General features: G+C 66.1%; 50 protein-coding genes, 3 tRNA genes and 1 pseudogene (1 of these 54 cut by a window edge). 42 read left to right on the plus strand and 12 right to left on the minus strand.

Features of this window, described 5'->3' with window-relative positions; all coding sequences use genetic code 11:
* Positions 1-42: 42 nt before the first annotated feature.
* The 3 genes from ABFX29_RS14925 to ABFX29_RS14935 are packed head-to-tail and all read right to left on the minus strand — an operon-like array spanning position 43 to position 3440.
* A complete protein-coding gene (locus ABFX29_RS14925; RefSeq protein ID WP_152228554.1) occupies positions 43-606 on the minus strand; it encodes a TetR/AcrR family transcriptional regulator in 564 nt (187 codons plus the stop codon).
* A gap of 39 nt (positions 607-645) precedes the next feature.
* Complete coding sequence (locus ABFX29_RS14930; protein WP_246167563.1) at positions 646-2769, minus strand: YhgE/Pip family protein; 2124 nt, start codon at positions 2767-2769, stop codon at positions 646-648.
* Entirely contained in the window at positions 2769-3440 is a 672-nt protein-coding gene (locus ABFX29_RS14935; RefSeq protein ID WP_170287768.1) for an ATP-binding cassette domain-containing protein, read from the minus strand. Before ABFX29_RS14935 ends, ABFX29_RS14930 begins: the two co-directional genes overlap by 1 nt.
* A 150-nt stretch (positions 3441-3590) precedes the next feature.
* Here ABFX29_RS14935 and ABFX29_RS14940 point away from each other — a divergent pair, with 150 nt between their 5' ends.
* The 14 genes from ABFX29_RS14940 (at position 3591) to ABFX29_RS15005 (ending at position 18340) form a co-directional block, all read left to right on the plus strand.
* Entirely contained in the window at positions 3591-5015 is a 1425-nt protein-coding gene (locus tag ABFX29_RS14940; protein WP_152228552.1) for a YibE/F family protein, read from the plus strand.
* A 21-nt stretch (positions 5016-5036) separates the two neighbouring features.
* Positions 5037-6290 carry a tRNA dihydrouridine synthase DusB gene (dusB, locus tag ABFX29_RS14945; protein WP_211372397.1) on the plus strand — a complete coding sequence of 418 codons (1254 nt, stop codon included), beginning with the start codon at positions 5037-5039 and terminating at the stop codon, positions 6288-6290.
* Positions 6291-6296: 6 nt separating this feature from the next.
* On the plus strand, positions 6297-7580 hold the full coding sequence (locus ABFX29_RS14950) for a deoxyguanosinetriphosphate triphosphohydrolase (protein ID WP_152228550.1): 1284 nt from the start codon (positions 6297-6299) through the stop codon (positions 7578-7580).
* 36 nt (positions 7581-7616) lie between these two features.
* The gene (gene dnaG / locus ABFX29_RS14955; protein ID WP_152228549.1) at positions 7617-9590 is read left to right on the plus strand and encodes a DNA primase; all 1974 of its coding nucleotides are present in this window, start codon (positions 7617-7619) and stop codon (positions 9588-9590) included.
* Positions 9591-9641: 51 nt separating this feature from the next.
* Positions 9642-9714 (plus strand) — tRNA-Asn (locus ABFX29_RS14960).
* Between the two features lie 128 nt (positions 9715-9842).
* Positions 9843-9915: transfer RNA gene (locus ABFX29_RS14965), tRNA-Asn, on the plus strand.
* Positions 9916-10247: 332 nt separating this feature from the next.
* On the plus strand, positions 10248-11405 hold the full coding sequence (locus ABFX29_RS14970) for an NAD(P)-dependent malic enzyme (protein WP_152228548.1): 1158 nt from the start codon (positions 10248-10250) through the stop codon (positions 11403-11405).
* 178 nt (positions 11406-11583) lie between these two features.
* Positions 11584-13017, plus strand: a complete 1434-nt coding sequence (locus ABFX29_RS14975; RefSeq protein WP_152228547.1) for a sugar porter family MFS transporter — start codon at positions 11584-11586, stop codon at positions 13015-13017.
* Positions 13018-13081: 64 nt separating this feature from the next.
* The gene (locus tag ABFX29_RS14980; RefSeq protein ID WP_246167562.1) at positions 13082-13921 is read left to right on the plus strand and encodes a phage holin family protein; all 840 of its coding nucleotides are present in this window, start codon (positions 13082-13084) and stop codon (positions 13919-13921) included.
* Positions 13922-13954: 33 nt separating this feature from the next.
* Positions 13955-14584 (plus strand): CDP-alcohol phosphatidyltransferase family protein, encoded by a 630-nt coding sequence (locus tag ABFX29_RS14985; RefSeq protein ID WP_246167560.1) that lies wholly within the window; start codon positions 13955-13957, stop codon positions 14582-14584.
* A 24-nt stretch (positions 14585-14608) separates the two neighbouring features.
* The gene (locus tag ABFX29_RS14990; RefSeq protein WP_152228546.1) at positions 14609-15541 is read left to right on the plus strand and encodes a DMT family transporter; all 933 of its coding nucleotides are present in this window, start codon (positions 14609-14611) and stop codon (positions 15539-15541) included.
* A 45-nt stretch (positions 15542-15586) separates the two neighbouring features.
* On the plus strand, positions 15587-16771 hold the full coding sequence (locus ABFX29_RS14995; RefSeq protein ID WP_152228545.1) for a glycosyltransferase: 1185 nt from the start codon (positions 15587-15589) through the stop codon (positions 16769-16771).
* A 94-nt stretch (positions 16772-16865) separates the two neighbouring features.
* Positions 16866-16939: transfer RNA gene (locus tag ABFX29_RS15000), tRNA-Ile, on the plus strand.
* Between the two features lie 216 nt (positions 16940-17155).
* Positions 17156-18340, plus strand: coding sequence for an acyl-CoA dehydrogenase family protein (locus tag ABFX29_RS15005; protein WP_152228544.1), 1185 nt, complete (start codon positions 17156-17158; stop codon positions 18338-18340).
* A 78-nt stretch (positions 18341-18418) separates the two neighbouring features.
* Here the strand turns inward: ABFX29_RS15005 and ABFX29_RS15010 are convergent.
* Positions 18419-18976 (minus strand): annotated as a pseudogene (locus ABFX29_RS15010) (M23 family metallopeptidase); the annotation flags it as partial.
* 492 nt (positions 18977-19468) lie between these two features.
* Here ABFX29_RS15010 and rpsB point away from each other — a divergent pair.
* From rpsB to ABFX29_RS15040, 6 genes are all read left to right on the plus strand, one after another.
* The gene (gene rpsB / locus ABFX29_RS15015; RefSeq protein WP_152228543.1) at positions 19469-20344 is read left to right on the plus strand and encodes a 30S ribosomal protein S2; all 876 of its coding nucleotides are present in this window, start codon (positions 19469-19471) and stop codon (positions 20342-20344) included.
* 139 nt (positions 20345-20483) lie between these two features.
* Positions 20484-21323 (plus strand): translation elongation factor Ts, encoded by an 840-nt coding sequence (gene tsf, locus ABFX29_RS15020; protein WP_152228542.1) that lies wholly within the window; start codon positions 20484-20486, stop codon positions 21321-21323.
* Positions 21324-21479: 156 nt separating this feature from the next.
* Entirely contained in the window at positions 21480-22211 is a 732-nt protein-coding gene (gene pyrH, locus ABFX29_RS15025) for a UMP kinase (RefSeq protein WP_152228541.1), read from the plus strand.
* Positions 22212-22368: 157 nt separating this feature from the next.
* Complete coding sequence (frr, locus tag ABFX29_RS15030) at positions 22369-22926, plus strand: ribosome recycling factor (RefSeq protein WP_055240405.1); 558 nt, start codon at positions 22369-22371, stop codon at positions 22924-22926.
* Entirely contained in the window at positions 22926-23882 is a 957-nt protein-coding gene (locus tag ABFX29_RS15035) for a phosphatidate cytidylyltransferase (protein WP_152228540.1), read from the plus strand. Before frr ends, ABFX29_RS15035 begins: the two co-directional genes overlap by 1 nt.
* Before the next feature lie 111 nt (positions 23883-23993).
* Entirely contained in the window at positions 23994-24572 is a 579-nt protein-coding gene (locus ABFX29_RS15040; protein ID WP_211372396.1) for a DivIVA domain-containing protein, read from the plus strand.
* Positions 24573-24647: 75 nt separating this feature from the next.
* Here ABFX29_RS15040 and ABFX29_RS15045 read toward each other — a convergent pair whose 3' ends face one another.
* The 4 genes from ABFX29_RS15045 to ABFX29_RS15060 are packed head-to-tail and all read right to left on the minus strand — an operon-like array spanning position 24648 to position 28487.
* On the minus strand, positions 24648-26135 hold the full coding sequence (locus ABFX29_RS15045) for a sodium/solute symporter (protein WP_152228538.1): 1488 nt from the start codon (positions 26133-26135) through the stop codon (positions 24648-24650).
* Between the two features lie 6 nt (positions 26136-26141).
* Positions 26142-26525: a hypothetical protein gene (locus ABFX29_RS15050; protein ID WP_152228537.1), complete on the minus strand. Its 384-nt coding sequence runs from the start codon at positions 26523-26525 to the stop codon at positions 26142-26144.
* Positions 26522-27253 (minus strand): LytR/AlgR family response regulator transcription factor, encoded by a 732-nt coding sequence (locus tag ABFX29_RS15055; RefSeq protein ID WP_152228785.1) that lies wholly within the window; start codon positions 27251-27253, stop codon positions 26522-26524. Before ABFX29_RS15055 ends, ABFX29_RS15050 begins: the two co-directional genes overlap by 4 nt.
* Before the next feature lie 37 nt (positions 27254-27290).
* Positions 27291-28487, minus strand: a complete 1197-nt coding sequence (locus tag ABFX29_RS15060) for a sensor histidine kinase (RefSeq protein WP_152228536.1) — start codon at positions 28485-28487, stop codon at positions 27291-27293.
* Positions 28488-28711: 224 nt separating this feature from the next.
* On the opposite strand from ABFX29_RS15060, the gene ABFX29_RS15065 reads away from it, so the two are divergent.
* Both ABFX29_RS15065 and ABFX29_RS15070 read left to right on the plus strand, forming a co-directional pair.
* Positions 28712-29083 carry a DUF485 domain-containing protein gene (locus ABFX29_RS15065; RefSeq protein ID WP_152228535.1) on the plus strand — a complete coding sequence of 124 codons (372 nt, stop codon included), beginning with the start codon at positions 28712-28714 and terminating at the stop codon, positions 29081-29083.
* Positions 29080-30702, plus strand: coding sequence for a solute symporter family protein (locus ABFX29_RS15070; RefSeq protein WP_055240412.1), 1623 nt, complete (start codon positions 29080-29082; stop codon positions 30700-30702). Before ABFX29_RS15065 ends, ABFX29_RS15070 begins: the two co-directional genes overlap by 4 nt.
* Positions 30703-31261: 559 nt before the next feature.
* On the opposite strand, the gene ABFX29_RS15075 is transcribed toward ABFX29_RS15070, so the two are convergent.
* Positions 31262-31732 (minus strand): Lrp/AsnC family transcriptional regulator, encoded by a 471-nt coding sequence (locus tag ABFX29_RS15075; RefSeq protein ID WP_152228534.1) that lies wholly within the window; start codon positions 31730-31732, stop codon positions 31262-31264.
* A 168-nt stretch (positions 31733-31900) separates the two neighbouring features.
* Between ABFX29_RS15075 and pdhA the strand changes: the two genes are divergently transcribed.
* Genes pdhA through ABFX29_RS15090 form a run of 3 tightly spaced genes read left to right on the plus strand, consistent with a single transcriptional unit; the run spans position 31901 to position 35453 of the window.
* Positions 31901-33052, plus strand: a complete 1152-nt coding sequence (gene pdhA / locus ABFX29_RS15080) for a pyruvate dehydrogenase (acetyl-transferring) E1 component subunit alpha (protein WP_152228533.1) — start codon at positions 31901-31903, stop codon at positions 33050-33052.
* A complete protein-coding gene (locus ABFX29_RS15085) occupies positions 33049-34071 on the plus strand; it encodes an alpha-ketoacid dehydrogenase subunit beta (RefSeq protein ID WP_152228532.1) in 1023 nt (340 codons plus the stop codon). The genes pdhA and ABFX29_RS15085 overlap by 4 nt, the downstream gene beginning before the upstream one ends.
* Entirely contained in the window at positions 34068-35453 is a 1386-nt protein-coding gene (locus tag ABFX29_RS15090; RefSeq protein WP_152228531.1) for a dihydrolipoamide acetyltransferase family protein, read from the plus strand. The genes ABFX29_RS15085 and ABFX29_RS15090 overlap by 4 nt, the downstream gene beginning before the upstream one ends.
* 84 nt (positions 35454-35537) lie before the next feature.
* On the opposite strand, the gene ABFX29_RS15095 is transcribed toward ABFX29_RS15090, so the two are convergent.
* Together ABFX29_RS15095 and ABFX29_RS15100 are read right to left on the minus strand one after the other, a co-directional pair.
* Positions 35538-36005, minus strand: coding sequence for a GNAT family N-acetyltransferase (locus tag ABFX29_RS15095; RefSeq protein ID WP_152228530.1), 468 nt, complete (start codon positions 36003-36005; stop codon positions 35538-35540).
* A 36-nt stretch (positions 36006-36041) separates the two neighbouring features.
* Positions 36042-36656 carry a TetR/AcrR family transcriptional regulator gene (locus ABFX29_RS15100; RefSeq protein ID WP_152228529.1) on the minus strand — a complete coding sequence of 205 codons (615 nt, stop codon included), beginning with the start codon at positions 36654-36656 and terminating at the stop codon, positions 36042-36044.
* 150 nt (positions 36657-36806) lie between these two features.
* Here ABFX29_RS15100 and ABFX29_RS15105 point away from each other — a divergent pair, with 150 nt between their 5' ends.
* From ABFX29_RS15105 to ABFX29_RS15175, 15 genes are all read left to right on the plus strand, one after another.
* On the plus strand, positions 36807-38411 hold the full coding sequence (locus ABFX29_RS15105) for a carboxyl transferase domain-containing protein (RefSeq protein WP_152228528.1): 1605 nt from the start codon (positions 36807-36809) through the stop codon (positions 38409-38411).
* A 4-nt stretch (positions 38412-38415) separates the two neighbouring features.
* Positions 38416-40497: an acetyl/propionyl/methylcrotonyl-CoA carboxylase subunit alpha gene (locus ABFX29_RS15110; protein ID WP_152228527.1), complete on the plus strand. Its 2082-nt coding sequence runs from the start codon at positions 38416-38418 to the stop codon at positions 40495-40497.
* Entirely contained in the window at positions 40484-41647 is a 1164-nt protein-coding gene (locus ABFX29_RS15115; protein ID WP_152228526.1) for an acyl-CoA dehydrogenase family protein, read from the plus strand. Before ABFX29_RS15110 ends, ABFX29_RS15115 begins: the two co-directional genes overlap by 14 nt.
* 45 nt (positions 41648-41692) lie before the next feature.
* Entirely contained in the window at positions 41693-42487 is a 795-nt protein-coding gene (locus ABFX29_RS15120) for a CoA transferase subunit A (RefSeq protein ID WP_152228525.1), read from the plus strand.
* Positions 42487-43128, plus strand: a complete 642-nt coding sequence (locus ABFX29_RS15125) for a CoA transferase subunit B (RefSeq protein ID WP_152228524.1) — start codon at positions 42487-42489, stop codon at positions 43126-43128. Before ABFX29_RS15120 ends, ABFX29_RS15125 begins: the two co-directional genes overlap by 1 nt.
* Positions 43121-43657: a MaoC family dehydratase gene (locus ABFX29_RS15130; RefSeq protein WP_152228523.1), complete on the plus strand. Its 537-nt coding sequence runs from the start codon at positions 43121-43123 to the stop codon at positions 43655-43657. Before ABFX29_RS15125 ends, ABFX29_RS15130 begins: the two co-directional genes overlap by 8 nt.
* A gap of 251 nt (positions 43658-43908) precedes the next feature.
* Positions 43909-44961, plus strand: coding sequence for a class I SAM-dependent methyltransferase (locus tag ABFX29_RS15135; RefSeq protein ID WP_152228522.1), 1053 nt, complete (start codon positions 43909-43911; stop codon positions 44959-44961).
* Between the two features lie 41 nt (positions 44962-45002).
* A complete protein-coding gene (locus tag ABFX29_RS15140) occupies positions 45003-45296 on the plus strand; it encodes a hypothetical protein (RefSeq protein ID WP_152228521.1) in 294 nt (97 codons plus the stop codon).
* A gap of 136 nt (positions 45297-45432) precedes the next feature.
* Complete coding sequence (locus ABFX29_RS15145; RefSeq protein ID WP_170287767.1) at positions 45433-46923, plus strand: ABC transporter substrate-binding protein; 1491 nt, start codon at positions 45433-45435, stop codon at positions 46921-46923.
* A 48-nt stretch (positions 46924-46971) separates the two neighbouring features.
* Entirely contained in the window at positions 46972-48048 is a 1077-nt protein-coding gene (locus ABFX29_RS15150; RefSeq protein WP_152228519.1) for a class I SAM-dependent methyltransferase, read from the plus strand.
* The gene (locus tag ABFX29_RS15155) at positions 48045-49103 is read left to right on the plus strand and encodes an ABC transporter ATP-binding protein (RefSeq protein ID WP_152228518.1); all 1059 of its coding nucleotides are present in this window, start codon (positions 48045-48047) and stop codon (positions 49101-49103) included. Before ABFX29_RS15150 ends, ABFX29_RS15155 begins: the two co-directional genes overlap by 4 nt.
* On the plus strand, positions 49100-50176 hold the full coding sequence (locus ABFX29_RS15160) for an ABC transporter ATP-binding protein (protein ID WP_152228517.1): 1077 nt from the start codon (positions 49100-49102) through the stop codon (positions 50174-50176). Before ABFX29_RS15155 ends, ABFX29_RS15160 begins: the two co-directional genes overlap by 4 nt.
* Positions 50176-50457, plus strand: coding sequence for a hypothetical protein (locus ABFX29_RS15165; protein ID WP_152228516.1), 282 nt, complete (start codon positions 50176-50178; stop codon positions 50455-50457). The genes ABFX29_RS15160 and ABFX29_RS15165 overlap by 1 nt, the downstream gene beginning before the upstream one ends.
* Positions 50454-51449, plus strand: coding sequence for an ABC transporter permease (locus ABFX29_RS15170; protein WP_152228515.1), 996 nt, complete (start codon positions 50454-50456; stop codon positions 51447-51449). Before ABFX29_RS15165 ends, ABFX29_RS15170 begins: the two co-directional genes overlap by 4 nt.
* Positions 51446-52402 carry an ABC transporter permease gene (locus tag ABFX29_RS15175; RefSeq protein ID WP_152228514.1) on the plus strand — a complete coding sequence of 319 codons (957 nt, stop codon included), beginning with the start codon at positions 51446-51448 and terminating at the stop codon, positions 52400-52402. The genes ABFX29_RS15170 and ABFX29_RS15175 overlap by 4 nt, the downstream gene beginning before the upstream one ends.
* 77 nt (positions 52403-52479) lie before the next feature.
* On the opposite strand, the gene ABFX29_RS15180 is transcribed toward ABFX29_RS15175, so the two are convergent.
* Positions 52480-53256, minus strand: coding sequence for an IclR family transcriptional regulator (locus ABFX29_RS15180; RefSeq protein WP_152228513.1), 777 nt, complete (start codon positions 53254-53256; stop codon positions 52480-52482).
* Positions 53257-53487: 231 nt separating this feature from the next.
* Between ABFX29_RS15180 and ABFX29_RS15185 the strand changes: the two genes are divergently transcribed.
* Together ABFX29_RS15185 and ABFX29_RS15190 are read left to right on the plus strand one after the other, a co-directional pair.
* The gene (locus tag ABFX29_RS15185; protein ID WP_152228512.1) at positions 53488-55188 is read left to right on the plus strand and encodes a carbon-nitrogen hydrolase family protein; all 1701 of its coding nucleotides are present in this window, start codon (positions 53488-53490) and stop codon (positions 55186-55188) included.
* Positions 55185-56770: the 5' portion of an FAD-dependent monooxygenase gene (locus ABFX29_RS15190; RefSeq protein WP_152228511.1), read on the plus strand. Its footprint extends 508 nt past the window's final position; the window shows 1586 of its 2094 coding nt (coding positions 1-1586); the start codon lies at positions 55185-55187; its stop codon lies beyond the right edge, outside the window. The genes ABFX29_RS15185 and ABFX29_RS15190 overlap by 4 nt, the downstream gene beginning before the upstream one ends.

Here is a 56770-nt window from a genome sequence, read left to right on the forward strand (position 1 = left end):
TTTGGGGGTCCGGCGCCGTCGTTATTGGTACAGATAGCTGGTTCAGGCGGTGAGCCGGCCTGAGAGAGTGAAGAGCACCGACTCGGAGACTTCGTCCACGCTGCGCTCGGGGGAGAAGGCCAGCCACTCGATGCCGCCCACCAGGACCGCCCCGAAAATAGTGCCTGACATCAGCTCCGCGTCCGTGCGCTCCGGATGGGTTTCCCGGATGACCGCCACGAACTCCGCCAGCGCTTCCCGCCGCACCAGCTGCAGGGGAGTCTGCCAGGACCGGTCGGTGCGGAAAATTTCCGCGGCGATCAGCTTGGCAAGGGGCTGGTTGCCGGAAATCGCTCCCAGCATCGCAGTGATCATGGACCCCAGGGCCTCACCTCCTGACCTGCCTTCCCTCGCCTCTTTCAGGGTCTCCGCCAGGGCACCGATTCCGTCCAGGAGCAGCTGTTCGAAGAGCTTGTCCTTGGAAGAGAAGTTGTAATAGACGCTGCCCTTGGCCACGCCGGCGCGCACCGCTACGTCTTCCATGGTGGTGCCGGTGATCCCGTTCAGTGACGCGAGCTCCAAAGCGGCGTCCAGGATCGACCGCTTGGTGCCTGATACCCGTGGCATGCAATGAGTCCTTTGTTTCTCCGGTGGTTCCCTTTGATCTTAGAGGTGCAGTTCAGGATGCAGCCGCTTGATCGTCCACATGCGCTGCCGGCCTGCGCTGAGGGAGCTCACAGCCACGCACACCGCCGTGAGGATGCCCAGGAACGCCACGGCAATCCACATCCGCGCATCCACGCCGCCGGTGATGAGCGCCCGCAGCCCGTTCACCACGTAGGTTGCCGGCATGAACGGGTGCAGCGCCTGGAAGAAGCCGGGAGTGGTTTCCACCGGATAGGTGCCTCCGGAGGAACTGAGCTGCAGCATAAGCAGCACCAGTGAGACCACCCGGCCCGCGGCGGTTCCCAGCACGATGATCAGCATCTGCTGCAGGGCCAGGAAGGCCACAGTGGTCAGGTAGAGGAACGCCCCGGTGCCCAGCAGGTAGGCGGGATGGATGTCCAGTCCCCACACCAGCACGGCCATCATGATCAGCACCTGGCCCAGGCCGATGGCAAGGGCGGGGATGAGTCCGGTGCCCGCGGCCCGGAACCCGGAGATTCCCGCAGCAAGTGCCCTGGTGGGCAGCGCGCGGAGCAGCAGCCAGGTGATCAGCGCGCCCACAAAGGTTGCCAGTGCTAGGAAGAAGGGAGCAAAACCTTCGCCAAAGCTCGCAGCTTCCGAGCTGAACTCGGCGTCCAGTTCCACCGGGCTGGCGGCAACAGAGGCCTTGGCATCGATGAGGTCGCTGGAGTCCTCCGGCAGGGCCTGACCGCCGGCCTCAAGGGCTTCCGCCAGGGTGTGGCTGCCATCGGAGAGCTGTTCGGCGCCTTCGGAGAGTGCCGTACCGCCGTTTAGGAGTTCGTCGGCGCCGGAGGCCAGATCGGTGCTGCCGCTGCTGAGCGTGCCGGCGCCAGCGGCTAGCTCGCTGGCACCGCTTTCTGCGCTGCGCGCGCCGGCATCAACCTGTGCGGCGCCGGTTGCAAGAGTTGCTGCGCCGCCGGAAAGCTGGGACGCGCCGTCCGCGGCGGACTGGGCGCCCGCGGCAACCTGGGAGGCGCCGTTGGAGAGCGTTGCGCTGCCAGCCGAGAGCTGTCCGGTGCCCGCTGCTGCTTCAGCGATGCCCGACTGGAGGGTGGACGTGCCTCCGGCCACCTGCTGTGCGCCAGCGGCCAGCGGTTCGAGCTGGACGAGGAGTGGGTTGTTCGGATCGGCTGCCTTGAGTGCGTCGACAACCTGGCCGAGCCCGGTGGAGACCTGTGCAGCGCCGGCATCCAGGGACTTTGCCTGCGGAACGGCTGCGCCGAGCTTGTCAGCGAGCGTGCCGAGGTTGGTATTCAGGGATGCCGCACCGTTGGCAACGTCGGAGGCGCCGACAGCGAGGCTGGAGGTTCCGGCGGCCAGTGAATCGGCGCCGGCCGAAAGGGCGTTGCTGCCCGCGGCTACCTGTGAGGTGCCTGCGGTCAGTTCGCCTAGACCGGTTGCCAGCTGCCCTGCTCCGGAGGAGAGGCGGAAGGCGCCGTCCTGCAGGGTAAGGGTTCCGTCGGCCAGGCTTCCCAGCCCCGCGGTCAGCTGCCCTGCGCCGGATACTGCCGAATCGATTCCCTCGGTGAGTTCACCGGCACCTGCGGCGGCGTCCCGGAGGCCCGTCCCGGCGTCGTTCAGGCCCACCAGCAGGCTGGAAGCCACCTGGCTGCCCAGCTGGGAGGAGACGGCCGCCTGGACCTGTGCCATAGCCTGCTTTCCCAGCACGCCGGCCAGGAAGTTGTTGGAGTCGTTGTAATCGACCTTCAGCGTGGCGGGGGCCGGGTGCTCCGTGCCGACGGACACGGCGCTCGCGGAGAAGTCTTTGGGAATGGTCAGTGAGAGGTAGTAACTGCCGTTCGAGACGCCGCTGGCCGCATCCGCTGCGTCCGTGGCATGCCAGTCCAGGTCAGCGCCGTCGAGCAGTTTGTGCTCGAGTTCATTCCCGGCGTTGAGGGGTTCACCGTCCCGGACTGATCCTTCGTCTTCATTGACCAGGGCCACGGACAGGCCGTCCAGGTGCTTGTCGGGGGAGTCGAAGGCCCACAGGTACAGCGCACCGTAGATCAGCGGAATGAACAGCATCACCACGACGGCGATCTTGGGCAGGGTGCCCCGCCTGAACCGGCTCAGTTCGGTGCCGGGAGAAAACATGGCAAACATCAGTGCGCCTCCTCGGCGATCAGTACGGAGGAGGGCTGGGTCCCGCTCCATGGTTGGGTTGGCAGCGACGCTGCGCCGGCGACGACGGCGGTGCCGGCCGCAGCGAGGGCAGCCAGGCGTTCTTCTGCCAGGGCACGCGCCTGCCTGCTTTGAAGCTGTTCGATGTCGTCAACGAACAGGATGGCCGGGCGGGAAAGCATGGCCAGTGCGATGCGCAGCAGGAACTGCTCCGCCTCGCCCAGGTTCCAGATCACTGTGCCCGCGGAAGGCACCTGCAGGTTCCCGAAGACCGCACCGCAGATCCGGGCGACCTGGCGGTCGGAGACTTTGGGAACGAACTGCCACCACGGCGCCAGCCAGGCCAGGCGCTCGCGCACTGCCGCGCCCACAGTGACCCCGGGCTCCAGATCGTCGATATCCCGGAACCCGGCAATGGCCGTTTGCCTTTGCACCTGCCGCGCCTGCCGGGGAAGCTGCAGGCCCAGCACTTCAAGGGTCCCGCCGTCCGGCTTCATGCGTCCGGCCAGGGTGAGCAGCAGGCTCGTCCGGCCGCTCCCGGCGGGTCCGCACAGGACACTGAGCTGATCTGTGACAGTGAAACTAAGCGGGCCGTAGACGCGGCCCCTGGCAGCGGAGAGGCTGAGCTCCTCCGCGGAAATAACCGGTTGCACGAAGTGCCTTTCAGGGGATCGAGTTTTTGTACTGACCAGTCAGTCTAGACCCGCTGGGTGGCGGATTCGGAAATCCGCGTGCGGCATGGGGAGAATGGGGGAGCTCGCCCGCACCGGGCATCCGGTCAGCCCAACCCAGTGAGGACCTGCATGGGACACAGCCACCTGCACGACGCCGGAACACCCACCCGCACGGCGCTCGCCGCGCGGCGGAAGGCCAACCGGCTGCTGACGGCGATCCTCGTTCCGCTCGGCCTGCTGGCCGTCGCCGGAATGATTGCCCTGTGGCCCAGCGGCCAGCCGGGGGAGATCACCATTGCCGACCCCTATGCAACAGCCGAAGGCGTCAGCATCGACACGGGATCCGTCCAGCGGGTAGGTCTGGAGGACTGTCCGTCCTCCCTCACTCTCACCCAGGCCGGCGTACAGGCGCCCCAATGCCAGGTAGCCCATGTGCTGCCGTCCTCCGGGGGTGCCGGCGTCGCCGTGGAGGTGCCGCCGGAAGTCGCCAAAACCAATGCCATCGAGGCCGGGGACAGCATCCGCTACCTGAACCTTGAAGGCGTGATGGTGGACAGCGGGGCACCGCCGTACATCTTCATGGACTTCGTCCGCAGCGTTCCCATAGCCGTGCTCGCCGTGCTGTACGCGGGCGTGGTCATCGCCGTCGCCCGCTGGCGGGGACTGCGGGCACTGATCGGCCTGGGCGGCGCCTATGCTGTGCTGGCCGGATTCATCCTGCCCGGGCTGGTGGAGGGCAAACCGCCGCTGCTGCTGGGCCTGGTTGGGTCCAGCGTGATCATGATCGGGGTGCTCTACTTCGCCCACGGATTCTCGGCCAGAACCTCGACGGCGCTGCTCGGCACCCTGTTTGGACTCGCGATCACCGCCGGGCTGGCGGCGTGGGCGACGGACGCGGCGCATTTGATCGGCGTCGACAATGAGAACGCCTATGCCCTCATCAATGCCTCGGATGAGCTTTCAATCTCCGGCATCATCCTCTGCGGGTTAATCATTTCCGGGCTGGGCGTATTGAACGACGTAACTATCACCCAGTCCTCGGCCGTGTGGGAAATGTACGAGCTGGCACCCGGCGCCTCCGCCAGGCGCCTCTTCGCCGGAGCGATGCGGGTGGGCCGGGACCATATTGCGTCCACGGTCTACACCATCGCCTTCGCCTACGCCGGTGCTGCACTGCCGGTCCTGATCCTGGTCTCCCTCTATGACCGCACCCTTATGGAAACCCTGACCAGCGGTGAACTGGCCGAGGAAGTAGTGCGCACCCTGGTTGGCTCGATCGGGCTGGTCCTTGCCATCCCGGTGACCACGGCCGTCGCCGTCCTCGTGGTGAAGGCCGTGGGCCTGTCCGGCGCGCGGACGGATGCCCCTGGCAGCTCGCCGAACACCGGTTCCGGTGCCGCCAAAGCTGAGCTTGAGCCGGCCTGGCTGCCGGCCGGCGGCGCCGGCGGTACTGCGGACGGGGACGGAACACGGCGCGGTGCCCGGGCCAGGCGCTCGGCGTCCGCTGTCCGGGCAGACGGCCAGGACGGCCAAGACGGCCAAGATCCGGAGTAGCGACTTCCTCCGGTTGCAGCCATGCACCTGGAAAAGACCCCTGCACCGGCACCCTCCAGGGAAACCCGCGCAGGATTTGCACCGGCTTGCGAGAATAGGAGGGTGAGCGTTGCAACCACTAAGACCAGGCTTGAACTGCCGCCGCTGCAGCTCGGCAAGCTGACCATCAATACGCCGGTGATCCTGGCCCCCATGGCTGGCATTACCAACAAGGCGTTCCGCCGGCTGTGCCGCGAGTACGGCGGCGGACTCTACGTCACCGAAATGGTGACGTCCCGGGCACTGGTGGAGCGCTCGCCTGAATCACTGCGCATCATCCAGCATGATGACGACGAGTCCATCCGTTCCGTCCAGCTCTACGGTGTGGACCCGGTAACAGTCGGCGCAGCCATCCGGATGCTCGTGGAGGAAGACCGGGCAGACCACATCGACCTGAACTTCGGCTGCCCGGTTCCCAAGGTCACCCGCAAGGGCGGCGGCTCGGCACTGCCCTGGAAGCTGGACCTGTTTACGGCAATTGTCCAGACCGCGGTCCGGGAGGCCTCCAAGGGCGGGATCCCGCTGACCATCAAGATGCGCAAGGGCATCGACGAGGACCACCTCACTTTCCGCGAGGCCGGCAAGATTGCCCGCGACGCCGGTGTGGCAGCAGTAACCCTGCACGGCCGCACCGCCTCCCAGTTCTATTCCGGCAAGGCCGACTGGAACGCCATCGCCGAGCTGCGCGAATCGCTCCCGGACGTGCCGGTACTGGGCAACGGAGATATCTGGTCCGCCGAAGACGCCATTGCCATGGTCGAGCAGACCGGTGTGGACGGCGTCGTCATTGGCCGCGGCTGCCAGGGCCGCCCGTGGCTCTTCGCAGACCTGCAGGCCGCTTTCGTAGGCCGCGATGAACGCCACCGCCCCGGACTGAAGGAAGTCGCAGACAGCGTCTACCGGCATGCCGAGCTCCTGGTGGAAACCTTTGGGGACGAAATCATCGCCCTGCGGGACATCCGCAAGCACATGGCCTGGTACTTCAAGGGCTACGTGGTAGGGGGAGAGCTGCGGGCTAAGCTGGCCACTGTGCCCTCCCTGGAGGTTCTCCGCGGGCTCCTGGCGGAACTCGACCCCACCGCGCCGTACCCCGGTGCGGATGCCGAAGGTCCCCGCGGGCGGGCAGGCACACCCAAGAAGACAGCCCTGCCGGAAGGCTGGCTGGACGGCCGGGAACTGAATCCCGCCCAGAAAGCCATCATTGCGGCAGCCGAACTCGATGTATCAGGTGGCTAAGAACATATGACCCTTCCGCAGGTTTTCCGTACCGCCGGCTACACCGACGTCGATCTGGCGCGCTGGGTAACCGAACCGGCCAAGAGCACGCACCGGACCCAGTTCGGCCGCGACCGTGCCCGGGTACTGCATTCCTCGGCCCTGCGGCGGCTAGGCGCCAAGACGCAGGTGGTGGCCCCGGACACCGATGACTTTGTCCGCACCCGGCTGACCCACAGCCTGGAAGTGGCCCAGGTGGGACGCGAACTGGGCAACGCGCTGGGCTGCGATCCCGACGTCGTGGACGCGGCGTGCCTTTCCCACGACCTGGGGCACCCTCCGTTCGGCCACAACGGTGAAACCGCCCTGAACGACATCGCCCACGCGATTGGCGGTTTCGAGGGCAACGCCCAGACCCTGCGCCTGCTGACCCGTCTGGAGCCTAAGATCATTGCGCCGGACGGTTCCCCGGCCGGCCTGAACCTCACCCGTGCCAGCCTGGACGCGTCCTGCAAATACCCGTGGTCCGCCGTCGACGCCCCGCTGGTCAACGGCCACCGCACCACCAAATTCGGTGTGTACGAGGACGACCTGCCGGTCTTCACCTGGCTGCGCGACGGCGCGCCGGCAGGGCGGTCCTGCCTGGAGGCCCAGGTTATGGACCTGGCTGACGACATTTCCTACTCCGTGCACGACGTCGAAGACGCGATCGTGGCCGGACACGTGCAGCTCAAATGGCTGGACAATCCCGACCAGCGCGCCCGCGTCATCGGTTACACCCAGCAGTGGTACGTGCCCACCGCGGATCCCGCCGCCGTGGACGCAGCCCTGGCCCGCCTGGAAGCCGAAGGCGTCTGGGTCCGCGAAGCCGACGGCAGCCGCCGTTCCATGGCTGCACTCAAGGACATGACCAGCCAGCTGATTGGACGTTTCTGCTCCAGCGCCCTGGAGGCCACCCGTGAGATTTACGGGCCGGATCCGCTGACCCGGTACAACGCGGAAATGGTTGTTCCCGAGCAGACGCAGCTTGAAATTGCCGTGATGAAGGGACTGGCCACCACCTTCGTGATGACCACGGACCAGCGGCAGCCGCTGTATGAACGCCAGCGCGAGGTCCTGACCAACCTGGTTGCCCAGCTCTCCGCTACGGGAGACCGGCACCTTGAGCCCATGTTCGCGGCCGACTGGCGGGAAGCGGCCGACGACGGCGCGCGGCTGCGCGTCGTGATCGACCAGGTGGCCTCGCTCACGGACGGGTCCGCGCTGGCCCTGCACGAACGCCTGGTTGGCCCGGTTCCGGCACTCTGGTAGGAACCCGGGTTTGGTGCCGGGGAATAAGGTAGAACCATGGCCGGCCTGATTAAACGCGAAGACATTGATGAAGTACGCTCCCGCACCGATATCAAAGCGGTTGTGGACGGGTATGTCACTCTCAAGTCCGCCGGGATTGGGTCCTTCAAGGGGCTGTGCCCCTTCCATGACGAGCGCTCACCGTCCTTCCACGTCCGTCCCCAGGTAGGCACCTACCACTGCTTCGGCTGCGGGGAGAGCGGCGACGTCATCTCCTTCGTCCAGAAGATGGACCACGGTACGTTCTCCGAAACCGTGGAGAAGCTCGCGTCCCGCCTGGGCTATGAACTTCACTATGAAGACGGCGGAACCGGCCCGCGCCGCGAAGACGTGGGCAAGCGGCAGCGGCTGCTTGATGCGCACAAGGTTGCGGCGGAGTTTTTCCGGGAGCAGCTGGTAACCCCCGGAGCTGCCGCGGCGCGCAGCTTCCTGGCCGAACGCGGCTTCGACCCCGCCGCCGCAGAGCACTTCGGCGTGGGTTATGCACCGCAGGGCTGGGATTCGCTGCTCAAGCACCTCACCGGCCGCGGCTTCACACGGGAGGAACTGGCCCAGACGGGCATGTTCTCCACCGGCCAGGATGCTTCCCGTTTCTACGACCGGTTCCGCGGACGGCTCATCTGGCCGATCCGCGACCTCACCGGGGCAACCATCGGCTTCGGTGCACGCAAGCTGTATGAGGATGACCAGGGCCCCAAATACCTGAACACCCCGGAGACACCGCTCTACAAAAAATCCCAGGTCCTCTACGGGATCGACCTGGCCAAGCGTTCCATCGCCAAGGACCGCCAGCTGGTAGTGGTGGAGGGCTACACCGACGTGATGGCCTGCCACCTCGCCGGAATTACGACCGCCGTCGCCACCTGCGGTACGGCCTTCGGCACCGACCACATCAAGATTGCCCGCCGGCTGCTTTCCGATGACGGCAGCGGGGGAGAGGTTATCTTCACGTTCGACGGCGATGCCGCCGGGCAGAAGGCAGCCCTCCGTGCGTTCGAGGAAGACCAGCGCTTCAACGCGCAGACCTTCGTGGCAGTTGATCCCAACGGGATGGACCCGTGCGACATCCGCCAGCAGAAGGGCGACACCGCGGTTGCCGAGCTGATCCGTTCCCGCCGCCCGCTCTTCGAATTTGCCATTCGGTCCACACTGGCCAAGTTCGACCTCAACACAGTGGAGGGCCGCATCTCCGCTCTGCGGGCAGCCGCTCCCGTGGTGGCGGAGATCCGTGACTCAGCGATGCGCCCTGCCTACGCGCGGGAGCTTGCCGGCTGGCTGGGCAGCGAGGTCGACGACGTCCTGCGCGCCGTCAACGCAGCCGCCAAGCGACAGCGCGAAGCACGGGACCCGAACAGCCCGCAGCACGCCAAGGGCCAGCAAGGCAACCACGGCCAGTCCGGGCAGCAGGGCCAGTACAGCCAGCACAACCCGCAGCAGGCAGGCCGCGGGGATGCTGCGCACCCGGTGCAGGAAGCTGCGCCCGGGGCCCAGTCCTTCGCCCGCCCGGATCCCAACGATCCTGCGGCAAGAATGGAACGCCAGGCACTGGAGGTCGTGCTCCAGCAGCCCGGCCTCCTGGACGCCGGGCAGTGGGAGCGGTTCAAGGCAGCGCGGTTTACCGTGCCGGCCTACGTCGCTGTGCACAACGCCGTACGGGCGGCCGGTGACGTGCCGCCCTCTGCCGCGGCCTGGGTGGAACAGGTCCGCCAGGAGCTGCCGGATGCACTGCGCGGGTTCGTCAGCGAACTGGCCGTCACGCCTATCCCTGCCCGGGACGCTGATGCCCTGGCGATGTACTGCCGGGACATCCTCAACCGGCTCTTCGAGCTGCAGGTGACGCACCTGAAGGCAGAGAAGCTGGGGCAGCTGCAGCGGCTGGATCCCAGCGCTGATCCAGCACTGTTCCAGCAGCTCAACCGGGAGTTGATGGAGCTGGAAATGCAGCGCCGTGCGCTGCGCGAGATGCAGTGAGACGCGGATTTCGTTTCTTGGCTCTTCGTCTGTAAAGTAATAGTCGCGCTTTCCCCCGTAGCTCAATTGGCAGAGCATTCGACTGTTAATCGAAGGGTTACTGGTTCGAGTCCAGTCGGGGGAGCAAATGGGCTCCTGACCTGTACAAAAACAGGTCAGGAGCCTTCTTCTCGCTTCGGTCTCCGTGTGCGGGAAACAGGCCGGGCGGTCGGTGACAGCTGCCAGGCCGGTGTAGACTGAATGTCGCCGCTTTCCCCCGTAGCTCAATTGGCAGAGCATTCGACTGTTAATCGAAGGGTTACTGGTTCGAGTCCAGTCGGGGGAGCAACTGCCCGAAGGCCCGTAACACTGTTACGGGCCTTCGGTGTATCCAGGCCGCGTTCGCCCCGCGGGTGCCGTCCCGGCCGGCATCGCAGCCACGCCGTCCGCAGCCGCAGTTTGCCGAATGAGCCGGGTCCGTGGCTACACTGGGGATCTGCTGCCGCAAGGGCCCCGGATCCACAACATATCCGTAAGCCGCAGGCGGCCGGGGCGTACCTATCCTGATGCCCATGCCGGAACCCTACTGTTCCGCGCATACTCGTGAATATGGGGCCGCTGATCCAGCGGGCACCTCAAACGCGGTCCTTCTTTTCTTCCTTCATCAGGAGTACAACCATGACCTCTACAGCCGTACCTGCACCCATCAGCGAGCAGGAGATCTTCGCTTTCCACGAAGGCGGCAAGCTTTCGGTGGAAACCACGCAGCCGCTGGATTCACGACGTGCCCTTTCAATCGCCTACACGCCCGGAGTTGCCCAGGTGAGCCGGGGAATTGCAGCGGATCCGCAGCTGGCTGCCACCCATACCTGGGCGTCCCGGCTGGTGGCCGTGGTCAGCGACGGTACCGCTGTCCTTGGGCTGGGCAACATTGGTGCATCAGCCTCACTGCCCGTCATGGAAGGCAAATCGGCGCTGTTCAAGACTTTCGGCGGCCTGAACTCGATTCCGCTGGTCCTGGAGACCACGGATGTTGATGAGATCATCGAGACCCTGGTGCGGCTGCGGCCGAGTTTCGGCGCGGTGAACCTGGAGGACATTTCAGCACCGCGCTGCTTCGAGCTGGAGAGCCGCCTCATCGAGGCCCTGGACTGCCCGGTCATGCACGATGACCAGCACGGGACGGCGATCGTGGTGCTGGCAGCGCTGACCAACGCTGCCCGGGTCACCGGACGTGAACTGGCCGGCATGCGCGTTGTGATTTCCGGGGCAGGAGCCGCCGGCGTCGCCTGCGCCAAGATCCTCCTGGAAGCCGGAGTGAACGACGTCGTTGTGCTGGATTCGCGCGGCATCCTCTCCACCGGGCGGGGACTGGACGGCGCCAAGGGCGAGCTTGCCGCCCGCACCAATCCGAGGAACCTTGAAGGCGGACCGGCAGAGGCGATGGCGGGAGCAGATGTCTTCATTGGGGTGTCCTCGGGCACCGTGCCGGAAGACATCCTGGCAACCATGGCACCGGACGCCATCATCTTTGCCCTTTCCAACCCTGATCCCGAAGTCCACCCGGATGTTGCTGCCCGCCACGCCGCCGTCGTCGCCACCGGACGCAGCGATTTCCCCAACCAGATCAACAACGTCCTGGCGTTCCCGGGCATCTTCCGCGGCGCCCTGGACAGCGGCGCACGCCGGATCACCTCCGCCATGAAGGTGGCCGCCGCAGCTGCCATCGCGGATCTAGTGGGTGGGGAATTGTCCCCTGAGCACATTGTGCCCAGCCCGCTGGATCCCCGGGTGGCGCCGGCGGTGGCAGCTGCGGTGGCGGCCGCGGCGGGCTAAGGGCCCAAGGATCCTGGTCCGGCACCTGGCTGGGTGCGTCCTCCGCTCTGCGCGGACCGCACCCCGGCAGGTGCCGAGGCCGAATCGAGCTGCCGCAGTTCCCAGCAATCCAAAGGATGCTTAGTGTTGGAGTAGGCTTTATTGGTTATTTCCCAGCACTAGGAAAGCCGAGGAACCAATGGGCGCCAGCCAGACAGGCCCTAGCCAGGGAAGCACCGGAAACGTTTCACATCCGGCAAAAGTCATTGCCGTAACCGTCGCCGCCGCAGTAGGCGGACTGCTTTTCGGTTTCGACACTGCCGTGATCAATGGCGCCGTCGACGCGATCGGCGGCGAATTCTCGCTCAGCGCAGGCGTCCTTGGCTTCACTGTCGCCATCACGCTGCTGGGCTGTGCGGTTGGCGCATGGTTCGCCGGACAGCTCGCGGACCGGCTGGGCCGCAAGACCGTCATGGTCACGGCCGCCGTCCTCTTCGCCGCCAACTCGATCGGCTCCGCCTGGGCCTTCAGCGTGTGGGACCTGATGCTGTGGCGGCTGATCGGCGGCTTGGCCATTGGCACGGCGTCGGTCATTGCTCCGGGCTATATCGCGGAGGTGGCCCCGGCGAAGTGGCGCGGAGCGCTGGGCTCGATACAGCAGCTGGCCATTACCCTGGGCATCTTTGCGGCCCTGCTCTCCGATGCCTGGCTCGCGAACACGGCGGGCAGCGCGTTCAATGAACTGTGGTGGGGCATGGCCGCCTGGCGGTGGATGCTCCTGGTTGGCGTGGCCCCGGCCATTGTGTACGGAATCCTGGCGCTGACGATCCCCGAATCACCGCAGTACCTGGTGCGGAAGAACCGGGATGAGGAAGCAGCGAAGGTACTCCGGGACATCACCGGGGTCCGCGACACTGACAAGAAAATCCGCGAAATCCGGGACAGCTTCGAAAACGAAGAACGGGCCACCTACTCCGACCTGCGCGGAACAATGCTTGGGCTGAAGCCCATCCTGTGGGTCGGCATGGCCATCGCAGCACTTCAGCAGCTGGTGGGCATCAACGCGATCTTCTACTACTCCACCACCCTGTGGCAGTCGGTCGGTTTCAGCGAATCGGATTCATTTACGACGTCGGTCATTACCTCCGTGGTCAACGTGCTGATGACTATCGTCGCCATTGCCTTTGTGGACCGCGTTGGGCGCCGCAAGCTGCTCATGACGGGTTCCATTGGCATGTTCATCGGCCTGCTGGCAGCTACCGTTTCCTTCTTCCAGGCGGATAGCAGCAGCGGAGAGATAGTTCTGCCGCAGCCGTGGGGCGCGGTCGCGCTGATCGGCGCCAACCTGTTCGTCGTGTTCTTCGCCGCGACCTGGGGGCCGGTCATGTGGGTAACGCTGGGGGAGATCTTCCCCAACAACATCCGGTCTCTCGCCCTGGGACTGAGCACGATGGTGAACTGGATCTTCAACTTCATCGTCACGCTCTCCTTCCCCTGGGTCAGCGAGAACTTCGGGTTGTGGATCATGTACGCGATCTTTACGATCTTCGCCGTGGTCTCGTTCTGGTTCGTCAAGACCAAGCTGCCCGAACTCTCCGGCCGTGAGCTGGAGGAGAACCGGGACAAACTGTGACTGATGGTGCTGCAGCGGCTGTGTATCGGCTAGTGAATCCTGAGGAGAATGGTAATTTTGGGTAATGGCAACGGCGAACAGTAATGAGCAGACGGAGGCAGAGCCGATGAACAGCTCCGCAAGCACCAGGACCCAGCGGGCTAACGGAAGCTCTTCCCTCGCTGGACTGACCAAGGTGATGGCGCGGCTGCTGCCCCGCCAGGTCAGCGATGAACTGTCCCTGGCCCTGGCGGAGATGAAGCAGAAGGGCATCAAGGCCGGCGTCGCAGCAGCTTTCCTCGTCGTCGCGCTCCTCTTCCTGGCCGCCCTGGGTGTGGCCCTGATCGCCGCAGCCATCCTGGGTCTCGCCACCGTGATGCCTGCCTGGCTTGCTGCCCTGCTGGTCGCTGCACTGTTCCTGGTGATTGCCGCGATTGCCGCGCTGGTTGGCGTAAACCGGTTCAAGAAGACCATGCCGCTGCTGCCTGAGGATGCCCTCCGCGGGATCCGCTATGACCTTGGCGTCCTCAAGGAAGGCCGCAGCTTCGATCCGGCAACCCTGGATGCACCCAAAAAGCCCAAGGAGCAGAAGCCCGAAGACGGCAAGACAGAGAAGCCCGAGGACGCCGTGCAGAAGCCGACCCCCGAGGAACTTCGTATCCGGCTGCGCCAGCGCCGCGAACACATCGCCGCAGTCCGGGACGGCCTGGGCGAGAAAACAGATGTCAAGAAGCAGATGGCGGACCTCAAGGCCCGCCGTGCAGCAGACCGCCGGAACGGCACTGCCGGCTCGGGCACCCGGCAGGGAGAGGGCATGGCGGACGAAGTCGGTGCCATGTTCCGTGAACGCAAGCAGCCCCTCGCGGTGCTTGGTGCTTCCCTGCTGGCCATGGGGATCCTGCTGCGCAGGCTCCTGCGAAAATAACGCCTTGATAAGGAAGGCAGAAGGAGTTCAGCAGTGATCAGGCTCATCGGCGCCGGGACACGACCGGGCCGGGGAGAGCGGGTCCTGGATACCTTTTGGACGATTCCCAACCTGATCACCATCCTGCGGTTCCTCGGTGTGCCGCTGTTCGTCTGGCTGATCATCCGGGACAACTACGGGGCAGCGTTCATCACACTGGTCATTGTGGGCTCCACGGACTGGGTGGACGGCTACCTGGCCCGCCGCCTGGACCAGGTGTCAGCAACCGGCAAGTGGCTGGACCCCGTGGCGGACCGCCTGGCCCTGATCATCGTGGCCACGATGTTCGTGGTGGACCGGATCGCTCCCAGCTGGTTTATCTGGGCCATCGTCATCCCGGACGTTATCCTGATCATTAACTCGCTGATCCTGTTCCGCGGCAGTCCCAACCTCCCGGTGAGCAACATCGGCAAGATCCGCACGGCACTGCTCCTGGTGGGTGCGCCCATGCTGCTGCTCCAAAAGGTGCCCGGCTTCGATTACGAGTGGCTGGCCATCGCCGGGAACACCGTGCTGGTCCTCGGCTGCATCGGCCATATTGCGGCCTTTGCCGGCTATCTGAGGGCCTCCTGGCTCAAGCACCGGCGCCAGCTCCAAACAGCAGGGGACGCCCATGGTTCCTAGGCCCGGACCGGGAGCACCTGAGACATGACCGCCGTCGCGATCGCCTGCGCCCTTGCCAGTGCCGTCTTCCTCGCCTTTGGTGCCCAGCGCCAGGGCAGCGCGGTCAGCGCAGACACCGGCGGACTGGGCCTTAGCTCCGCCGGACTCGGAAGGCTGCTGCGCAACCCGCGCTGGCTCTTTGGCCTCCTCCTGCTCGGTACGGGCACGGCCCTGAATGTTGCCGCACTCGCGATGGCACCGCTGACAGTGGTCCAGCCCATTGGCTCCCTGGCACTGGTAATCACCACGATCGTGAATTCACGGGACCAGGGCCTGCGCCTGAACCGGGTGACGGTCGTGTCCATCATCGCCTGCGTGGCGGGCAGCATGCTTTTTGTGCTTCTGGCCGTCGGGGCCACCAGGAGCGAGCAGGTGGTGGAACCCCGGCAGGAAATCGTGATCGTGCTGATCCTCGCCGTCGTCGTGGCCTTCTTCGGCCTGTTGAACCTTCTGTTCGGCAAGAGGTTGGGAGCGATCGCGCACATCCTCGGCGCCGGCATCCTCTTTGGCTTCGTCGCCGTGCTGACAAAGACCATCGCCGCTGACCTGCTGGATCCCAACGGGCGGTTCCTGCTCAACGTGCCCTGGTACACGATTGTGGGAATCGCCGTGGCCGGCGGGCTGGGTGCCTGGTTCGTCCAGAGCGCCTATTCCAGCGGGCCGCCGGACCTGGTGATTGCAGGGCTCACCGTGATCGATCCGATGGTGGGCATCGCCATCGGAATCGGCGTGCTCAACGAACTTCGCCCCGATGTCCCCGCCGTGCTGGGCGTCGCGATGGGCGTCTGCGCCGTGATTGCTATTGTTGGGGTGGTCGCTTTGTCCCGCTACCACCCGGACGTGATCAAGCGCCGGGAAATGAACAAGCGGCGGCAGAAGCCCGCGTCCACCCGGACCGGGGCCACCCGCAAGCCCTGATACCGTACGGCCCGACCGCCACAACACCAATAGAGGACTTTTTACGTGACCGAGGAACCGGCAGACAAACCGCTGACCATCCTGATCGCCTGCGACACCTACCCGCCACACCTCAACGGCGCAGCCCAGTTTGGCTTCCGCCTGGCGCAGGGAATGCACGGACGGGGCCACAACGTGCACGTCCTGGCTCCCAGCCCCCAAAGCGGGCCCCCGCACTCCGAGACTGACGGTCCCTGGGCGGTGCACCGCCTCCGTTCGCACGGGGTGCCAACCCACGAGTACTGGCGGATCTGCCTTCCGTGGGAAATCAAGAAGCACATCTCGATGCTGCTGGATAAGGTAAAGCCCGACGTCGTGCACATCCAGTGCCACTACATGGTGGGGGAGTACACCCTCTACGCTGCCCGCAAGCGCGGTATCCGGGTGGTTGCCACCAACCACTTCATGCCGGAAAACCTGGATCCGTTCCTGCCGTTCCCCAAGTGGTTCAAGCGCATCGTCGCCAGGAACTCGTGGCGGGACATGGGCAAGGTCATGGGCAAGGCCGCGGTCGTGACGACGCCGACCCCGCTGGCTGCCAAGGCCATGGTGGAGCACGCCCGGCTTCCGGACGTCATGCCGCTGTCCAACGGAATCGAAGCGTCGACGTATGAACTCCGTGCCGGGGAGTCCATCGAGCGTCCGGAGCACCCCACGGTGCTGTTCGTGGGACGGCTGGCCGAGGAGAAGCATGTTGACGTGCTGATCAACGCCGTTGCCAAGACGCCGCGGGAACTGAATGTGCACGCCGAGATCGTCGGGGGAGGCGAAGTCAAGCCGGCCCTCATTGCGCTGGCCAAACAGCTGGGCATTGAAGACCGTGTTGAGTTCCGTGGACTGGTCAGCGACGAGGAACTGCGCCAGGCCTACCTGCGCGCCGACATTTTCTGCATGCCCGGCACGGCTGAGCTGCAGTCACTGGTTACCCTCGAGGCAATGTCGGCGTCCACTCCGGTGCTGCTGGCCAACGCCATGGCGCTGCCCCACCTGGTGGAACAGGGCCGGAACGGGTTCCTGTTCGAACCGGGCAACAGCACCGAAGTGGCCGGCCGCATTACCGAAATCCTGGGCCTGCCCGAAGCCGAGCGCCGGAAGATGGGCCAGCACAGCCGCGACATGGTGGATTCCCACAGCCTCGAAGGCACACTGGCCACTTTCGAGAAGCTCTACCGGGCGGACAGCCCAGCCTAGCCGCGGCGCACCCCGGGCACTGCTGGATTCGGTGCCCGGGGCTGCACCGGATTAGGATGTTCCTACTGCCTGCCAGGAAACTGCGGCAGTATGCGGGGCTGTAGCTCAGCCGGTCAGAGCAGCGGACTCATAATCCGTGGGTCGTGGGTTCAAGCCCCACCAGCCCTACCCGTACGATGCACCACCTGGCCTGAGCGGCAGGTGCAGTGCCTTCAACACCCCGGTCTTCGGACCGGGGTGTTTTCGTTTTCCGTGGCAGTACTTCCCGTCCCTGCGGTCTGCGGGCTGTCCCGGAGGGGGATTGTGCCCAATGTTACCGGCGGGTAACATAAGGGGCAGCCGGCTTCACGCCCCGGATCGAACTGGATCAGCGAAGGACATTCCATGGCAACTATCGACGTCGATAACCTCCCCTACGCGGACGGCGACTTCTATGCATTCGAAGACCTGCTCAGCGACAAGGAGCGCGACCGCCTTCACGAGGTCCGGTCCTGGCTGGCGGCCGAGGTGAAGCCGTACGCCAACGACTGGTGGAACGCCGGTACCTTCCCGTCCCACATGATTCCCAAACTTGCCGAACTGGACGTCGTGTCCCCGGTCTACCGCCAGGGCTACTCCAACCTGTTCGCAGGCCTCTGCCATGCCGAATTCACCCGTGCTGATACCTCCTTCGCCACCTTCATGGGGGTGCACGACGGACTGTTCACCGGCTCGATCGAGGCGCTGGCTTCCGAAGAGCAGAAGGAAGCCTGGCTTCCGGACATCTATTCGCTGAAGAAGATCGGTGCCTTTGGCCTGACCGAGCCGCTGGGCGGTTCCGACGTTGCCGGCGGAACCCGCACCACGGCACGCCGTGAAGGGGACAACTGGATCCTGAACGGTGCCAAGCGCTGGATCGGCAACGCCACCTTCTCCGACTGGGTTGTCATCTACGCCCGCGACGAAGCGGACAACCAGGTCAAGGGGTTCCTCGTGGACACCAAGACCAAGGGGTACACCGCCACCAAGATCGAGAACAAGATCGCGCTGCGCACCGTGCAGAACGCGGACATCGTCCTGGATAACGTTGTGGTCAGCGACGACTTCCACCTCAAGGGCGCCAACAGCTTCCGCGACACCAACAAGGTCCTGAAGGTCACCCGGCTGGCCGTCGCCTGGCAGGCAGTGGGCCAGCAGATGGCGGCGTTCGACGTCGCCCGCCGCTATGCAGTTGAGCGCCAGCAGTTCGGCAAGCCGCTGGCATCCTTCCAGATGGTCCAGGAACAGCTGGTGCAGATCCTGGGGAATACGGTCAGCTCGATGGGCATGATGGTCCGCCTGGCGCAGCTTGAGGATGAGGGGCGTGCCAAGGACGAGCAGTCAGCCCTGGCGAAGGCCTTCACTACCGCCCGCATGCGGGAGTCTGTGGCGCTTGGCCGCAGCATCCTCGGCGGCAACGGAATCGTCACCGACTACGGCATGGCCAAGATCTTCGCAGACGCCGAAGCCATCTACTCCTACGAAGGCACCTACGAAATCAACACCCTCGTCACAGGCCGTGCAATCACCGGAATTGCCGCCTTCGTCTAGCCGTTCCGGCGGGCCGGCACCGAGCGGGAGCAATACGCTCGGGCGCCGGTCCATTACGAAGGCCAGCGGGTCTGTATAGTCCCCGTCCAGCCGCACTCCCCAATGCAGGCAACTGCCGGGGCAGTGCGGCTGTCCGCTTTCCGGGCCGGAAGCGCTGCGTTCCTCAACCGCGCCGAGGCGCTGCCCGGGCTGGACCGGGTCGCCGGGGGAGAGCTCGCCCGCCACCGGTTCGAAGCTGCTGAGCAAACCGCCGCCATGATCTACAGTCACTACCCCGCGGTCCACCACCCGCCCGGAAAAGCGGACCGTCCCATAGGTGGGCGCAAGCACCGCGTCCCCCGGGGCAGCCGCAAGATCCACACCGCGGTGTCCAGGAAGCCAGCGCCGGGACGGTTTGTCAAAGCCGCGGACCACGGAAGGTGCGGGGTCCAGTGGCCAATGCCATCCCGGCCCGGCGGGTGCAGGTTCGGCCCGGCCGGTTTCGGCCGCGGTCCAAATGCATGCCAGAACCAGGGCAAGAATGAACGCTGTTCCGGCGCCCCGCCCGGAGCGCCGGGTCCGCACGGGCGTTGCCGGAGAAGCGGCACGGACTGGTGGATAAGTCACCGGCGAGGCAGTCGGAGCAGGGCGCGTCATGGGTCTAGTTCAGTCCAGCCGCGGCTGGTGCGGCGTCGTCACACCCGGAGCGGGGGAGGGGAATCCCCTGGCAGCCGGAAGGGACGCGGCTGTGGAGGGAATGAGGCTGAGCGGCGCGCAAAACCGCTCCGGTGCTGTAGTACACTTGACGAAGCAGTTTGCTGCGCGCTGATCCTCCCTGCCCAACCGGGAAAGTCCCTCCTGCCGCCACTGGCGCACCGGAGAACCGCCCGGAGAAGCAGGACGGGATAAGGAGAACGCGCTTCAGGCTGACTACGCGTGCCCCAACTATCCACGCTTTCCGCAAGGGAAAACTGGGTGCGTTCCTGCGGTCCGGTGAACACCGGGAAGGGACGCATGCCGCCCGCCTTCCAGGCAGGGCAGCTGATGGGCACCAGGAGCAGCACCCGCCGGGTGCTTCTATCAACCGTCAATTGGCAGCTCATTAAAGCGTGCGCACAGCGCCGCACTGCTGCCGGAAGGAGTGACGACATGCCCGTCGTTACCATGCGCCAGCTGCTCGACAGCGGCGTTCACTTTGGTCACCAGACCCGCCGTTGGAACCCGAAGATGAAGCGCTTCATCTTCACCGAGCGCAACGGCATCTACATCATTGACCTGCAGCAGTCGCTGTCCTACATCGACCGCGCATACGAGTTCGTCAAGGCCACCGTTGCCCACGGCGGAACCGTGCTGTTCGTCGGCACCAAGAAGCAGGCGCAGGAAGCCATCGCAGAGCAGGCCACCCGTGTTGGCCAGCCCTACGTCAACCAGCGCTGGCTCGGCGGCATGCTGACCAACTTCCAGACCGTTGCCAAGCGTATCCAGCGCATGAAGGAACTCGAAGAAATCAACTTCGACGACGTTGCTTCCTCCGGCCACACCAAGAAGGAGCTGCTGCTCCTCAAGCGTGAACTGACCAAGCTGGAATCCAACCTGGGCGGCATCCGCAACCTGACCAAGGCTCCGTCCGTGGTCTGGATCGTTGATACCCAGAAGGAACACCTCGCAGTTGACGAGGCCAAGAAGCTGAACATCCCCGTTGTCGCCATCCTGGACAGCAACTGCGATCCGGACGATGTCGACTTCCCGATCCCGGGCAACGACGACGCCATCCGCTCCGTCAACCTGCTGACCCGCGTTATCGCCGACGCCGTTGCCGAGGGCCTCATCGCCCGCCACAACAAGTCCGGCAACACCGAAGCCCCGGCTGAGCCGCTGGCTGAGTGGGAGCGCGAACTGCTCGAAGGCGCAGCTGCTCCGGCCGCTGAAGCCGCTGCTGAGGCTCCGGCCGCTGAGGCTGCTCCGGAGGCTCCCGCCGCTGAAGCTCCCGCTGCCGCCGAAGCTCCCGCCGAAGAAGCAAAGTAATTCGATTTTCACTGTGATGGCAGCTGCTTGCTAGCAGCTGCCATTGCGGGACCTTCGCCTGTGCGGCGGGCCGGACCCCCGGCCCGCCGCACAGGCGGAACTGCACCAATACTTTTATTACGGGAGGACTGGAGTCCAAATGGCGAACTACACCGCTGCTGATATCAAGGCCCTGCGCGAGCGCACCGGCGCCGGCATGATGGATGTGAAGAAGGCTCTCGACGAGGCTAACGGCGACGCCGACAAGGCCATGGAGCTCATCCGCATCAAGGGCCTGAAGGGCGCTACCAAGCGCGAAGGCCGTTCCACCGCCGAAGGCCTGGTTGCTGCCAAGGTCATCGACGGCACCGTCGGCGTGATGATCGAACTGAACTGCGAGACTGACTTCGTTGCCAAATCCGCCAAGTTCATCGAACTCGCAGACCGCGTCCTGGCCGCAGCTGTGGAGTCCGGCGCCGCTGACGCCGAGACCCTCCTGGCCTACGAGGTTGACGGCAAGCCGCTGTCCGAGGTTGTCGTCGAAGAAGGCGCAATCCTGGGCGAGAAGGTAGTTGTCCGCCGCGTGGCCCGCGTCGAAGGCAAGACCGTTGATGCCTACCTGCACAAGACCTCCAAGGATCTGCCTGCACAGGTTGGCGTTCTGTTCGCCGTTGACGGCGAAGGTGACGCAGCCTTCACCGCAGCCCACGACGTCGCAGTCCACACCGCTGCCTACGCTCCGACCTACCTGACCCGCGACGAAGTTCCCGCGGACATCGTGGAGAACGAGCGCCGCATCGCTGACGAGACCGCACGCGCCGAAGGCAAGCCGGAAGCTGCCCTGCCGAAGATCGTTGAAGGCCGCCTGACCGGTTTCTTCAAGGAGATCGTGCTGCTGGACCAGCCGTTCGCCAAGGACGCCAAGAAGACCGTCGCCACCGTCCTGAACGAAGCCGGCGTCAAGCCGACCGCCTTCGCCCGGTTCCGCGTCGGAGCCTAAGGCACCGAAACGGCGCGAACGCACAGCGAACGCACGAATGATGGCATAGAGGGGGTGGCCACCGAAAGGTGGCCACCCCTTTTGCCTGTCCAAATCCCCTTATTACCCTTGAACCAGCTGACAAGTTCACTCACCAGCACTGCCCCGGGAGGCATCATGGACCACGCCCTGAAAGAAACCGACACTCCGCGCCGCCGCGTGCTGCTCAAGCTCTCCGGTGAGGTGTTCGGCGGAGGGAAGCTGGGCGTGGATCCGGAGACCGTCCGTTCCGTGGCCAAGCAGATCGCCGCAACCGTCGGTGAGGTGGAGACCGCGATCGTGGTGGGCGGCGGAAACTTCTTCCGCGGCGCCGAGCTGTCCCAGAGCGGCATGGACCGCTCCCGCGCGGACTACATGGGCATGCTGGGCACGGTCATGAACTGCCTGGCGCTGCAGGACTTCCTGGAGCAGGCAGGCGTGGAGACCCGGGTCCAGAGCGCCATCACCATGGGCCAGGTTGCAGAGGCCTACATCCCGCGGCGGGCGATCCGGCACCTGGAAAAGGGTCGGGTTGTCATCTTCGGTGCCGGCGCCGGCCTGCCGTACTTCTCCACGGACACCGTTGCAGCCCAGCGCGCACTGGAAGTCCATGCAGACGAGGTCCTGATGGCCAAGTCCGGCGTGGACGGTGTGTACACTGCCGACCCGAACAAGGATCCCAGTGCCCAGCGCCTGGAAACCCTGACGTACGACGACGCCCTCCGGCAGGACATCCGGGTCATGGACCAGACGGCCATGACCATGTGCAAGGACAACGACCTCTCCATGGTCGTGTTCGGCATGGAAGGCGAGGGCAACGTCACCCGCGCCATCCGCGGCGAGAAGATCGGCACCGTCGTCTCGAACTGAGCCGCCTGCCGCGGCGGCTTCCCCGCCGGCACCCGCAGCGGTATCACCGCAGGTGCCGGGGCGGGAGCCGCGCGGGTTAGGATGGTAGAAGAGTCCAATTTCGCCACTGCACGGTAATTTCCGGCACTGGCATTTTCCGTTCCAATGAGGAGACACCGTGATCGAAGAGACCTTGAAAGAGGCAGCCGACAAGATGGACAAGGCTGTGGAGGTTGCCAAGGAGGACTTCTCGACCATCCGCACCGGGCGTGCCAACCCCGCACTCTTCTCCCGTGTCCTGGTGGACTACTACGGTTCGCCGACGCAGCTGCAGCAGCTGGCATCCTTCGCTACCCCGGACGCCCGCACGCTGCTGATTACCCCGTACGACGTCACCGCCCTGCGCGCCATTGAGCGCGCACTGAGCGACTCCGAGGTAGGCGCCAACCCGTCCAACGACGGCAAAGTCATCCGGGTGATCATGCCCGAACTGACGCAGGACCGCCGCAAGGAATACGTCAAGATCGTTCGCGGCAAGGGCGAAGACGCCAAGGTTTCGGTGCGCAACATCCGCCGCAAGGCCAAGGACGCCCTGGACCGGCTGGTCAAGGACGGGGAAATCGGCGAAGACGACGGCAACCGTGCCGAAAAGGACCTGGACGCACTGACCAAGGCTCACACCGACTCCATCGATGAGCTGCTCAAGCGCAAGGAAGCCGAGCTGCTCGAGGTCTGATGAACCAATCCCAGCCTTCAACCCAGGCTGGCGGCACCCCGTCTCCTGAGGCAGACCCGGCAGCGAAGGGCACGGACATGACTGTTCCCGGTGGCCGCAGGGCCCGCAGTGCGGCTGCCCGTACCACCAAGCCGCGCAAGCCCTCCAAAGCCGGACGGAACCTGCCCGCAGCCATTGCGGTCGGCGTCGTCCTGCTCGGTGCGCTGCTGGTGGGCCTGCTCTTTTCCCCGGTGGCGATCGCCGTGATCGCGGCGGCATTCTCCGCCGTCGGCGTCTGGGAAGTCTCCCGTGCGCTGGAGATCCGCGGCATCAAGGTTCCACATGTTCCGGTGCTCGTCGGGTCTGTAGCCGTGCCCCTGGCCGCCTACTTCGGCGGCACGGAGGCACTGGCCATGGCACTTGCCGGAACAGGCATTGCGGTCCTGCTCTGGCGAACCATCGACACGGCGCAGGACGCGCTGCGCAGCATTCTTGCCGGTGTGTTCGTTATCCTCTGGATCCCGTTCCTGCTCAGCTTCGCGCTGCTGCTGCTGCGTGAACCCGACGGGCAGACCCGGGTGGCGGTGCTGCTGCTGCTGGTGGTTGCCAACGACACCTTCGGCTACCTGGTGGGAGCGATCTTCGGAAAGCACCCCATGGCGCCGAAAATCAGCCCCAAGAAATCGTGGGAGGGATTCGGCGGATCCGTTGCGGGTGCAACCGTGGTGGGTGTCCTCGCCGCCGTGCTGTTCCTGGACCAGCCGTGGTGGTTTGGCCTGGTGCTGGCGGTGGCCACCGTCGCCGCGGCAACGGCCGGGGATTTCTCCGAGTCAATGATCAAGCGCGAGCTTGGCGTGAAGGACATGTCCAACCTGCTTCCCGGACACGGCGGAGCAATGGACCGCCTGGACTCGGTGGTCTTCGCTTCGCCGGTGGTATTCCTTCTCTCCGTGCTGCTTGTTCCAGGCGCAATGTAGCGTCCTTCCGGGGAGTCCTGCCCAGGTCTCGGCCGGGGAACACGTAAGATATTTTCGACGGTCCCGCATCCCGTGGCGGAAACAGACTTGACACCTAAGGATTAGCTGAACATGAACGATGCGAGGCAGGCCAGTGCCCCCTTTGAGCGTGTGAGCCGCAGGGAGTACGGCTACAACGTCCGCCAGGTAGATGATTTCCTGACCAGGGCCCGGAACTACTACAACTCAGAGACACCGGGAGCAAAGGTCATTACCAGCCGCCACGTCCGTTCCATGGCATTCGACCCCGCCAAGGGAGGCTATGAGGCCCAGGCTGTCGACGCCGCCCTGGACCGGCTCGAAGACGTCTTCGCCCAGCGCGAGCGCGACCGGCTGATCCAGGAAAAGGGCGAAGAAGCCTGGCTGCTGCAGATCGGACGCACCTCGGCCGTGCTGCGTGCCCGCCTGCACCGCAAGCCGGGGGAGCGGTTCCGCCGCCCCACCAAGAAGCGAGCCCACAGCTACAACGTGCGTGACGTCGATGCGCTCTGCAACGAACTGCTGGGCTACTTTGAGCACGACCGTCCGCTCAGCGTCGACGTCGTGCGCCGCGCCGTCTTCCGCGAAGCCAAGGGCGACGCCGGCTACGAAGAGACTCAGGTTGATGCGTTCCTGGACCGGGTCGTGGAGCTCATGGCCGCGATCGACTAGATCTCTTTCATCGAGAGGCCAGTTACGGCTCTTACCAGCGCTGGTAAGAGCCGTAACTGGCCTTTCGGCGTTAAGTCAGGGACGGAGCAGACGCTCCGGGGTGTGCAGCCGGGCCAGGAAACGGCCCGTGCCGGCCGGAACGGGGCCGGGGCCGCGCAGCGAGACCAGCACCGTCACGGCGAAGGCCGCGGGAACCGTCCACGCCGCAGGCTGTTCCAGCCAGACGGGGATGCCGCCGCCGGAGACGGACAGCACGCCGCCGGCAACGATCGCACCACCGCAGAGGACGGCGCCGGTGAGCATTCCGGACACCGCACCGGCGGCCGTCAGCCGCCGCCACCAGATCCCCAGGAGCAGCAGCGGGCACAGCGTTGAGGCCGTGAAGGCGAAGACCATTCCCACGCTGCCGGCCAGAGCCTGTGTGTTGGTGAGCAGCGCCAGGCCCAGCGGCACGGCGCCGGCCAGCAGGGTGGCGGCACGGAAACCGCTGATGCTCCCGCGGAAGAACTCCTGGCTGATTACCCCGGCCAGGGACACAATGAGCCCGCTGGACGTGGACAGGAACGCCGCGAAGGCTCCGGCTGTGACAAACGCCGCCAGGAGGTCCCCGAGCGCGCCGTCGAACACCTGCGCCGGCAGCAGCAGCACGGTCGCGTCAGCATTGCCCTCATCCGCCAGCGCCGGCAGGTAGGTGCGCCCCAGGATCCCGTAAAGCGTGGGGAAGACGTAGAAAACGGAGAGCAGTCCCAGCACGATCAGCGTGGTGCGCCGGGCGGACACCCCGTCAGGATTCGTGTAGAAGCGCACCAGGACGTGCGGCAGGCCCAAGGTTCCGCAGAGCAGCGCGATGCTCAGGGAGATGTTGCGGTACACCGAATCCGCACCCGTGGTGTGGCCGCCGAAATCGAAGGCGGCTCCGCCATTGGTCCAGGACACGCCGTCGGCGCCCAGCCGGAAGAGGATAAAGAGCACCGGCACCGCCAGCGCCACCAGTTTGAGCCAGTACTGGAACGCCTGCACGAACGTGATGGACCGCATCCCGCCGCTGAGCACGCTGAGGCAGACAATGACGACGACGGCGGCAGATCCCGCCCAGCCCGGCAGTCCGGTTGTGAGGCCAACCGTCAACGCGGCTCCGTGCAGCTGGGGAACAATGTAGAGCCAGCCGACTGCCACCACCAGCAGGCTGGTGACCCGCCTCGCGGGAAGGGAATCGAGCCGGGCACGGGCGAAGTCAGGGACGGTGTAGGCGCCGGAGCGGCGCAGCGGTGCGGCCACGAAGAGCAGCAGCATCAGGTATCCGGCGGTGTAGCCGATGGGGAACCAGAGCGCGTCCGCCCCGGAAACCAGCACCAGCCCGGCCACGCCCAGGAAACTGGCCGCGGACAAATACTCCCCGCCAATGGCCGAAGCGTTCCACCACGGCTTTACCGTGCGGGAAGCGACGTAAAAGTCTCCGGTGGTCCGCGAGATCCGCAGCCCGTAGGCGCCGATGAGCAGTGTTGCGGCGGTGACGGCGGCCAGCGCGGCATAGCCCACGCCGGGGCTGACTTCCCAGGTCACCGCGTACTACCCCTCATCCAGCAGGTCCTGGAAACGTTTCTCGTTCCGGTTGGCGCTGCGCACGTAGAGCGCTCCGCTGATGATCACCAGCGGGTAGACGCCAAAACCGAGCAGGAGCCATGGAACGGGAATCCCGAACAGCACCAGCGTGCCGAGCTGCGGATAAGCGGCCAGCAGCAGCGGAACGCCCAGCAGGATCAGTCCAAATCCACCCGCTACTACCAGGGCAAGGCGCAGCTGGGACCTGATGAGGGAGGAAAGGAACACCTCGCCTACTTCAGACTGTTCATCGAGTTCCCGGGATACCGGAAACGCCTTCGGAACGGCGCCGGGACGCGGGGGAGCGGTGACCCGGACCCGCTGCGGGCGGTTCTCGCTGTTTATGTTCATGCGGTGGGCCGAACCCGTCCGGAGGCCAGCGTGCTGCGCACTGTCGGCAGGTGCCTGCGGCTGACCGGCAGTTCCTCGGCGCCGATCCGGATGCTGGCCCGCCCGGCGCTCAGCCGGACCTGGGTTATCTGGCTGCGGGCCACCAGGTAGGAACGGTGGATCCGCAGGAACCCGGCGTCGGCCCACTGCGCTTCCAGTTCGGCCAGCGGGATCCGGACAAGGTAGCTGGTCTCGGCAGTGTGCAGGCGGGCATAGTCCCCCTGGGCCTGGACATACCGGATGTCCTCCCTGCGGATCATGCGCGTGGTGGCGCCCTGCACTACGGTGACCACGTCCCCGGCTTCGGCGCTGTCAGTCCCGCCGGCGGCCAGCGCGTCGCTGATCCGGCGGACGGACTCGGTGAGCCTTTCCCGCCGCACGGGCTTGAGCAGGTAATCAAGGGCAGCGAGGTCAAACGCGGCCAGCGCATGGTCCTCGTCAGCGGTCACGAAGACGACCGCAGGCGGGCGTTCCTTCCGGGCCAGCGCACGGGCGATGTCCAGGCCGGAAAGGGCGGGCATATGGATGTCCAGGAACACGGCGTCGACGTCGGAGGTCTCAATGGCATGCAGTGCCTGGGCGCCGCTGGCGGCACGCAGCACGGTGCCGATGCGGGCGTCGGCGCCGAGCAGGAACGCCAGTTCCTCGACGGCCGGCGCTTCGTCGTCGGCCACCACCACGGTCAGCAGCTTTGCGGATTTGGGCATGGAAGACAGACTACTTCCTTCAGGTTTGGTGGCCGGGCTGCGACTTGGGGACCCGCATGGTGATCAGGGTGCCGGCGCCTTCCGCGGTATCGATCACCAGGCCGTGGGCATCGCCGTAAACCTGGCGCAGCCTCAGGTCCACGTTGCGCAGGCCAACATGGTCGCCGTCGGAATGGCCGGCCAGCAGCGCCTGCAGTTTCTTCGGGTCCATGCCCACCCCGTTGTCCTCCACGGTGATTTCCGCCAGCGCACCCGCATCGCGGGCAGCAATCGTGATGTGCCCTTCGCCGTCAATTGAGTCCAGCCCGTGCCGCACCGAGTTCTCCACCAGCGGCTGCAGGGAGAGGAACGGGATTACCGTGCCAAGGACCTCGGGGCTGATCTGCAGGCTGACCTTGAGCCGTTCGCCGAAGCGTGCCCGTTCAAGCAGCAGGTAGCGGTCAATTGACTGCAGCTCTTCGGCCAGCGTGGTGAAGTCTCCGTGGCGGCGGAAGGAATAGCGGGTGAAATCGGCGAACTCCACCACCAGCTCCCGGGCCCGCTGCGGGTCCGTGTTGATGTAGGAGGCAATCGCGTTCAGCGAGTTGTAGATGAAGTGCGGGCTGATCTGCGCCCTGAGGGCCTTGACCTCCGCCTCCATCAGCAGGGCGCGGGAGGTGTCCAGTTCCGCGAGTTCCACCTGGGCGGCAACCCAGTCAGCCACGTCGTTGGCAGCCCTGATCAGTCCGGCGCTGACGGACGGAGCGAAAACGCCCAGGGTGCCCACGGCCTGCGCGTTGACGCGCAGCGGGCAGATCAGCAGCTCGCCGCCGTCCTGCAGTCCCAGTGCCCGAAGGGCAGGGCCCCGGAAAACCTTGGTCCGGCCGCTGTCCAGGACGCCGCGGGCGGCCAGGAGGATCCGTTCCCGCCGCATGGGATTGTCAGGAAGGGAGCCTTCCCAGGCCAGGACCGCCGCAGTGTCCGTCACCAGCAGCGTTTCGCACCTAAGCAGCCCGCGCAGGTGGCGGCTGGCACGGGAGGCTCCTGCCGGGGTCAGGCCGGCGCGCAGATGGCGGGAAGCGAGCGACGCCGTGTGCAGGGTCGCGTACGCCGCCCGCTCGGCGTCGGATCCCAAATCGCGCTGGGACCGGCTCAGCCGGTAGCCCAAAGCGGCTACCGCTGCGAGCGTCAGGACGGCAACGGCGCAGACCAGAGCGACTTCGACGGCAGCGGGCATGCGTCCCAGACTACCGACACCAAGGTAGGGCCGAGGGCACGAAACATGCCGTTTGGCGCACGGATTGCTCCGTTCACCGACGCAGGGGCGCGATAAGTGGCCGCAGATGCATCCGCATTGGAAAAGTGATCCCCATCACAGCCGGCGTGCTGGCGGCCCGGGTTCCCGATGGACCCGCGGTTCGAATGCCGTACCGCCGCACGTGCCCAACCCAAGGAGGAGAGATGGCTGCTCACCAGCCACAATCACACCCCGAAAGCGAGGCGCCGGTCGACTTCCGGGAAGTCCAGCGGTCCCCGCAGTTCCAGGAGCTGCGCAAACGCCAGCGCAGCTTTATTTTCCCCATGGCCGTGGTCTTCCTCGTCTGGTACTTCGCCTACGTGCTGCTCGCTGACTACGCGCACGACTTCATGTCCACCCCGGTCATCGGGAACATCAACATCGGCCTGATCCTGGGGCTGCTGCAGTTCGTCAGCACCTTCGGCATCACCATGTGGTACGTCAGCTACGCCAACCGCCGCCTCGATCCAATCGCTTCCGAACTGCGCGGCGAGCTGGAGGCCAAGGGCGTGTCGCTTCCCGAGGAGACCAAATGAACACCCTCTACATCCCCGCCGCCGTCACCGCCGACGCCGTTCGGGAAACCGGCTGGCTGAACATGCTGATCTTCGGCCTCTTTGTGGCCGTAACCCTGGTGGTGGTGCTGCGTGCCAGCCGCAACAACAAGACCGCGGCCGACTACTACGCCGCCGGCCGTTCCTTCACCGGCCCGCAGAACGGTACCGCCATTGCCGGTGACTACCTCTCGGCAGCATCCTTCCTCGGCATTGTCGGGGCCATCGCCATCAACGGCTACGACGGCTTCCTGTACTCCATCGGCTTCCTGGTGGCATGGCTGGTCGCACTGCTGCTGGTAGCCGAAATGCTCCGCAACACCGGCAAGTTCACCATGGCCGATGTTCTTTCCTTCCGGCTCAAGCAGCGCCCGGTCCGCATCGCCGCGGCCACCACCACGCTCGCGGTCTGCTTCTTCTACCTGCTGGCCCAGATGGCAGGTGCAGGCGGACTCGTTTCCCTGCTCATGGGCATCGACTCGAAGCTTGGCCAGTCCCTGGTGATCACCGTCGTCGGCGGACTCATGATCATCTACGTACTGGTCGGCGGCATGAAGGGCACCACCTGGGTGCAGATCATCAAGGCCTGCCTCCTGATTGCCGGTGCCGGCGTCATGACCGTCTGGGTCCTGGCGATCAACGGCTTCAACCTCTCCGAACTGCTTGGCTCCGCCGTCGAGATGTCCGGCAACGCCGCGATCCTCGATCCCGGACTGCAGTACGGCAAGTCTGAAACCTCCAAGCTGGACTTCATCTCCCTCGGCCTGGCACTGGTGCTTGGCACCGCAGCCCTGCCGCACGTGCTGATGCGCTTCTACACGGTTCCCACCGCCAAGGAAGCCCGCCGCTCGGTGGTCTGGGCCATCTGGCTGATCGGCCTCTTCTACCTGTTCACCCTGGTGCTCGGCTACGGCGCCGCTGCCCTGATCGAGCGGGAGACCATCATAGGGGCTCCGGGCGGCGTGAACTCCGCTGCTCCGCTGCTGGCCTTCGCCCTGGGCGGTCCGGTCCTGCTGGGACTGATTGCCGCCGTCGCGTTCGCCACCATCCTGGCCGTCGTTGCGGGCCTGACGATTACGGCAGCTGCTTCCTTCGCCCACGACATCTACGCCAACGTTGTCCGCAAGGGCAAGGTGGACGCCGACGGCGAGGTGAAGGTTGCCCGCCGGACCGTGCTGGTAATCGGTGTGGTCTCGATCCTCGGCGGCATCGGCGCCCAGGGCCAGAACGTGGCCTTCCTGGTCGCCCTGGCCTTCGCCGTTGCAGCCAGCGCCAACCTGCCCACCATCATCTACTCGCTCTACTGGCGCCGCTTCAACACCCGCGGCGCCGTCTGGAGCATGTATGGCGGACTGGGCTCGGCGATCCTGCTGATCATCTTCTCGCCGGTTGTCTCCGGTGCCGAGACCTCGATGATCGCCGGAGCCGACTTCGCGATCTTCCCGCTGAACAACCCGGGCCTCGTGTCCATCCCGCTGGCGTTCTTCCTGGGCTTCCTGGGAACGGTCACCAGCAAGGATGACGAGTCCCCGGAGAAGCAGGCGGAGATGGAAGTCCGCTCGCTCACCGGCGTCGGAGCGGAAAAGGCTGTGGACCACTAGGTCCCGTTCCTCTCCGGCCGTGCCAAAGGGCGCCTCCCCGAACAGGGAGGCGCCCTTTGTGCGTCTGGACCGCGGCGCCGCCCCGGTTTTGTGCCGCTGGTTTTGTGCCGCGCCGGTGATGGCGTCCCGGCTGGTCTGCGGCGGATCCTGCGGCCGGCATCCTGTGGGGAGATAACGCTGTTTGGGAGTCGCGGCCGGCATCCTGTGGGGAGATAACGCTGTTCCGGCTGCTGCAGAGGGACGTTATCTCCCCGAAGGATGGACGGGGGTGGCGCTAAGGGACGTTATCTCCCCGAAGGATGGGCGGGGTTGGCGCTAAGGGACGTTATCTCCCCGAAGGATGTAGGGGACTGGACCGCGGGTGCGAAAGGGAAGGGGACGACGCCGCAGCGGCAGCCGGGTGCAGTGTCAGTGCAGTGCTCGGGCAGTGTCCGGGCAGCCGGGCGGTGCCTGGCCGGTTTCCGGGCGCGGGACGGTGCCGGGCTGCGAGCCGCGACGATCTCCGTCGCATACAGTGCCGCCCACCCGGCACCGGGGCCTTTATCCGGCAGGCCCGCGCTTAACCGGCAGGCCCGCGCTCAAGCAGGGGTGCAACCCGGTAGGGGATGAGTTCGCCCATGGCCAGGGTGGTGTCGGAACGTTCAACGCCGGGAACGGAGAGGATGGCTTTGTTGACGCGGAAGAGGTCCTCGGCGTCGAGCGCCACGATCCGCAGCAGCAAATCGGCGGCACCGGTCAGCCCATGCGCCTCGATCACCTCCGGAATCGCCGAAAGGTCGGCCGTGATTTCCGCCAGGCGCTGCTGCTGTACATGCACGTGCACAAACGCCATCAGCGGGTAGCCCAGTGCCACCGCATTGATCCGGCGTTCGAAGGAGAGGAAGGCGCCCTTCTTCTCCATTCCGGAAAGCCTCGCCTGCACGGTGTTCCGGGAGATTCCCAGACGCGCGGCAAGGGCCACAACGGTCCGGCGGGGATCAGTGGCCATGGCCCGCAGAACGCGGAAGTCGGTGCTGTCCAGAATCTGCATAGTGCGCAACGCTAGCACGGCCCAGGAAGCGGATGCAGGGCAGTATGCGCAATCGGAGAGCGTGTGGTTGTGCCGCCTGCTAGGTGTGAGTAGGGTCACATCTAACTGGGCAAAGGCGCCCGGCATCAGGTTCGGACCCCACCACCCCCGGGGCCCCAACACGGAAGGATGCGCATCAAAGTGTCCCTGCATACCCCGGTAGAACATCCCGAAAACACCGGGATGGAACCAAATGATCCCTATGTCCAGCTCATCCGCCCCAGCGGCGCGCGGGTCGAGGACGCGTTCTATGCCCGCTGGGTCCAGGACGTCGACGCCGAGGCCCTCCGCGGGCTCTACCGGGACATGGTCCTGGTCCGGAGAATCGACACCGAGGCCACCTCGCTGCAGCGCCAGGGCGAGCTCGGCCTCTGGCCGCCGCTCCTGGGGCAGGAGGCAGCACAGATTGGGTCGGCCCGAGCACTCCGGCCCTCCGATTTCGTGTTCAGCAGCTACCGCGAGAACGCCGTGGCATGGTGCCGGGGCGTCGGATTCGCGGACCTTATGCGCGTGTGGCGCGGCAATGCGGCCGGCGGCTGGGACCCCTATACGGTCAACATGGCACCCACCCAGGTGATCATCGGGGCACAGGCCCTGCACGCGGCCGGCTACGCGATGGGGATTGCCCAGGACGGCGCGGACGACGCCGCGATCAGCTATTTCGGCGACGGCGCCACCAGCCAGGGAGACGTCAACGAGGCCATGGTCTTTGCCGCGAGCTTCCAGGCCCCGGTGATTTTCTTCTGCCAGAACAACCAGTGGGCCATCTCCGAACCCGTGGGACTGCAGGCTGCCATTCCGCTGGCCAACCGCGCCCCCGGATTCGGCATCCCGTCCATTCGGGTGGACGGCAATGACGTGCTTGCCGTCCTGGCGGCCACCCGTGAGGCGCTGGACCGTGCGCGCAGCGGCGGCGGACCTACCTTCATTGAGGCCGTGACGTACCGGATGGGTCCGCACACCACCGCCGATGACCCGACCCGTTACCGCGACGCCGCGGAAGTGGATCACTGGCGGCTCAGGGACCCCATCACCAGGCTGGGGGCCCTGCTGCAGAATGAGGGGCAGGCGGACGAAGCGTTCCTGGCCTCCGTGGAGGCCGACGCCGATGCGCTCGCCGCCGCGCTCCGGGAAGCCTGCCTGGCCCTGCCGGACCCCGGTCCTGCGGACGTGTTCGCCCATGTCTATGCCGAGCCCAACGCATGGCTGGAGCGCCAGCAGGAGCAGTACACGGCTTACCTGGCCATGATGGACGGGCCCGCGGAAGGACAGAGCCGATGAGCAGCATGACCTTTGGCCGAGCGATCACGGCCGGATTGAACGACGCACTGGCGGCGGACCCCAAAGTGGTGCTGATGGGAGAAGACATCGGGAAGCTGGGCGGAGTCTTCCGGATCACTGACGGGCTCCAGGCGCAGTTTGGGCCCCAACGTGTGATGGACACTCCGCTCGCCGAATCCGGGATCATGGGCACCGCCGTCGGGCTGGCCTACCGCGGTTACCGCCCCGTGGTGGAAATCCAGTTCGACGGGTTCATCTACCCGGCATTCGACCAGATTGTCTCCCAGGTCGCCAAGATGCATTACCGGACCCGGGGCGCGGTGAAGATGCCCCTGACCATCCGGGTGCCGTTCGGCGGCGGAATCGGTTCGCCGGAACACCATTCCGAGTCGCCGGAGGCTTACTTCACGCACACATCCGGGCTGCGGGTAGTCAGCGTATCCAACCCCCAGGATGCCTACACCATGATCCGCCAGGCCATCGCCTGCGATGATCCGGTGCTCTACTTCGAACCCAAGCGGCGATACCACACCAAGGGAGAGGTTGTGCAGACCCTGGAAGGTGCGCTGCCGATGGGGACGGCCAGGGTGGCGGCTGCGGGAACCGACGTCACCCTGGTGGCTTACGGGCCGCTGGTCATGACAGCGCTGGATGCGGCCACGGCTGCGGGGGATGAGGGCATCTCCGTGGAAGTGATCGACCTGCGTTCCCTGGCGCCTGTGGACTACGCGGCAGTGGAGGCCTCTGTCCGCAGGACCGGGCGCCTGGTGATCACGCATGAAGCCGCGCAGTCCGGCGGTCTCGGAGCCGAAATTGCTGCCAGCATCACCGAGCGCTGCTTCGATTTCCTGGAGTACGCACCGGTTCGGGTGACGGGCTTCGACATCCCGTACCCGCCCGCTCGCCTGGAAAAGCACCACCTCCCCGATTTGGACCGGATCCTGGACGGGGTGGACCGTGTGATGCGGAGGCCTAACTCCCTGGCGCCGTCGGCTGTCCTGGAAGGGGCCGGGCGATGATCCGCGAATTCCGCCTCCCGGATCTGGGCGAAGGCCTCACCGAATCCGAGATCCTCTCCTGGCGGGTAACCGAAGGCCAGAGCGTGACGCTGAACCAGGTCATTGCCGAAGTGGAGACCGCGAAGGCCGTGGTCGAGCTGCCGTCCCCGTTTGAGGGCGTGGTGGCCCGCCTGCATGAGGCCGAAGGCACCGTGGTGGAGGTGGGGTCGGCGATCATTAGCTTCGACGTACCGGACGCCGCCGGCGCCGGTCTTCCGGCAGCGCCGGCAGACGAGGCCGGGGTGCAGCGCCGCCAGCCGACCCTCGTGGGGTACGGAGCAGAGCCCGACAAGGCGGGGCGTCCGGCCCGGCGCGCGCGCCGGGGCTTCAGCGGCACGGAATCTGCCCTCCAGCCGGCGCCCGCCGTGCAGGTGGCGGAAGCCCCGGCGCCGGCAGCCGGGACGGGAATCCCGGCGAACGCCGTTGACTCTCCGGTGCAGGAACGGCCGCGGTCCACTCCGCCGGTCCGCAAGCTCGCCCGTGACCTCGGCATCGACCTGTCCACGGTGGACGGTACCGGGCCACAGGGGCGGATCCTGCGCGGTGACGTGGAAGCTGCGCTGCTGCGCAGTTCCGCCGAACCGTACCGGAACCCGCAGCAATCACAACCGGTGGTCGCGGATGCTCCGCACCTGGGCCAGGGGCGGGAGGAACGGATCCCCATTGCGGGCATCCGCAAACACACGGCAGCGGCCATGGTGGCCAGCGCCTTCACGGCACCGCACGCCACGGTGTTCCTCACCGTGGATGTGACGCCCTCGATGAACCTGCTGGAGAAGCTCCGCGGGCGCAAGGAATACGACGGCGTCCGGCTGACACCGCTGGTCCTGGCCGCCAAAGCCGTCTGCCTTGCGCTGCGGCGCCACCCGGCGCTGAATGCCCGCTGGGACGAAGCTGCGCGGGAGATTGTCCGCTACCGCTACGTGAACCTCGGTATCGCCGCGGCCACGCCCAGGGGTCTGCTGGTTCCCAACATCAAGGACGCGCAGGACCTGGGGCTGCGTGAGCTGGCACTGGCCATTTCGGACCTGGCCGGAACTGCCCGGGACGGGCGGACACCTCCGGCAGCACTGGCCGGCGGCACAGTGTCAATCTCGAACGTGGGTGTCTTCGGCGTTGATGCCGGCACGCCCATCCTGAACCCGGGCGAAGCTGCGATCCTGGCACTGGGTGCGGTCCGGAAGCAGCCGTGGGAGCACGAGGGCGGCATCGCCCTGCGCCAGGTCACCACGCTCAGCCTTTCCTTCGACCACCGGCTGGTGGACGGGGCGGAAGGCGCCGCATTCCTGCGCGATATCGGTGAAGTGCTCGCTGAACCCGCAATGGTCCTGGCGATGGACTGAGGAACCACCGCCGTTAAGGGCAGCAGGGCCCCCTTTTCCGCCGTCCGCGGGAAAAGGGGCCCTGCTGCAGTAAAAAATGTGTGGCTAGGCCAGTTCGAGCTCTAGTTCGCGCACTACAGCGCCGCGGGCGTTCGCAAAGGTCTGGGCCTCACCGATGACCTTGAAGCCGTACCGTTCCAGGATGCGGATGGAGCTCACGTTGTCTGCGACAGCCCGCGCACGGACGGGACGCTCGGGGAACTCTTCGAGGAACAGGCCCACGGCCGCCGTCGTAATTCCCTGTCCCCAGCGTGCGCGGTCGATCCAGTAGCTGATTTCGGGGATGCTGCCGTCCCGGTAGGCCAGGATGGATCCCACCACGTCCCCGTCGGCAACGATGGTGCGCACGGTGATGCCGGAGTCGCTGAGGATCTGCTGCCAGTGGAGGTCGAAGACACCCCGGTCCGCAGGATTCTTGGCGGCAAAGGCAGCCATATGGTTGGCGCCCGGGTCCAGCTGATGGCTGAAGAACTCATCAACGTCGCCCGGTTCTACGGCACGAAGCTCAATCACGGCAGGTCTTTCTGCTCGGGGGTTTTTCTTAGCCTACTAGGCATTCAGTGCGGCCCATGCCATGCGTTCGAGCAGGGCGCGCAGTTTGACCGTTTCACGGGCCGTGGTTTTGCTGGTCAGCGTGTGGGAGGTCGAGTTGATCAGCCCGAAGACGGCCTGCGCCCGGTGGCGCAGCAGCGCAAGTTCAGCCTTGGGATGCAGGGCCGAGATGGCGTCCACCCAGACCTCCACATACTGGCGCTGGAGCTGGCGGACAGTGCGCTCGTCCTCTTCGGGAAGACTGGCGAGGTCGCGGTCCTGGACCCGAATGACGTTCGACTGGCGCAGGGCGAAGTCCACCTGGAATTCGATCAGCCCGCTGAGGGCCACTTCTGCGGTGTCAGACTCGGCAACGACGGCGATGCCCCCTTCCAGCAGGTCCTTGCTGACACCGATCAGCAGTGCGGAGAGCAGGGCGGGTTTGCCGCTGAAATGGCGGTAGACGGCCGGCCCGCTGACACCCGCAGCGGCACCGAGTTCCTCAATGGAGACACCGTTGTAGCCCTTCTCCGCGAACAGCGCGGCCGCGGCGTCCAGCATCGCTGCACGCCGGGAGGCCTTAGCGGCGCTCCGGCCCGTAGCGGTGCGCGGGGTGCTCTTAGTGGAATCCATGCCTGCCTTTCCGCGGTTTTGTGTTGGCAACCCTTCCATTGTGGTGGACACGTCAGTTAATAGCCACTAACCTGATTTGGGTTAGCGGGCATTAACCAGAGCCGGGTCTCCGGCGGGCAGTGCCAAAAGACGCTCAACCTAAGGAAGTCGATGGAGACCCTTGCCACAGCGCTGGACCCGGCATCTGCGCAGTATGCCGCCAACGAGGCCGCCCAGCGGGTGCTTGCCGGTGAGCTGCGCAAATGCCTCGCCGAAACCGCCCAGGGCGGGCCTGCCCGTTCCAGAGAGCGGCACACCTCGCGCGGCAAGCTGCTTCCGCGGGAAAGGATCGAGGCGCTGCTCGATGACGGCAGCCCGTTCCTGGAGATCGCACCCCTGGCAGCGAACGGCATGTACAAAGACGAATGCCCGGCAGCGGGACTTATCGCCGGAATAGGACTGGTCCACGGACGGCACGTGATGGTGCTGTCCAACGACGCGACGGTCAAGGGCGGAACCTACTACCCGATGACGGTGAAGAAGCACCTTCGGGCCCAGGAAATCGCACTGGAGAACAGGCTTCCGTGCATCTACCTGGTGGATTCCGGCGGCGCTTTCCTGCCGCTGCAGGACGAGGTTTTTCCCGACCGGGATCACTTCGGCCGGATCTTCTACAACCAGGCACGGATGTCCGCCGCGAAGATCCCGCAAATCGCCGCCGTCCTGGGCTCCTGCACCGCCGGAGGCGCCTACGTGCCGGCCATGAGCGACGAAACCGTGATCGTGCGCAACCAGGGCACCATCTTCCTGGGTGGCCCGCCGCTGGTGAAAGCTGCCATCGGGGAAGTGGTGACTGCGGAGGAGCTGGGCGGCGGAGAACTGCACTCCCGCACCTCCGGGGTCACCGACCATCTGGCCGAAAACGATGCCCACGCGCTTCAAATCGTCCGGGACATCGCGGAGACGTTCCCTGAACCCCTGCGTGCCTGGGAACCCGCGCAGGCCGTGGAGCCGGAGGCAGATCCGGAAGAGCTCTACGCCGCGGTCCCGGCAGACCTGCAGACCCCCTATGACGTGCGGGAAGTCATTGCCCGGATCACCGACGGCAGTAAATTCCACGAATTCAAGAAGGAATACGGCACCACCCTGGTTACGGGATTCGCCCGGCTGCACGGACACCGCGTGGGCATCGTGGCAAACAACGGGGTGCTGTTCAGCGAATCCGCTCAGAAGGGTGCCCACTTCATTGAACTGTGCGACCAGCGCGGGATTCCGCTCATCTTCCTGCAGAACATCTCCGGTTTTATGGTCGGCCGCGACTATGAAGCCGGCGGAATAGCCCGGCACGGCGCCAAGATGGTCACGGCGGTGGCGACCTGCCGGGTGCCGAAACTGACCGTGGTGATCGGCGGATCCTTCGGCGCCGGCAACTACTCCATGTGCGGCCGGGCGTACTCGCCGCGGTTCCTGTGGATGTGGCCGGCCGCCCGGATCTCCGTGATGGGCGGAAACCAGGCTGCCGCCGTCCTGGCAACGGTCCGCAGGGACGGGCTCGAAGCCCGCGGTGAACAATGGAGCGCCGAGGAGGAGGAATCCTTTCGCGAACCCATCCGCCAGGACTATGAGGCGCAGGGCAGCCCCTACTACTCGACCGCACGCCTCTGGGACGACGGGATCATCGATCCGCAGGACACCCGCACCGTGCTGGGCCTGGCCCTGGATGTCTGCGCCAACGCACCGCTTCCCGAAACTTCCTTCGGCCTCTTCCGGATGTGAGCACATGACTTTTACGACTGTTCTGGTAGCTAACCGCTCAGAGATTGCCTGCCGGGTGATCCGCACCCTCAAAAAACTGGGACTTCGCAGCGTTGCCGTGTACAGCGACGCCGACGCCGGCGCGCGCCACGTGCGCGAGGCGGATACCGCCGTGCGCCTTGGCCCGACGGATCCGCGCAGCAGCTATCTCAATGCCGAGGCAGTGCTGGCCGCCTGCCTGGCTTCCGGCGCGCAGGCAGTGCATCCCGGCTACGGGTTCCTCAGCGAAAATGCCTCCTTTGCCCGGCTCCTCGCTGAAAACGGCATCGCCTTTATTGGCCCCGGCATCAAGGCGCTGGAACTGATGGGAGACAAGATCCAGTCCAAGAACCATGTGGCCGGTTACGGGGTGCCTGTCATCCCCGGTATCGCCGAACCCGGCCTGGGCGACGGGGAGTTGACTGCTGCGGCAGCCGGTGTGGGCTACCCGCTGCTGATCAAGCCTTCAGCCGGGGGAGGCGGCAAGGGCATGCACGCAGTCTCTGATCCCGCGGAACTGCCCGCCGCGCTCGCCTCGGCCCGGCGGGTGGCAGGAGCGGCATTCGGGGACGACACCCTGTTCCTGGAGCGGCTGGTCTCTGCGCCGCGGCACATTGAAGTGCAGGTCCTGGCCGACACCCATGGGAACGTCATCCACCTGGGTGAGCGTGAATGCTCCCTGCAGCGCCGGCACCAGAAGGTGATCGAGGAAGCTCCCTCGGTACTGCTCGACGCCGCCACCCGCGCACGCATCGGGGCGGCAGCCTGCGAGGCGGCACGGTCCGTGGACTACACGGGCGCGGGAACGGTTGAGTTCCTGGTCTCAGGAGAGGCACCGGATGAGTTCTTTTTCATGGAGATGAACACCCGGCTGCAGGTGGAGCACCCCGTCACCGAGATGGTCACCGGAATCGACCTGGTGGAATGGCAGGTCCGGATCGCCGCCGGAGAGCCGCTGGACTTCTCCCAGGACCAGGTCCGCCTGGAAGGACATGCAATAGAGGCCCGGGTCTACGCCGAGGACCCGGCCGCAGGGTTCCTGCCCACCGCCGGGCGCGTGGAGATGCTGCGCGAAGCTGCCGGTGAGGGGATACGTACCGATTCAGGCATGCTCTCCGGGCAGGACATCTCCTCCAGTTACGACCCGATGCTCGCCAAGGTCATCGCCTGGGGTACTGACCGGCAGCAGGCGCTCCGGCGGCTGGACACGGCCCTGGCCCGGACAGTGATCCTGGGAATTGGAACCAACACCGAGTACCTCCGCCTGCTGCTCGCCGACCCGGCCGTGCAGGCCGGGGACCTGGACACCACGCTGATCGAGCGGCGCCTTCCGGAACTGGCGTTCCAGGAACCCGGAATCCCCGAACTTGCTGTGGCAGCACTGCTCCGGCTCGCGGCGCTGCAGGGCAGGGTTCCCGGCCCGGGCGGTCCCGAAGCCCGGAACCCGCCGCCTGCCTGGGGCCGCGCAGGCGGATGGCGGATCGGCGGAAGACGCCCGCTGGCGGTGACAGTCAAAGCCGCCGGAAGGACCCGCAGCGTCGAGGTGCTGGGAAGCGTCGAAGATGCGCAGCTCCGCATCGACGGACAGCCGGTGGCCAGGGCCGGGATGGACCTGGTCGGAAACGGGCTGCGGCTGGCGCTGGACGGCGTCGTGCATTCGATGCTGTTCGCGTTTTCCCGCGGGCCGGGCGGCACACCGGTGCTTTGGACCAGCCGGGACGGCTTCACCGCGGCGCTGGAACTGCCCAGGCGGCGCGAAACCCTGCGGGCCGCGCTGGCAGCGGCGGGAAGGAGCGAAGGCGCAGCGGACCCCATGCTGCGCTCGCCGATGCCCGGCACCGTAGTCACAGTGGCGGTTGCGAACGGGGACACCGTCGAAGCCGGCCAGGTGCTGCTCGGCGTGGAAGCCATGAAGATGGAGCACCAGCTCACCGCCCCGGTCGCTGGACGCGTTTCGATCACCCTCCGGCCAGGCGACCTGGTCAAGGCCGGCCAGGTACTGGCCACAGTCGTTCGGGTGGAAGATCCCGGAACCCCAACCCAAGGAGCAGGCAATGCCGAGCTTTGAACTCAGTGAAGAACACCAGGTCCTCTCGGACACCGTCCGGGAATTCGCCGAAGAAGTCGTTGCCCCGGTAGCTGCCCAGCACGACGCCGAACATTCCTTCCCCTACAAGGTGGTGGAACAGATGGCGGAGATGGGCCTGTTCGGACTGCCCTTCCCGGAGGAATACGGCGGCATGGGCGGAGACTACTTCGCGCTGGCCCTGGCCCTGGAGCAGCTGGCCCGGGTGGACCAGTCCGTGGCCATCACCCTTGAGGCCGGTGTCTCCCTGGGCGCCATGCCGATCTACCGGTTTGGTACCGAAGAGCAGAAACAGCGGTGGCTGCCGCCCCTCGCCGAGGGAAGCGCGCTCGCAGGGTTCGGGCTGACCGAGAGCGAAGCAGGTTCAGATGCCGGCGGCACCAAGACCACGGCACGTCTCGAGGACGGCCAGTGGGTGATCAACGGCAGCAAGGAATTCATCACCAATTCCGGCACCGACATCACCTCCCTCGTGACGGTGACGGCCGTAACCGGCACGACGGAAAATCCCGACGGCTCACTCCGCAAGCACATCTCCACCATCATCGTTCCCTCCGGGACTCCTGGCTTCACCGTGGAGAAGGCCTACAACAAGGTGGGCTGGAACGCCTCGGACACCCATCCGCTTTCGCTCGCCGACGTCCGGGTGCCGCAGGACAACCTGCTGGGCGCAGAGGGCCGCGGCTTCGCAAACTTCCTGCAGATCCTGGACGAGGGCCGGATTGCGATCGCTGCCCTGGCCACCGGCGCCGCGCAGGGATGCGTGGACGAGGCTCTGCGCTATGCGGGGGAACGGATGGCCTTCGGCACGACCATTGGAAGCAACCAGTCGATTGCCTTCAAGATCGCCCGAATGCAGACCCGTGCCCATAACGCGAGGCTGGCCTACTACGACGCCGCGGCCCGGATGCTGGCCGGGAAACCGTTCAAGGTCCAGGCCGCAATGGCAAAACTCGTGGCCGGTGAAGCCGCGATGGACAACGCCAGGGATGCAACCCAGGTGTTTGGCGGCTACGGTTTCATCAACGAATTCCCGGTGGCGAGGCATTACCGGGACTCGAAGATCCTGGAAATCGGGGAAGGCACTTCCGAAGTCCAGCTCATGCTCATAGCCCGGGAACTTGGACTGTAGGGCCGGAACAGGTTAGTCAACGGCGATTAACGAACGGATACCACGATGATCGACAAGACAGTGGCCACGGCGGAAGAGGCCGTGGCAGACATCCCCAGCGGTGCGTCGCTGGCCGTAGGCGGGTTTGGGCTCTGCGGAATACCGGAGGTCCTCATCTCCGCCCTTCATGCCCAGGGCGCGGACGAACTCGAAACGGTCTCCAACAACTGCGGCGTGGATGACTGGGGGCTGGGCCTGCTGCTGGCCGACCACCGGATCCGCCGCACCGTGAGTTCCTACGTCGGGGAGAACAAGGAATTCGCCCGGCAGTTCCTGGCCGGTGAACTCGAGGTTGTCCTCACCCCGCAGGGAACTCTGGCGGAAAAGCTGCGTGCAGGCGGCGCCGGTATTCCGGCCTTTTACACTGCGGCCGGCGTTGGAACGCAGGTGAGTGAAGGCGGCCTGCCGCAGAAGTACGATGCCGAGGGCGGTGTGGCGCAGGCATCGCAGGCCAAGGAGGTCCGCAGCTTCGGTGGCCGGGAGTATGTGCTGGAGGAATCCCTTACCCCGGACTACGCTCTGGTCCACGCCTGGAAGGGCGACCGGCACGGGAACCTCGTCTTCCATGCCTCTGCCATGAACTTCAATCCGCTCTGCGCTGCGGCAGGAGGGATCACCATCGCCGAGGTGGAGGAGCTCGTGGAGCCGGGGGAGCTTGATCCCGGCGAAGTCCATGTTCCGGGCATCTTTGTCCAGCGGGTGGTGCTGACCGGACCGGGAGAGAAGCGCATCGAGAAGCGGACCGTCGCGGAAGCCAAGTCCGCTGCCGCTGGCGGCGCCGCGGCCAAGGAGGCAATGTAATGGCACTGACCCGGAACGAACTGGCCGCAAGAGTGGCCCAGGAGCTTGAAAACGGCCAGTATGTGAACCTGGGCATCGGCATGCCCACCCTGATCCCGAACTTCATCCCCGAGGGGGTGGAAGTGGTGCTGCACTCGGAGAACGGGATCCTCGGCGTCGGGCCCTACCCGGAGGAAGCAGCCCTGGACCCGGACCTGATCAATGCCGGCAAGGAAACCGTCACGGTGAACAGGGGAGCAGCGTTCTTCGATTCCGCTCAGTCCTTCGGCATGATCCGCGGGGGCCACGTGGACGTGGCGGTCCTCGGTGCCATGGAAGTGGCAGCGAACGGGGACCTGGCCAACTGGATGATTCCCGGAAAGATGGTCAAGGGCATGGGCGGAGCCATGGACCTGGTCTTCGGTGCCAAGCGCGTGATCGTGATGATGGAGCACGTGGACCGCGCCGGCCGGCCGAAGATCGTCCAGGAGTGCTCCCTTCCGCTGACCGGCCGGGGCTGCGTGAACCTGATCGTCACGGACCTGGCAGTGATCGAGGTCGGGCCGGAGGGCCTGGTCCTGCGCGAAACCGCTCCCGGCGTTTCCATCGAGGAGGTGGTGGCCGCCACCGGAGCGCCGCTGGAGGTGGCCCTTGGTGTCTGAGGCAACCGGAGGAACCGCTTCCGGAGAAACCGCTGCGGGCAGGGTGGTGGTGCAGCGCGGACTCTTCTTCGATGAACTCGAGCCGGGAACGGTGTACGCGCACCGGCCCGGCCGCACCCTCACCGAGGCAGACAACGTGCTCTTCAGCACCCTGACCATGAACACCCAGCCGCTCCACCTTGATGCTGCCTACAGTGCCGGCCAGCCCTACGGCCGGCGGCTGGTCAATTCAATGCTGACCCTGGCCGTGATGGTGGGGCAGTCCGTCAGCCAGCTGACCCAGGGAACCCTGGTGGCCCAGCTGGGCCTGACGGACATTGCGTTTCCGCATCCGCTCTTCCATGGAGACACCCTCTATTCCCAGACACGGGTAGCCGCCAAGCGGCTCTCCGGATCCCGGCCGGGGCAGGGGATCATCACGCTGGAGCACACCGGCCACAACCAGGACGGCACCGTCGTGGCCACGTTCACCCGGACTGCCCTGATGTGGACCTCCGGGGGTTTTCCGCCCGCGGGTAACGCCGGGTAACCGGCTGCACCGGCCCGGTACCGCCGGGCTACCGTTGAATCCAGTGACGAACACCTGAGCGGAACTGCTGCTCCCGTTTTCCGGTTCTGCACGACATAATCGAACGCTTTTCATCATGTGCGAACTGAAAACGCACGCTGTGAAAACTCTCTGTTACGCGGAGGTAAATTAACGCTCTTTGCTCCGATCTCGCTAAATGTGGGTATTAGATTCCTACATATCGAGAATTATTGGCAGAGAGGCAGTGCGCAATGCAGATTCCTTTGACTCAGGCATCCCGGGCCGGACTTGAATTCCTGGGTGCTACCCAGTCCTACGCCGGGGGTGTGCTGCAGACCCGTGCTGCCGCCGAATACCGGGAAGCCGAGCCTAATCCGCCTGTGCCGATTATGGAACGCAAGGCGTCCGTGGAGCACCACCTCGCTGACAGTGCGGCCTGGGCCTTCGACCGGTTCCTGACCCGCTGGGTGGCGGAGGAAGCCTACGTCCGGGCACTGCCCGCGGCGGAAACCGCCCGGGACAAGATCATCGGATGGGTCGAATCCCGTACCCCTGCAGGCACCCTCACCCTGAACCCCGGATTCGAAGCGCCGGAGTACTGGGAAAACGGTTTCCACCTGGCACCCGGCGGCTGGGACGGCCACGAGCTGATGGGCCCGGCCATCCACGAACTGGTTTTCGGCTACATCCTGCGCCCCGGCGGCGTCGGTGCCGTCCGGCATGACGAGAACCTCAATGACCAGCGGCACGTCAGCGCGCGCTGCGCACCGCGGGAACGCTACGAACGGATCATCGAGCTGGGCGCCGGCACCGGCAGGTTCACCACGGCCCTGGCCCGCACCTACCCCGAGGCGCGCATCACCGCCGTCGAGCTCTCCGCCAGCTCACTGAAGTACGCCCATGCACTCTCTTCCGATGCCGGGCTGGCCGTGGACTGGTACCAGGCACCGGCGGAAGAAACCCGGCTCGAATCCGGACAGGCGGACCTGGTGACTGCCTACACCCTGATGCATGAGGTTCCCACCGAATCCAACCAGCAGATCCTGCATGAGGCCTTCCGCCTGCTGGCGCCGGGCGGAGACCTGATGATCTGTGAGGTCGCACCGTATGAGGAACACGATGCCTTCCGTGCCGTAATCCTCGACTGGGAAACCGAAAACCGCGGCGAGCCCTACTGGCGCGACGCCCTCACCATGGACCTGCCGGGCATGCTGCGCACCGCCGGCTTCACGGACATCCGGTCCTTCGGGGCCACCGAACGCAAATACCCCTGGATCACCCTGGCCAGCAAACCGCTGGCCTGACCCCGACGACCGACTTCACGACTTCAGCAAAGGACACAAACATGGCCGGTGGAGATGTACCCAACCGCCCCACCTACCTGGGCGAGCGCCGCCTCGACGACGTCGCCCGGATGCTCTTCGAACTCACCAGCGAACTCTGGATCCTCAAGGACCGCGTGCTGGTCCTGGAAGACCAGCTGCATCGCTCCGGCGCACTGGCTGCCGGGGCAGTCGATGCGGCGGTTCCGGACGAGGACCTGGCCGAACGGCTCACGGCCGAACGCCGCCGCCTGGCCGCCAGGGTCTACGGCGCCGTGCTGGACTCCGACGATCGGGTCGCCGCGGCCCTGAGCTAAAGCAGCCAAGGCGCTGCCGCACCACCCCATTTCCTGTCTTTATCCTCCCTATCCTCCCTGCCCTGCCATGCCCTGCCCTGCCCAAAAACCGTCCGTGGGCTCCATGCGGACCTCCCCAACGCGAGAGAGAAGAACCATGAACAAGCCTTGGTCCCGCCGCCTTTATGCCGGAACAGCCCTGAGCCTTGCCGGCGTCCTGGCCGTCAGCGCATGCGGGAATTCAGCATCCTCCGAGCAGGCCGCGGCCGACTCGGTTTCCGTCGGCTCGATCGTCAGCACCAGCGCGATCAACCCGCTGATGTCCTACTACGGCACCTGGCTGCTGGCTGCCTACGAACCGCTGGTCACCGTGGATCCCGCCACCGGCGAGGGACAGCCGAGCCTGGCCGAAAGCTGGGAACTGGCCGAAGATGAACTCACCTGGACCTTCAAGCTGCGCGAAGGCGTCACCTTCCACGACGGCAGTGAGTTCACGGCCGAGGACGTCGTGTTCTCCCTCACGACCATTCAGGAAAAGGGCTACCAGCCCGCGACCTACCTCACCCAGGTCGAATCCGTGACGGCGGTAGGAGACTACGAGGTGCAGATCGTCACCAGCGAACCCACCCCGCTGCTGCTCTCACAGCTGAGCCTGGCCTACATTGCGCCGTCGGACGCCTGGACCGAAGAAGGCTTCAACAGCACCGGGGCCGGCACCGGCCCCTACGAAATCACCGGGTTCGACGCAGGCCAGAGCATTACCCTGACCGCCAACGACGATTACTGGGGCGAAGCACCGGCAACGCCGAACGTCACGCTGCGCACCTTCTCCGACCAGACCTCGCTGCAGTCCGCCTTCGAAGCCGGGGAAGTGGACATTGCCCACCAGCTGGGCCCCAACGCCATTCAGGTCCTGGGCAGCAACTACAACGTCTCCACCGAATGGGGCGGCAGCCTGAACTTCTTCCAGTTCAATGCCGACAAGGGCGCCTTTGCGAACCCTGAGCTGCGCCGCGCAGCGAACCTGGCGGTCGACGCCGAGGCGCTGACCGCGTCCATGACCGCCGGTGCGGGGGAGATCGAGGATGGCCAGCTCGCCCTCGAAGGCGTGGCCGGATACTCGCCGGACATCACGCGCCCGGAGTTCGATCCGGAAGAAGCGAAGAAGATCGTTGAGGCCGAAGGTGCGACCGGCACCGAAATCACCATTACCGGGCAGTCCAGCCAGAACAAGAACCTCTACGAGGCCATGGGCCAGATGCTGGAGGCAGCCGGGTTCAAGGTGAAGCTCAACCTGGTGGAAATCGCAGACTGGGTAGTCCAGGCCCGAGGCACCACCGACGCGGACATCCTCTACCGCGGGCTCTCCTTCAACGGCATCTATGACATTGACCGGGGCTTCACCACCATCTCCCGCATGAACTCCTCCGAGGAGTGGGCCGCCCTCTACGATGCGACCCGCAACGAAATGGACAAGGAAACCCGCGAAGAGCTGCTCATCGAGGCCAGCGAATACGTCAACGAACAGAACCTGGCGCTGTGGACCTTCGCCGCTCCGGCGGTCGGCGCCGTGCAGGACGGCGTCGAGGGCGTGGACTTCTCCACCGGCCTCTCGCTGCACCTCACCGACGTCACCAAGACCAGCTAGCCGGCGCCCGCCCCACACCGCAGAACCCCGTACGGAAGGACACACCCCATGGCAGCTCCCTCAGCCACCCTGACCGCCCAGGAGCAGATCCGCATCGACCAGCGCGGCCGGTCCGAGCTGGCCTTCCTCAGGCAGATGCGGGGGGCCCTGCTGCCGCTCCGCCAGGACGTCCGTGCCGCTCTCGAAGCGGCCGGCGTGCTGGCGGGGGAGTCCGGGGCAGACATCGCGGAACTGCGAAACGCTGCAGTACCCGTCCTGTCGGGTCTTCCGGAACAGCGCGTTGTCGGTTCGGTGCTGCGCTGGTGCCGGGACCAGACCACCCCGCGCGCCGTCGCAGCCTTTGAACGCTCCCGCGCAGACCTCGAACCGCTGGCTTCGGTTCCCGCAGGTTTGGTGGAAGACCTGCTCGGCGAGGACGTGCCTCGCTACTGGGACTACGAGTTCCACGGGACCGCCGGCGGGTGGGACGGCCACGACCACATGGGGTTCATCCACTTTGAACTGGTCTACAAGTACCTGCTGATGGCCGCCTACGGCAACAACATCTTTGCGCTGCGCAAGCAGGTGGCAGAAGCAGCTCCGCGCAGCGGCTACCGGCGCATCCTGGACCTGGGCGCCGGCACCGGCCAATACACCATGATGCTGGCCGAGGCCTACCCCGAGGCGGAGATCACCGCCCTGGATCCCTCCCGCACCTCGCTGAACTACGCCAAGCGCCGCTCGCTGGACGCCGGACTGGCTTGGCGCTGCGTACGCTCGCTGGCGGAAAAGACCGGTCTGCCGGATGCCTCCTTTGACCTGGTCACCTCCTTCATCCTGCTCCACGAGGTTCCCCCGCACATTACCCGCGCCATCCTGGCCGAGTCCTTCCGGCTGCTGGAGCCCGGCGGGGAAATCCACTTCTCCGACGTAACGCCGTACCGGGCCTGCGACCCCTACAAGGCGTGGAACGATGACTGGGACGCAGAGCACGGCAATGAACCGTGGTGGCGCACCGCAGCCACGGCGCAGCTGAGTGAGTGGGCGGAAGCAGCAGGCTTCGTGGACGTCACCGAAGGCGCCCTGACACCGGATGGTGTCTACCCGTGGATCCTCACCGCCCGCAAGCCGCTGGAGACCGCATGAGCACCGCGGCTCCCGCCCTGCCCGCAGCGCAGGCACCCCTGCCGGTGGCCGGGGACGGAAACGGCATTTCCCTGAAGGGCGTCAGTGTCCACCTGCCCACCGCGTCCGGCGAGCTGCAGATCCTGCGCAACGTGGACATTGACGTCCCAGCCGGGAAAATCGTCGCCCTCGCCGGCGAATCCGGTTCAGGGAAGTCGACGGCGATGCTCGCCATGGTCCGGCTGCTTCCCTGGGGCGCACGCGTCGGCGGGGAACTGCGGGTCGGCCCGCACGAAGTCACCGGCATGAGCCCGGCGCAGATGCGGTCTTTCCGTGCCAGCTACGCCCGGGTCATCTTCCAGGATCCATGGAGCGCACTGCACGCCATGCACTCGATCGGCGGGCAGCTCGTTGAATCCGCCCGCTCGGCAGATCCGGCCCTGTCCAAGGCTGCCGCCTGGGAACTGTCCGTGGCCATGCTCGCACGGGTCGGCATCCCCGACCCGGAAGCCAGGATGCGCTCCTACCCGCACCAGGTTTCCGGCGGGCAGCTGCAGCGCATAGTGATCGCCATGGCCCTGGTGGCCCGGCCCCGGGTACTGCTCTGCGACGAACCCACCACCGCCCTGGACGTCACCACCCAGGAGCAGATCCTTGAACTCCTGCGCGAACTCAACCGGGAAATGTGCCTGACCATCGTGATTGCCACCCACGACCTGGACGTCATTGACGGCCTGGCGGATCACTTGGTGGTGATGTACGGCGGAACAGTGATGGAACAGGGGCCCATGAAGGAAGTGATGGGCAACCCGCAGCACCCCTACACCTGGGCGCTGCTGCAGGCCCAGCCCAAACGCCAGGGCGGGGAGCGGCTGCTCACCATCCCCGGACGTCCTCCGGCCCTGGACGATCTTCCTCCCGGCTGCGCCTTCGCACCGCGTTGTGCCTCCGCCGCTCCGGAATGCTCCGCGGCGGTGCCCGGGCTGCTTTCCATCACGGTTCCGGAACACCGCACAGCCTGCGTCCGCGTCCAGCAGGCGCCCCGCGAAGCATCCGTCCAGAAAGGTACCGAATGAACCCGGAAACCGCGCACGGCCCGGAGGCCGTCCTGCAGATCATGTCCCTGGAGCAGCACTTCAAAGGCGCCAGGGGCAGCAAGGTGGTTGCCGTGGACGACGTCTCCCTGTCCGTCCTCCAGGGAGAGACGGTCGGCGTCGTGGGTGAATCCGGCTCCGGCAAGACCACCCTTGGCAGGGCTGCGCTGCGGCTCTACGAACCCACCGCCGGGCGGGTCTATTTTGAAGGCGAGGACGTGACGCGGCTGCGCGGGCGCCGCCTGACCCAGCACCTCCGCCGCCGCTCGGCAATGATCTTCCAGAACGCGGGCACGGCCCTGAACCCCTCCAGGCGGCTGGGCGAGTCACTGGCCGAACCCCTGGAAGTCCACCGCGTCGGCAACGCACGAACCCGTGCCGCCAAGGTGGAAGAAGCGCTGGAAAGCGTGGGAATCGATCCGGCCTGGTCACTGCGCTATCCACGCCAGCTCTCCGGCGGACAGCGCCAGCGGGTAGGAGTCCTGAGAGCTCTGATGCTCGATCCCAGCCTGATCGTGGCCGACGAACCCACGGCCGCCCTGGACGTATCAGTCCAGGCCCAGGTGGTGAACCTGCTCCGCGATATCCAGACCGAACGCGGCATTTCCTACCTGTTCATCAGCCACGATCTGGAGCTGGTGCGCTACATCAGCTCCAAGGTCCTGGTCCTCTATCTGGGCCGGGTTGTCGAATACGGCACAGCGGAGCAGATCTTTGCCGCTCCGCGCCACCCGTATACGGTCTCCCTGATCTCCATGGGACGCGCCCCCGAACACCGCCTGGTGCCCAGGGGAGATATCCCCTCGCCGTCGCAGGTCCCGTCCGGCTGCGCCTTCAGCACCCGCTGCCCGCTGGTCACCGACCTCTGCCGGATTTCACGGCCGGTGCTTACCAACGACGGCACCGGACGCATGGTGGCCTGCCACCGGGCAGGCGAGCTCGCTGTGCCCGGCCAGGAAACCGTGGCCCCGGCCATTCCCCATCCGCTGGCCCACGTACCAGATTTCTCCCTGAACCGCCCTGCCCCGGTTCCGGTCCCCTCAGGAGGTAAGTAATGCCCGGTTTCGCTGTTGAAAATGCCAAGTACCTGGATCCCGCCCAGGACATGGATGCCCTGATGGGCATGATCCTGGAACTGGCCTCCGAGGTTTCCGTGCTGCGCGACCGCCAGGCAGTGACTGAAACACTGCTGGCCGAACTCACCGGACTCCGCCGCGAGGACATTGACACCGCCCTTCCCGGCCCTGAGCTCCAGGACGAACTCGAGCAGGCCGGCAAGGCCTTCACCGGACGGCTGATCGCCGCGGCACGCGGCGCGGGAGGGACGCTGCCGTGAGCGCTGCAACCCTGCCCCGCACGGGTGCCGCTGCGCCCCGGCTCCGCTCCGGAAAAGCCCGCGGCATTGCCCTCTACCTGCTGAAACGGGCCGGACTGCTCGCCTTTGTGCTCTGGGGTGTTGTCTCCTTCCTGTTCGTACTGGCCCGCATGTCCGGAGACCCCGCCGTCCTGTTCTCCGAACCCGACGCCAGCGAGGAACAGATCCAGCTGACCCGGGAGCGTTTCGGCCTGGACAAGCCGCTGCACGAGCAGTACTTCTCTGCCCTCGCCGGTGCACTCCGCCTGGACTTCGGCACCTCCTACACCTTCGGGATCGACGCCGCGGCCCTGGTCGCCGAGCGCATGGCCCTGACCCTGCAGGTGCTGCTCCCGGGCCTGGTGATCGGCGTCTGCGTTGCCTTCGTCGTCGGGATCTATGCGGCGCTGAAGCGTTCCAAGGCGCGCTCGCGGGTGCTGATGTCAGCCGCGTTCCTGCTGGACGGGATTCCCTACTTCTTCCTCGCCCTGCTCCTGGTGCTTGTTTTCTCCCTGACCTGGCGGCTGCTGCCAGCCACCGGCAGCGGAACCCTTGCCCACACGGTGCTTCCGGTTGCCGTGCTGGCACTGAGCTCGGTGGCCACCCTGTCCCGGCTGGTCCGCGGCCAGTTCCTGGACGTGCTGGGGGAGGGGCACATCCAGATGGCACGGTCCAAGGGCATCTCCCCGGCGCGGGTCCTCTTCCGCCATGCCATGCCCACCGCGCTGCCTCCGCTGGTCTCCTTCGTGGGACTGCTGTTCTCGATCTCCTTCGGTTCCCTGGTGGTGCTGGAGCCGATCTTCAACTACGGCGGGCTCGGCGCGCTGCTGGTCCGCAGCGTCACCACCCGTGACTTCCCAGTGGTGCAGGCCGGCGTTTTCGCGATCGCTGCGCTGATCACCGTGATCAACCTGGCCATCGACGCGATTGTGACGCTGATGGATCCCCGACTTCGAACGAAGGTCGCGAAATGACAGTTATGACCCCGCCGCCGGCCGCAGCGGCAGCAGCACCGGTCTCCGCCGAGGGCAAGCCCCGGCCGAAGGCGCCGTCCCGCTTCCGGGAAGTGACCTCCGCCGTGTTTTCCGGCTGGGCTGCACGGATTTCCGGGGCTGCCCTGCTGCTGCTGGCCTGCTGCGCCCTCTTCGCGGATTTCCTGGCCCCGTTCGATCCCCGGGAACAGGACCTGCTGCGCATCAACCTGGCCCCGGCCTGGCTGGGTGGGCCGGCCGAACACCTGCTGGGCACTGATGCACTGGGCCGGGACATTGCCTCGCGCCTGCTCTACGGGCTGCGGCTGTCCCTGGTCATCGGGCTCTCGGCAGCCACCATTGCGGCCTGCCTCGGCCTGCTGCTGGGCGTGCTCGCCGGCTACTACGAAAAGGTGCTTGGCACGGTGCTGCTCCGGCTCGCGGACGTGCAGCTGGCCCTGCCGTTCGCAGCCGTGGGAATCGCGCTCTCCGCCGTCGTTGGATCGGGGGCGGTGATGCTGATCGTCTTCCTGGGCTACTGGGGCTGGACCACGTTCTCCCGCGTCATCGTTTCCACCGTCGCCCAGGTGCGGAGGGTCGACTACGTGACCGCCGCCCGGACCTACGGGGCCTCGGCTCCGCGGATCATGTTCCGCCACGTACTGCCCTCGGTGATCAGTCCGGTGGTGGTGCTGTGGACCAACATGGCCGGCATCCTGACCCTGGCCGAGTCCGGGCTCTCCCTGCTGGGACTGGGCGTGCAGCCTCCGGAGTTCACGCTTGGCTCCATGCTGGCGGACGGGCAGACCGACCTGCGGCTGGCACCCTGGGCGGCCATCGCCCCCGGGGCCGTGCTGATGGTTATCCTCCTGACGTTCAACACGTTCGGCGACTCGCTGCGCGATGCCCTGACTCCGGGCAGCCCGAAGTCCAAGCACGACCCCGAACTCAGCTGAACGCCCGGTCCCACCGCCGAAAAAGGGCACCTGTCCACTCTCCGGAGCGGACAGGTGCCCTTTGCTGCGGCCGGAATCTAGCCGACGACGGCGAGGGCGTCGGTGATCTGCCGCGCGGCGTCGACGATGCGTGCCTGGATCCGTGCCCGGTCAGCGTCCTGGAGCCGGTAAACCGGCCCGGCCGTGCCCAGCGCCAGGACCTCGCCCCCCGGTGCGTGCACGGCTGCCGCGCAGCCCCAGATCTGCGGGTCGATCTCTTCAAAACTCTCGGTGTGCCCCGTCCGCGCCAGCTCGTCCAGGGCTTCGGGGGAGAGCAGGGCACGGTGTGCGTCGGAGGCCACCTGGGCCTGTACGGAGGCAACATAGCGCTCCCGCTCCCCGAGCGGCATGTAGGCCAGCAGGGTGCGCGGAATCGACCCGGAATGCAGGGACATGGCCTGGCCCCGGCGGAACTGGAGCCGCACTGCCTGCTGGGACTCCACCCGCTCCACGCAGTACGCGTAGTCCCCGGCCCGGCGGGCAATCAGCACCGTTTCACCGACCTCGTCCCGCAGCCGTGCCATGACCGGCACGGCGATGTCCACAATGTCCGTCCGGCTCGCCGTGTGCGCCGCCGCAAGGTCAAGGACGCGGGCCGTGACCCGGTAGGCGCTGTCCGTCGCGGATTCAAGGAAACCTTCCTCCCGCAGCAGCCCCACATACCGGTAGGCCGTCGACGTCGTCAGGCCCAGTTCCTGCGCCAGCTCAGCGACCGTCCAGGTTGGCCGGGCGCCGGTAAAGAGGCCCAGCACGCTGATGGTCTTCCGGCCGGTTTCGGCTCCGCTGGTGCCTTTGGCGCGAGTGTTCGGGGTCATCCCTTGTCCTTGTGGGTTGGTTGGAAGAACGCGCAGCCGCAGGATTTTGCGGCCACTGGTGTGCCATCCTATGGGAATTTCAGTCCCAGCAAATGTTAAATGCTTGTTTCGCTTCGGGTTCTGCGTTGACGCGGTCCCTTCCGGCTAACTAGCGTTATTCCCAGTTAATAGGAACCTATTCCCAGAATATGGAAATCATACCTTTGGGCGTAGCTGAGGAAAGGAAGCCCCGTGGCGAATACTCGCTTTGGCACCGCCCAGTTCTTCTCGGGTCCGGATACCGCGGCCAACCTGCAGCTGTGCATCGGCTGGATGCGCCGCGCCGCCGACGCCGGCGTGCAGCTGCTGGTACTGCCGGAAAACGCCAACCGGGTCCGTGACTTCAGCACCCGCGAGGGTGCCTGGGAGCATGCCGAAAACCTCGACGGCGCCTTCGTCACCGGCCTGCGCGCCGCCTGCGCCGAGCTGGGAATCTGGGTCGCCGCAGGCGTGGACCTGCGCGGGGACAACGCCCCCGACGTCTACATCGGCCAGATCCTGATCGACGCGGACGGTGCAGTCGCCAAGGTGCACCGCAAGCACATTTTCTGGGACTACGAATACACGCTCTTTGTTCCCGGCACCGAGCCGGTCACGGCCGTCGACACTGAACTGGGCCGCCTGGGCCTGCTGATGTGCGCCGACGGGATTGTGCCGGAGGTGCCGCGGCTGCTGGCGCTGGACGGCGCGCAGGTGCTGCTGAACTCCCTGAACAGCCGCGGACCGGACGAACACCGCCTGCACGTCCCGCAGCGCGCCATGGAAAACCGTGTCTGGCATGTCTCCTCCAACACGGTGGGCGGGCCGGCGGACGCCTATCCCTGGATGGGCGGATCGCAGATCGTCTCACCGGGGGGAACCGTACTGGCCTCGGCAGGGGAAGCAGCCGAGGAGCTCGTGTGGGCGGACCTTGACCCGGCAGCTGCGGATGACAAGACGGACCCGCAGCGCGGGGACATTTTCGCCGCCCGCCGCCCTGAGCTTTACGAAGATCTGCTCCTCCCGGTGGGAGAAGTTCCGGCAGCGGCCATGTACGGCCCGGCAGGGGACATGCCCTCCAAACTGATCACCGTTGCCCCGCTGCAGGTCTCCTGGTTCCACAACCGGGACTGGACCCTCACCCGGGCGCTGGGACAGATCGCCTTCGCCGGCACCCGCGCCGTGACCCTGGGTGTGCTGCCGGAGCTGTTCTGCTTCCAGCCCGGCGAGGTGGCAGCAGACCCGCAGGCCGCAGCGCAGTTCAGCGCCGCGGCCCTGGAACAGATCCAGGCCGCAGCCCAGCAGGCCCGCCTGTACGTCGCAGTGAACCTGGTGGAAGAAGAAGACGGCGCCTTCTTCAACACCACCTGGCTGGTGGATTCCTCCGGGAACCTGTGCGCGAGCTACCGCAAGACCCATCTGGATGCTTCGGAGACCTGGGCCACGCCGGGCTCGGACCTCACTGTCGCGCACACCGGCATTGGCCGGATCGGCTTTATGACCGGAGGGGAGGTCTGGTACCCCGAAACCGCCCGCGTCCTTACCCTGCGCGGCGCGGAACTGATCGTCCACCCCACCGGCTGGGACCGGCCCGAGGCAGCCAAGGTCGCCGCGGTGCAGCGGACCGAGGAAAACCGGGTCCACCTGGTCTCCGCAGCCCGGCTTGATTCCGCCGGCGAACTGGGCAGCCAGGTGGTTGAATCCGACGAATTCGTTCCAGGCCAGCCAATTGCCCTGATGCGGTACCCCACCGCCTGGACCTGCCGCGGCGGATTCGAGGAGCAGATGAAGGTGGAGCTCGACCTGCGCGGCTCGCATTCCAAGGTCCAGGGGTTCCACCTGGACCCGGTGGCCACCCGGCAGCCCCTTATCTACCAACCCTTCACACGGACCACGGAGGTGGCAGTTCGATGAAAAGCACATTCAGCCCGGACGGACAGGCCGGCACCCACGTGAAGGTCCTGGTGGCGGGCATGGGACCCACCGGCATGGTGGCAGCCCTGGCCCTGGCACAGCGCGGAATCCCGGTGACGGTCCTGGAAGCAGGCGCTGAGCTGGCCGAGGAATCACGGGCCTCCACGTTCCATCCGCCCAGCCTCGAAATGCTGGACGACCTGGGCATCCTGGCCGAGGTCGAGGCACTGGGCCTGCCGGCTCCCCGGTTCCAGTACCGGGACAAGGCCGGTGCCATCCTGGCGGACCTGAAACTGGAAGCACTCTCCGAGGACACCCGCTTCCCCTACCGGCTCCAGTGCGAGCAGAACCGGCTCACCGAAGTCATCCTCGCCAAGCTGGCCGACTACCCGCATGTAAACCTGCGCTTCAGCGCACCGGTCCAGCGTGTTGAAATGGGCACCGCGAACGCCCGGGTTTTCCTCGACGGGGACGGGCGGGAGCCCAGCTACACGGCCGACTGGCTGATCGCCGCCGACGGCGCGCGCTCGCGGATCCGCAAGTCCCTGGGCATCGCGTTCGAAGGACTGACCCTGCCGGAACGGTTCCTGGTCGCCTCCACGACCCACGAACTGGCCCGGGAATTCGATGACCTGGCGCTCGTGGCGTACCTCTCCGACCCCTCAGACTGGGGCGTGCTGCTGCGCACCCCGCGGCACTGGCGCGTGCTGATGCCCATCGACGAAGGCACGTCCGACGCCGAGGCCCTGGACCCCGCAACCATCGAACGCCGCATCCAGAACGTGGCACCGAAGGACGGCGCCTACCCGCTGGACCACGCCAACATCTACGTGGTGCAGCAGCGGGTGGCCGCGACCATGGCCGCCGGGCGGGTACTGCTCGCCGGAGACAGCGCACACGTGAACAACCCATTGGGCGGGATGGGCATGAACAGCGGCATCCATGACGCCGTTGCCGCCGCCAGGACGGTGGCCGCAGCCCTGGACGGCGCAGACGCCGAGCTGGCTGCCAAAGCCTACGACGACGCCCGGCGCAGCACCGCCGTGAACTTCCTGCAGAAGAACACCATCCAGAACTACAAGGAGCTGCAGGAAACGGACACCGCTGCCCGGCACGAACGAACGGTGAAACTCGGGCGCATTGCCGCCGACCGTGAACTTTCCCGCAGCTACCTGCTGAACTCCTCCATGCTCTCGGCAGTCTCCCGTTCCAACGACCTGCTCGAGGGCGGACTGCGGGCCGCCCGCAGCGCTGCGGGACCGGCAGGACGTCGGCTGTGGGCGGCGCTCTCTGCCGGCACAGTGGTGGCTCCCGGGGCCTACGACGCCCTCAGTGCGGCCCTGGTGCGGAATGCCGGGTTCGGTGCCTGCCTCGTTTCCGGTGCGGCAGCGGCAGCTGCGGGGCTGGGCTGCCAGGACCAGGGGTTCGTGGGCCGGACGGACATGCTTGCCCAGCTGGAGCCGGTGGCTGCTGCCTCGGGACTGCCCGTGATAGCTGACGGCGACGGAGGGTACGGCGACGCCCGCCACGCAGCGCACACCACCGCCGCCTATGAACGGGCCGGCGCTGCCGCTATCACCAT

Origin of the sequence: Arthrobacter gandavensis (assembly GCF_039528575.1) — a bacterium.
GTDB classification, from domain to species: domain Bacteria; phylum Actinomycetota; class Actinomycetes; order Actinomycetales; family Micrococcaceae; genus Arthrobacter_B; species Arthrobacter_B citreus_B.

Excerpts from the sequence above, each read along its gene's own strand:
- ABFX29_RS14925 (WP_152228554.1), bottom strand. The coding sequence starts at position 606 with ATGCCACGGGTATCAGGCACCAAGCGGTCGATCCTGGACGCCGCTTTG.
- ABFX29_RS14930 (WP_246167563.1), bottom strand. The coding sequence starts at position 2,769 with ATGTTTGCCATGTTTTCTCCCGGCACCGAACTGAGCCGGTTCAGGCGG.
- ABFX29_RS14940 (WP_152228552.1), top strand. The coding sequence starts at position 3,591 with ATGGGACACAGCCACCTGCACGACGCCGGAACACCCACCCGCACGGCG.
- dusB (WP_211372397.1), top strand. The coding sequence starts at position 5,037 with ATGCACCTGGAAAAGACCCCTGCACCGGCACCCTCCAGGGAAACCCGC.
- ABFX29_RS14950 (WP_152228550.1), top strand. The coding sequence starts at position 6,297 with ATGACCCTTCCGCAGGTTTTCCGTACCGCCGGCTACACCGACGTCGAT.
- dnaG (WP_152228549.1), top strand. The coding sequence starts at position 7,617 with ATGGCCGGCCTGATTAAACGCGAAGACATTGATGAAGTACGCTCCCGC.
- ABFX29_RS14970 (WP_152228548.1), top strand. The coding sequence starts at position 10,248 with ATGACCTCTACAGCCGTACCTGCACCCATCAGCGAGCAGGAGATCTTC.
- ABFX29_RS14975 (WP_152228547.1), top strand. The coding sequence starts at position 11,584 with ATGGGCGCCAGCCAGACAGGCCCTAGCCAGGGAAGCACCGGAAACGTT.
- ABFX29_RS14980 (WP_246167562.1), top strand. The coding sequence starts at position 13,082 with ATGGCAACGGCGAACAGTAATGAGCAGACGGAGGCAGAGCCGATGAAC.
- ABFX29_RS14990 (WP_152228546.1), top strand. The coding sequence starts at position 14,609 with ATGACCGCCGTCGCGATCGCCTGCGCCCTTGCCAGTGCCGTCTTCCTC.
- ABFX29_RS15005 (WP_152228544.1), top strand. The coding sequence starts at position 17,156 with ATGGCAACTATCGACGTCGATAACCTCCCCTACGCGGACGGCGACTTC.
- rpsB (WP_152228543.1), top strand. The coding sequence starts at position 19,469 with ATGCCCGTCGTTACCATGCGCCAGCTGCTCGACAGCGGCGTTCACTTT.
- tsf (WP_152228542.1), top strand. The coding sequence starts at position 20,484 with ATGGCGAACTACACCGCTGCTGATATCAAGGCCCTGCGCGAGCGCACC.
- pyrH (WP_152228541.1), top strand. The coding sequence starts at position 21,480 with ATGGACCACGCCCTGAAAGAAACCGACACTCCGCGCCGCCGCGTGCTG.
- ABFX29_RS15035 (WP_152228540.1), top strand. The coding sequence starts at position 22,926 with ATGAACCAATCCCAGCCTTCAACCCAGGCTGGCGGCACCCCGTCTCCT.
- ABFX29_RS15040 (WP_211372396.1), top strand. The coding sequence starts at position 23,994 with ATGAACGATGCGAGGCAGGCCAGTGCCCCCTTTGAGCGTGTGAGCCGC.
- ABFX29_RS15050 (WP_152228537.1), bottom strand. The coding sequence starts at position 26,525 with ATGAACATAAACAGCGAGAACCGCCCGCAGCGGGTCCGGGTCACCGCT.
- ABFX29_RS15060 (WP_152228536.1), bottom strand. The coding sequence starts at position 28,487 with ATGCCCGCTGCCGTCGAAGTCGCTCTGGTCTGCGCCGTTGCCGTCCTG.
- ABFX29_RS15065 (WP_152228535.1), top strand. The coding sequence starts at position 28,712 with ATGGCTGCTCACCAGCCACAATCACACCCCGAAAGCGAGGCGCCGGTC.
- ABFX29_RS15070 (WP_055240412.1), top strand. The coding sequence starts at position 29,080 with ATGAACACCCTCTACATCCCCGCCGCCGTCACCGCCGACGCCGTTCGG.
- ABFX29_RS15075 (WP_152228534.1), bottom strand. The coding sequence starts at position 31,732 with ATGCAGATTCTGGACAGCACCGACTTCCGCGTTCTGCGGGCCATGGCC.
- pdhA (WP_152228533.1), top strand. The coding sequence starts at position 31,901 with ATGCGCATCAAAGTGTCCCTGCATACCCCGGTAGAACATCCCGAAAAC.
- ABFX29_RS15085 (WP_152228532.1), top strand. The coding sequence starts at position 33,049 with ATGAGCAGCATGACCTTTGGCCGAGCGATCACGGCCGGATTGAACGAC.
- ABFX29_RS15090 (WP_152228531.1), top strand. The coding sequence starts at position 34,068 with ATGATCCGCGAATTCCGCCTCCCGGATCTGGGCGAAGGCCTCACCGAA.
- ABFX29_RS15100 (WP_152228529.1), bottom strand. The coding sequence starts at position 36,656 with ATGGATTCCACTAAGAGCACCCCGCGCACCGCTACGGGCCGGAGCGCC.
- ABFX29_RS15105 (WP_152228528.1), top strand. The coding sequence starts at position 36,807 with ATGGAGACCCTTGCCACAGCGCTGGACCCGGCATCTGCGCAGTATGCC.
- ABFX29_RS15110 (WP_152228527.1), top strand. The coding sequence starts at position 38,416 with ATGACTTTTACGACTGTTCTGGTAGCTAACCGCTCAGAGATTGCCTGC.
- ABFX29_RS15115 (WP_152228526.1), top strand. The coding sequence starts at position 40,484 with ATGCCGAGCTTTGAACTCAGTGAAGAACACCAGGTCCTCTCGGACACC.
- ABFX29_RS15120 (WP_152228525.1), top strand. The coding sequence starts at position 41,693 with ATGATCGACAAGACAGTGGCCACGGCGGAAGAGGCCGTGGCAGACATC.
- ABFX29_RS15125 (WP_152228524.1), top strand. The coding sequence starts at position 42,487 with ATGGCACTGACCCGGAACGAACTGGCCGCAAGAGTGGCCCAGGAGCTT.
- ABFX29_RS15135 (WP_152228522.1), top strand. The coding sequence starts at position 43,909 with ATGCAGATTCCTTTGACTCAGGCATCCCGGGCCGGACTTGAATTCCTG.
- ABFX29_RS15140 (WP_152228521.1), top strand. The coding sequence starts at position 45,003 with ATGGCCGGTGGAGATGTACCCAACCGCCCCACCTACCTGGGCGAGCGC.
- ABFX29_RS15145 (WP_170287767.1), top strand. The coding sequence starts at position 45,433 with ATGAACAAGCCTTGGTCCCGCCGCCTTTATGCCGGAACAGCCCTGAGC.
- ABFX29_RS15150 (WP_152228519.1), top strand. The coding sequence starts at position 46,972 with ATGGCAGCTCCCTCAGCCACCCTGACCGCCCAGGAGCAGATCCGCATC.
- ABFX29_RS15155 (WP_152228518.1), top strand. The coding sequence starts at position 48,045 with ATGAGCACCGCGGCTCCCGCCCTGCCCGCAGCGCAGGCACCCCTGCCG.
- ABFX29_RS15160 (WP_152228517.1), top strand. The coding sequence starts at position 49,100 with ATGAACCCGGAAACCGCGCACGGCCCGGAGGCCGTCCTGCAGATCATG.
- ABFX29_RS15165 (WP_152228516.1), top strand. The coding sequence starts at position 50,176 with ATGCCCGGTTTCGCTGTTGAAAATGCCAAGTACCTGGATCCCGCCCAG.
- ABFX29_RS15175 (WP_152228514.1), top strand. The coding sequence starts at position 51,446 with ATGACAGTTATGACCCCGCCGCCGGCCGCAGCGGCAGCAGCACCGGTC.
- ABFX29_RS15180 (WP_152228513.1), bottom strand. The coding sequence starts at position 53,256 with ATGACCCCGAACACTCGCGCCAAAGGCACCAGCGGAGCCGAAACCGGC.